Source organism: Streptomyces tailanensis, assembly GCF_008386495.1.
In the GTDB taxonomy this organism is placed as follows: domain Bacteria; phylum Actinomycetota; class Actinomycetes; order Streptomycetales; family Streptomycetaceae; genus Streptomyces; species Streptomyces tailanensis.
The window spans coordinates 26710-69573 of sequence record NZ_VTHJ01000034.1 but is presented as its reverse complement, the minus strand read 5'-3'; the positions used below and the strand labels follow the sequence as shown (position 1 = coordinate 69573).

The following is a 42864-nucleotide window of genomic DNA, read 5'->3' as shown; positions in this document are numbered from 1 at the left end:
CAAGCCCCCACCCACCCGCACCCGCCAACGAACCGACTGGACCGAGCTCTCAGGCTGAGCGGGGTCGAAGGGGCGGCAGCCCCTGAGGGATGGGAACGGTAGGGGCGGCGGGGGCGAATCCCCCCTCAAACGCCCCGCAGATGCACGATGTCCCCCGCCCCCACCGGCTCCTGCACCCCCTCCCCCGTAGCCAACACCAACCGACCGTCCCCATCCACCGCAACCGCCTCCCCCACCAAGGACCGATCCCCCGGCAACTCGGCCCGCACCTTCCGCCCCAACGTCGCGCACCCCGCCGCATACGTCTCCTGCAGCCCGCTCACCCCCGGATCCCCCCCAGCCGCCCGCCACCGCCCGTACCACTCCTCCAAGGCCCGCAACACAGCCCGCAGCAACGGATCCCGATCCGTGTTCACGGCCCCCGCCAGCACCAGCGACCCCGCCGAAGGCACCGGCAGCTCATCCGCCCGCAGACTCACATTCACCCCGATCCCCACCACGACCCCATCGCTCCCCGCCCGCTCCGCGAGGATCCCCCCGGCCTTCCGCTCCTCACCCCCCACGGTCACCAGCACATCGTTGGGCCATTTGAGTGACGTATCGACCCCGGCGGCCCGGGACAACCCCGTCGCCACGGCAACCCCGGTGAGCAATGGCAGCCACCCCCACCGCTCCACCGGCACCTCGACCGGCTTGAGCAGCACGGAGAAGAACAGCCCCGACCGAGCCGGCGCCGTCCAGCTGCGATCGAGCCGCCCACGCCCGGCCCGCTGTTCCTCCGCGACGAGCACCGCCCCCTCGGGCAGCCGATCGGCGCGCCCCGCGAGGTCGGTGTTGGTGGACCCGATGACCGGCACCACGTCCAGCGAGCTCCACAGCCCGCCCGCGCGGACGAGCGCCCGGCGCAGGGCGGCGGCGTTGAGAGGCGGGCGGCCGAGGTCGGACCATCGGTCCGGCCTCGGCTCATGGGGCCCGTCGGACGGGTTTCCTTCTGCACCTGGTGGCGTTGACGTCATGCAACCCACCCTAGGTTTGACATCCTCCGTCCCCGGCGAAGGAAACGGATTTCAGTCCTGGCGGACCGAGGTTCACGGGTGTTCGATCACTTGCGTGTTGTCACCCCCTCCGGCGTGTCTCGCCGCGACGCACTGATCGTGCAGCGCCAAGGGGTGGGGAGTGTGGTCAACGCCGCACTGCCGAACGGTAGGCCCAGCACTACGCTACGGATGAGTAACCGCCCCCGCTTCTGAGCACGTACTGGGCAAACACTCAGCAAGTCAGCCTCAAGCCACCCTCACGTCCCCATTGAGCAGCCAGGGAGCCGCATCCCGATGTCCGAGCCGGAAGAGATCGACATCCACACGACCGCGGGGAAGCTCGCGGATCTCCAGCGCCGTGTCGACGAAGCGACACACGCCGGTTCGGAACGCGCGGTGGAAAAGCAGCACGCCAAGGGCAAACTGACGGCCCGTGAGCGCATCGAGCTGCTCCTCGACGAGGACTCCTTCGTCGAGTTCGACGAGTTCGCCCGCCACCACTCCACCGACTTCGGCATGGAGAACAACCGCCCGTACGGCGACGGCGTGGTCACCGGCTACGGCACGGTCGACGGCCGCCCGGTAGCGGTCTTCTCCCAGGACTTCACGGTCCTCGGCGGCTCCCTCGGCGAGGTCTTCGGCCAGAAGATCATGAAGGCCATGGACTTCGCCCTCAAGACGGGCTGCCCGGTCATCGGCATCAACGACTCCGGCGGCGCCCGTATCCAGGAGGGCGTCATGGCCCTCGGCATGTACGGCGAGATCTTCCGCCGCAACACCCACGCCTCCGGCGTGATCCCCCAGATCTCCCTGGTCGTGGGCCCCTGCGCGGGCGGCGCGGTCTATTCCCCCGCGATCACCGACTTCACGGTCATGGTCGACCAGACCTCGCACATGTTCATCACCGGCCCGGACGTCATCAAGACGGTCACCGGCGAGGACGTCGGCTTCGAGGAGCTGGGCGGCGCCCGCACCCACAACGCCACGTCCGGGGTCGCCCACCACATGGCGGGCGACGAGAAGGACGCCATCGACTACGTCAAGCAGCTCCTCTCCTACCTCCCGTCGAACAACCTCAGCGAGCCCCCGTCCTTCCCGGAGCAGGCGGACCTCACCCTCACCGACGAGGACCGCGAGCTCGACACGCTCGTCCCGGACAGCGCGAACCAGCCGTACGACATGCACACGGTGATCGAACACGTCCTGGACGACGCCGAGTTCTTCGAGACGCAGGCCCTCTTCGCCCCGAACATCCTCACCGGCTTCGGCCGCGTGGAGGGCCACCCGGTCGGCATCGTCGCCAACCAGCCCCTCCAGTTCGCCGGCTGCCTGGACATCGACGCCTCCGAGAAGGCGGCCCGCTTCGTCCGCACCTGCGACGCCTTCAACGTCCCGGTCCTGACCTTCGTCGACGTCCCCGGCTTCCTCCCGGGCGTCGGCCAGGAACACGAGGGCATCATCCGCCGAGGCGCCAAACTGATCTACGCCTACGCGGAAGCCACGGTCCCCCTCATCACGGTGATCACCCGCAAGGCCTTCGGCGGCGCCTACGACGTCATGGGCTCCAAGCACCTCGGCGCCGACCTCAACCTCGCCTGGCCCACCGCCCAGATCGCCGTCATGGGCGCCCAGGGCGCGGTCAACATCCTCCACCGCCGCACGATCGCCGCCGCCCCCGAATCCGAACGCGAGGACGTCCGCGCCCGCCTCGTCCAGGAGTACGAGGACACCCTCCTCAACCCCTACACGGCGGCCGAACGCGGCTACATCGACGCCGTGATCACCCCCTCCGACACCCGCCGCCACATCGTCCGCGGCCTACGCCACCTCCGTACCAAGCGCGAGTCCCTCCCCCCGAAGAAGCACGGCAACATCCCCCTGTAAGGAGCCGCTGTGACGATCAAGGTCGTACGGGGCAATCCCACCCCCGAGGAGCTGGCCGCCGCACTGGCGGTGGTCCGCGCCCGCGCCGCGGCGGCAGCCACCGAGCCGCCCGGCGCGCCCACCCCCCGGGACTCCTGGTCCGACCCGTCCCGCATCGCCGCCCACCGCCTCCCGGCCCCCGGCCCCACCACCTGGAGCCGCACCTACTGGCCCACCTGAGCGGAACCCCGCGCCCCATTTGAGTACGCGTACTCAGGCGCCCACCCCCCGCCCAACCGCACCATCGGACCATGCTCTGGTCCGACCCTGAGAACGAGCCGCCGAAGGAACTGCGCGACACGCAGGCCATGCTTCGGCGGCTCGGTGTCCTCATGGCCTTGGCCATGGTCCTGGCGATGCTGGTGCTGGGCATCCTGTAGCAACAGCCACCACGACGGCGGCACGGCCCCACCCCACCCACAGGCGGCACGTGCGCCCACGCCGATACCCTGGCCGCATGACCGATCAGCCGCGCCGCCGACTCGTGCTCGCCTCCAAGTCCCCCGCCCGCCTCAACCTGCTCCGCCAGGCCGGCCTGTCGCCCGAGGTGATCGTCAGCGGCGTGGACGAGGACGCCGTCACCGCCTCCACCCCCGCCGACCTCGCCCTGGCCCTGGCCGAGGCGAAGGCCTCCGTCGTGGCGGCGAAGCCCGAGGTCAAGGGCGCCCTGGTCATCGGCTGCGACTCGGTGCTCGACCTCGACGGCGAAGCCCTCGGCAAGCCCGCCGACGCCGAGGAGGCCACGGCCCGCTGGAAGTCGATGCGCGGACGCGCGGGCACCCTCCAGACCGGCCACTGCGTATGGGACACGGCAAGCGAACGCCACGTCTCCGCCGTCGCCTCCACGGTCGTCCACTTCGGCGACCCCACCGACGAGGAGATCGCCGCGTACGTGGCCTCCGGCGAGCCCCTCTACGTGGCAGGCGCGTTCACCCTGGACGGCCGCTCGGCCCCGTTCATCGACGGCATCGAGGGCGACAACGGCAACGTGATCGGCATCAGCCTCCCCCTGCTGCGCCGCCTGCTGGCCCAACTGGGCGTGGGGATCACGGAGTTGTGGACGCCCAGGAACACATGACGCGACAGATCAGGACGGGCTCGGCGCAGAAGACGTGACCGAGCCGTCGCCCTTGCCGCCCCCGGGCCCCTCCGGCACCGCGTCCGCGACCCCGTCCTGCCGGTCGTACGTCATCAACGTCAGCACGACCAGCCCCAGCACCACCACCATGAACACGAACGCGCCCCACCCGACCAACCCCACGGTGAGCGCGCCGAGCAGCCCGTGCACGACGGCGGCACTGATGAGCAGGATCCTCCCGAGCCCGGCGGCGGGCCGGTTGCGCAGCGAGACGAGCAGGGCGACGACGCCGCAGAAAACGAAGTAGAGGCCGAAGAGAACACCCCCGGCCTTCGTCGACACGGACATCACGTCCGGATCGAGCCCTGCGAGCGACATCTTCTGCCGGTCGACGACGGTGCCGAGGAACCACTGCAGCCCGGCGATCCCGAGCCCCTCCGCGAACAGCACGATCGCCGTGACCACCGCCACCGGTCTGCGGATCACCGGTCCCCACCCACTTCCACCCTGTCGTGCGTTACCCGAAGTACGTGTTCGAGCCATCGCGAACGCTACTAACGGGTAAACCCCGGGACAAGGGTTCTCGCGAGAGCAAAGAATCGTTGGGCCATTAGTAGGGATTCCACAAAGAAACCCAACCGGCCGCAGCACGGCCGCACAGAGACCTTGACCACATGAGAGGGCTAGGGTTTTCGCGTGGTGTCCTGCGCCATGCTGTGCGACAAGGGATTTCGCCGCTCGAGCGAGCCTCGTTTCACGCTCCATGTGGGCAAGCTCACCATTGAGGACGGGTCGAAACGCCGTGTCGGCAGTCCCTAAAATCGGCTTGTTTCAAGGAGAGGGAGCCATCGTGCGCAAGGTGTTGATCGCCAACCGAGGCGAAATCGCTGTCCGCGTCGCCCGGGCGTGCCGGGATGCCGGGATCGCGAGCGTGGCCGTGTACGCCGACCCGGACCGGGACGCGCTGCATGTGCGGGCCGCGGACGAGGCGTTCGCCCTGGGCGGTGACACCCCGGCGACGAGCTACCTGGACATCGCCAAGGTGCTGCAGGCCGCGAAGGACTCCGGCGCGGACGCGATCCACCCGGGTTACGGCTTCCTCTCGGAGAACGCGGACTTCGCGCAGGCGGTCCTGGAGGCGGGCCTGATCTGGATCGGCCCGCCCCCGCAGGCGATCCGCGACCTCGGCGACAAGGTGGCGGCCCGTCACATCGCCCAGCGCGCGGGCGCCCCGCTGGTCGCGGGCACGCCCGACCCGGTGTCCGGCGCCGAGGAGGTCGTGGCGTTCGCCGAGGAGCACGGCCTGCCGATCGCGATCAAGGCGGCGTTCGGCGGCGGCGGCCGCGGCCTGAAGGTCGCCCGCACCCTGGAAGAGGTGCCCGAGCTGTACGACTCGGCCGTCCGCGAGGCGGTCGCGGCCTTCGGCCGCGGCGAGTGCTTCGTCGAGCGCTACCTGGACAAGCCCCGCCACGTCGAGACCCAGTGCCTGGCCGACAGCCACGGCAACGTGGTCGTGGTCTCCACCCGTGACTGCTCCCTCCAGCGCCGCCACCAGAAGCTGGTGGAGGAGGCCCCGGCCCCGTTCCTGTCCGAGGCGCAGAACGCCGAGCTGTACGCGGCCTCGAAGGCCATCCTCAAGGAGGCCGGCTACGTCGGCGCCGGCACGGTCGAGTTCCTCGTCGGTCTGGACGGCACGATCTCCTTCCTGGAGGTCAACACCCGCCTCCAGGTGGAGCACCCGGTCACCGAGGAGGTCACCGGCATCGACCTGGTCCGCGAGATGTTCCGCATCGCCGACGGCGAGGCACTCGGCTACGACGACCCGCCGCTGCGCGGCCATTCCTTCGAGTTCCGCATCAACGGCGAGGACCCGGGCCGTAACTTCCTCCCGGCCCCCGGCACGGTCACCACGTTCACTCCGCCCACCGGCCCCGGCGTCCGCCTGGACGCGGGCGTGGAGTCCGGCAGCGTGATCGGCCCGGCCTGGGACTCCCTCCTCGCCAAGCTGATCGTCACCGGCGCCACCCGTCGACAGGCCCTCCAGCGCGCCGCCCGCGCCCTGAACGAGTTCACCGTCGAGGGCATGGCCACCGCCATCCCCTTCCACCGCGCGGTGGTGCAGGACCCGGCCTTCGCCCCCGAACTCACCGGCAGCACGGACCCCTTCACGATCCACACCCGCTGGATCGAGACCGAGTTCGTCAACGACATCAAGCCCTTCGCGGCCCCCACGGACACCACCGAGGCCGACGACGAGAAGGACCGCGAGACGATCGTCGTGGAGGTCGGCGGCAAGCGCCTGGAGGTCTCCCTCCCCGCCTCCCTCGGCATGACCCTGGCCCGCACCGGCCTCGCCGCTGGCGCCCGGCCCAAGCGCCGCGCCGCCAAGAAGTCCGGCCCCGCGGCCTCCGGCGACACCCTCGCCTCCCCCATGCAGGGCACGATCGTCAAGGTCGCCGTGGAGGAGGGCCAAGAGGTCAAGGAAGGCGACCTCATCGTCGTCCTGGAGGCCATGAAGATGGAACAGCCCCTCAACGCCCACCGCTCCGGCACCGTCAAGGCCCTGTCGGCCGAGGTAGGCGCCTCAGTCACATCGGGCGCGGTGATCTGCGAGATCAAGGACTGACACAGGGCTCGTACGACACCTCAGAGCGCCCGGCGAACTGGCACTGCCAGCGGTCGGGCGCTCGACCGTTGGGGGCGGCAACTTGACACTCCCGGCCGGGGTCCGCGCCCTTTAGGGGCGCGGGGAACTGCGCGGGGAACTGCGCGATCAACCCCCACCCACCCGCAGCCGCCCACCAACCACACTCACCCGAGCTCTTAGGCTGAACCCACCCAGCGAAGAGAGTCAGGTGCCCCCATGCGAGCCGACGCCCGCCGCAACCACCAGCGCCTGCTCACCGAGGCCCGCACCACCTTCGCGGCCCAAGGAACCAACGCCTCTCTAGAAGACATCGCCCGCCGCGCAGGCGTAGGCATCGGCACCCTCTACCGCCACTTCCCCAACCGCCAAGCCCTACTGAGCGCGGTCTTCGAGGACACGGTGGCCGACCTCCTGACCAAAGCCAAGGCCCACCTGGAAGCGGCCCAGCCGTGCGCAGCACTCGTGGCCTGGCTGCGCGACATCGTCACCCACGCGGGCGAGTACCGGGGCCTGTCACGAGCCTTGATGACGGTGTCGTACACCGCCACCCCCGGCGCTGAAGAGGACACCTCGGACCTGGCCCGTTGCTGCGCCCCCATCCGGGAGGCCGGCGAGGCCCTGCTGAAGCGGGCCCAGGCGGCGGCCGCCGTACGCGACGACGTGTCCATCGGCGACCTGCTCCAGCTCACCAACGCCATCGCGCTGGCGGCCGAAGAAACCCCGGACGACCCGGAGCTGGCCGACCGCCTGCTGACACTGACCCTGCGGGGCCTGAAACCGTAACCGGCAGTGGACCGATCCCGTGTGACCGCCGGAGGCTAACGGCGCCGCAGGTCCGCGACCCGGGCCGCCCGCTCCCTCTCCCGCTCACCGGCCGTCGGCTGGTCCCCGAGGACCGCGGCGCTGCGCAACTGCGGTGCGGAGCCGTGGACCTGGTTGCGGCGCGGCCCGGGCAGGGGCATGTCCCGGCGCGACGGGCGCGCCGGGACGGGATCGCCTCCCGTACCACCGCCGCCCGACGCCCCGGCGACCGCGATCTGCACACCCTGGTCGGCCAGGGCCTGCAGCTCGGTGACCGCACGGTCGTCGTGGCCGGGCGGGTCGTCCGTCACCAGCCGGGTGATCACATCGGTCGGCACCGTCTGGAACATCGTGTCGGTGCCGAGCTTGGTGTGGTCGGCGAGGACGACGACCTCGGCGGCGGCCTGGACCAGCGCGCGGTCGACGGACGCCGACAGCATGTTGGACGTGGACAGCCCGCGCTCGGCGGTCAGTCCGCTCCCGGAGAGGAAGGCCTTGGAGACACGCAGCCCCTGGAGGGACTGCTCGGCGCCGGAGCCGACCAGGGCGTAGTTGGAACCGCGCAGGGTGCCGCCGGTCATCACGACCTCCACACGGTTGGCGTGGGCCAACGCCTGGGCCACCAACAGGGAGTTGGTGACGACGGTCAGCCCGGGGATCCGCGCGAGCCGGCGTGCCAGCTCCTGCGTGGTGGTCCCCGCCCCGACCACGATGGCCTCGCCCTCTTCGACGAGGCTCGCGGCGAGATCGGCGATGGCCGTCTTCTCGGCGGTCGCGAGATGAGACTTCTGCGGAAAGCCGGACTCCCGCGTGAACCCGCCCGGCAATACCGCACCGCCGTGTCGGCGGTCGAGGAGTCCTTCTGCCTCCAGCGCGCGCACGTCCCGCCGTACGGTCACTTCGGAGGTCTGGACGACGCGGGCGAGCTCACGGAGCGACACGGCTCCGTTGGCCCGCACCATTTCGAGGATCAATTGGCGACGTTCTGCAGCGAACACGAAACTGACAGTAACGCCAACGACCATCTGCTTTCAGCAGTTTGCGCCGAATAACAGAAGTTGTACGCACGGCGGGTCGAGAAGTGATATAGGGCCCAACCGGACAGAAACGCGACCGATCTGTTCTCGTCTCTGTTCTCGTCAGACGCCGCCACCGGACTTGCGCGTGTGCAGCTGGCGCGCGACCTCGGCGATCGAACCCGACAGGGACGGGTACACGGTGAAGGCGTTCGCGATCTGCTCGACGGTCAGGTTGTTGTCGATCGCGATCGAGATGGGGTGGATCAGTTCGGAGGCGCGCGGGGAGACCACGACACCGCCGACGACGATCCCGGTGCCGGGCCGGCAGAAGATCTTGACGAAGCCGTCCCGGATGCCCTGCATCTTGGCGCGCGGGTTGCGCAGCAGCGGCAGCTTCACCCCGACGGCGTCGATGACTCCGGAGTCGAGGTCGGCCTGGGTGTAGCCGACGGTGGCGATCTCGGGGTCGGTGAAGACGTTGGAGGAGACGGTCTTCAGGTTGAGCGGGGCCACCGCGTCGCCCAGGAAGTGGTACATGGCGATACGCCCCTGCATGGCGGCCACGGAGGCGAGCGCGAAGACGCCGGTGACGTCACCGGCGGCGTACACACCGGGCGCACTGGTACGGGAGACCTTGTCGGTCCAGATGTGCCCGGAGTCCTTGAGCTTGACCCCGGCCTCCTCCAGCCCCATGCCGACGCTGTTGGGGATGGCGCCGACGGCCATCAGACAGTGCGTACCGCTGATGACCCGCCCATCGGCGAGGGTCACCTCCACCCGGTCCCCGACGCGCTTGGCGGACTGGGCCCGGGACCGCGCCATGACGTTCATCCCGCGCCGCCGGAACACGTCCTCCAGGACGGCGGCGGCGTCCGGGTCCTCACCCGGCAGCACCCGGTCACGGCTGGACACGAGCGTGACCCGCGATCCGAGCGCCTGATAGGCACCGGCGAACTCGGCACCGGTCACACCCGACCCGACCACGATCAGCTCTTCGGGCAGCTCGTCGAGGTCGTACACCTGTGTCCAGTTGAGGATCCGCTCCCCGTCCGGCTGGGCGTCGGGCAGCTCGCGCGGATGCCCGCCGGTGGCGATGAGCACGGCATCGGCGATCAGGGTCTCCTCGGACCCGTCGGCGACCCGCACCACGACCTTCCGCGACCCATCGAGGTCCTGCTGGCCCTCCAGCCGCCCGCGCCCGCGCATGACCCGCGCGCCGGCGCGCGTCACGGACGCCGTGATGTCGTGCGACTGCGCCAGCGCGAGCCGCTTCACACGCCGGTTGACCTTGCCAAGGTCGACGCCCACGACACGCGCGGGCGTGTCGATGTGCGGGGTGTCGTCCGCGACGATGATCCCCAGCTCCTCGTAGGAGGAGTCGAAGGTCGTCATCACCTCGGCCGTGGCGATGAGCGTCTTCGACGGCACGCAGTCGGTCAGCACCGACGCCCCGCCCAGACCGTCGCAGTCCACGACGGTCACCTCCGCACCGAGCTGCGCGGCCACCAGCGCCGCCTCATAGCCGCCGGGTCCGCCACCGATGATCACGATCCGAGTCACGTACCCCATTGTCCCGTATGGCCGGGGGTGCCGGTGCCCCGGGGGGCGCGGGGAACTGCGCGACAAACCACGACGAGCCCGCAGCCGCCGGACCACACCGCCCACCGAGCTATCAGGCGCCCACCCACCACCCCGCACCCGAAGCCCAACCCGAGTTACCCGGCACCCGAAGCGGAGCGCTCCCGTACCCTCTCCCCCATGTCGCTCTACGCCGCCTACGCCGGCAACATGGACGCCCGCCTGATGTCCCGCCGCGCCCCCCACTCCCCGCTGCGCGCAACCGGCTGGCTGAACGACTGGCGACTGACCTTCGGCGGCGAGCACATGGGCTGGGAGGGCTCCCTGGCGACGGTCGTCGAGGCCCCGCGCTCCCAGGTCTTCGTGGCGCTGTACGACATCGCCCCCATGGACGAGGACGCGATGGACCGCTGGGTCGGAGTCGGCCTCGACATATACCGCCGGATGCGGGTCCGCGTACACACTCTGGACGGCGAGGAACCGGCCTGGGTCTACATCCTCAACGGCTACGAGGGCGGCCTGCCCTCGGCGCGCTACCTCGGCGAGATCGCCGACGCCGCCGAATCGGCGGGCGCACCACACGATTACGTGATGGAGCTACGCAAAAGGCCATGCTGACCCCCACATACGACGTCCACTACGCGGTGCAGGCCGCCGCGGCGCGCGACCAGCTGGACGACGAGCAGCGCGCCACGTTCGACAAGGGCATCGCTCTGCTTGCCCATGACCCTTTCCCTCCGGTGTCACGCCCCAGAGGGTCTGCCGGCGACAACCGCACGGTTCGGCTCACGCGGAACAGCCTGGTCGAGTACGCGGTCGGCCGAGGCCGCCTGTTGATCCTCGCCGTCGCGGTCTTCGACGACAAGGACGTCCTCATCCCCGAGGCCTGATCCTCCCGGCGCGCCCAAGCCCTTTGGTAGGACAAGCCCTTTGGTTGGAAACGACAAGACAACGATCCAGATCCCGTGAGCCTCGTCATCTACGCGCGTAGGCCGGGACCGGATACCCTCGTCGCGTGAACGCATCTCTTCTTCCGGACGACATCCAGGGCGACCCGTACGCCGCCGCCGACGCCGCCGCCGCGCACCTGCGTGAGCTCACGGGCGCCGAGACCCACGACGTCGCCCTCGTGATGGGCTCCGGCTGGGCCCCCGCCGTGGACGCCCTTGGTGCCCCCGAGGCCGAGTTCCAGGTCACCGAGCTGCCCGGTTTCCCGCCGCCGGCGGTCGAGGGCCACGGCGGCAGGGTCCGCTCGTACAAGATCGGTGACAAGCGCGCGCTCGTCTTCCTGGGCCGCACGCACTACTACGAGGGCCGCGGTGTCGCCGCCGTCGCGCACGGCGTCCGTACCGCCGTCGCCGCCGGCGTCAAGACCATCGTCCTCACCAACGGCTGCGGCGGTCTGCGCGAGGGGATGCGTCCCGGTCAGCCGGTGCTGATCAGCGACCATCTGAACCTGACGGCGACGTCGCCGATCGTCGGCGCCAACTTCGTCGACCTCACGGACCTCTACTCCCCGCGCCTGCGCGCCCTCTGCAAGGAGATCGACCCCTCCCTCGAAGAGGGCGTCTACGCGCAGTTCACCGGCCCCCACTACGAGACCCCCGCGGAGATCCGCATGGCCCGCGTCATCGGCGCGGACCTGGTCGGCATGTCCACGGTCCTGGAGGCCATCGCCGCGCGCGAGGCGGGCGCGGAGGTTCTGGGTATCTCCCTGGTCACCAACCTGGCGGCCGGCATGACGGGCGAGCCCCTCAACCACGAAGAGGTCCTCCAGGCCGGCCGCGACTCGGCGACGCGCATGGGCGCGCTTCTGACGCAGGTCCTGGACCGGCTGTAACAGCTCCTTATAGCTCGGGGGTGCGGGTTCATCGGCGGGTGCGGGTGGTGTGTGGTCGCTCGCGCCCACGCGGCGGAGCCGCATATGTCACAGCCCCGCGCCCCTGAAAGACACGGCCCTGCGGGCCGAAAAGCAAGGGGCGCAGCCCCTGCTTTTCAGGGGCGCGGGGAACTGCGCGACCAGCCCCCACAAACCCGCAGCCGCCATACAACCGAACCCCCCGAGCTCTCAGGCGAAGCGAGGTCGAAGGGGCGGCAGCCCCTGGGGACGGTGGAGGTCCCCCCGCTCGAGCGAAGTCGAGAGTGGGGGAGGGTAGGGGCGGCGGGGGCGAGAAAAATCGACCCCACACACAAACAAAGAACGAGAGGTTGCCCCCCGTGCACGACGACCTGATCGCCCGCGCCAAGGCGTGGCTGGCCGAGGACCCCGACCCGGAAACCCGCGACGAACTCGCCAAGCTGATCGACGCCGGGGACACCACAGAGCTCACCGCCCGCTTCACCGGCACCCTCCAGTTCGGCACGGCAGGCCTCCGCGGTGAACTCGGCGCCGGCCCCATGCGCATGAACCGCTCGGTCGTCGTCCGCGCCGCCGCCGGCCTCGCCGCATACCTGAACAAGAAGGGCGCCACCGGCGGCCTCGTCGTCATCGGCTACGACGCCCGCCACAAGTCCGCCGACTTCGCCCGCGACACGGCCGCCGTGATGACCGGCGCCGGCCTCCGCGCGGCCGTCCTCCCCCGTCCCCTCCCCACGCCCGTCCTGGCCTTCGCCATAAGGCACCTGGGCGCGGTGGCCGGCGTGGAGGTCACCGCCAGCCACAACCCGCCCCGCGACAACGGCTACAAGGTGTACCTGGGCGACGGCTCCCAGATCGTGCCCCCGGCGGACGCCGAGATCGCGGCGGAGATCGACGCCGTACGGTCCCTCAACGACGTCCCCCGCCCGGACGCCGGCTGGGACACCCTCGACGACACCGTCCTGGACGCCTATCTGGCCCGTACGGACGCGGTCCTCGCGCCCGGCTCCCCCCGCACCGCCCGCACGGTCTACACGGCGATGCACGGCGTAGGCAAGGACACCCTCGTCGCCGCGTTCGGCCGGGCCGGCTTCCCGGAGCCCGTCCTCGTCGCCGAGCAGGCCGAGCCGGACCCGGACTTCCCGACCGTCGCCTTCCCGAACCCGGAGGAGCCGGGCGCGATGGACCTCGCCTTCGCGAAGGCCCGCGAGACCGACCCCGACCTGATCATCGCCAACGACCCCGACGCCGACCGCTGCGCCGTGGCCGTCAAGGACGGCGCGGACTGGCGGATGCTGCGCGGCGACGAGGTGGGCACGCTCCTCGCCACGCACCTGGTCCGGCGCGGCGCGCGCGGCACGTTCGCCGAGTCGATCGTCTCCTCCTCCCTCCTCGGCCGTATCGCCGAGAAGGCCGGCCTCCCCTACGAGGAGACCCTCACCGGCTTCAAGTGGATCGCCCGTGTCGAGGGCCTGCGCTACGGCTACGAGGAGGCTCTCGGCTACTGCGTCGACCCCGAGGGCGTACGCGACAAGGACGGCATCAGCGCGGCCCTCGCCATCACCGAACTTGCCTCGCAGCTCAAGGAAGAGAACCGCACTCTCCTCGACCTCCTGGACGACATCGCCGTCGAGCACGGCCTGCACGCCACCGACCAGCTCTCGGTCCGCGTCCAGGACCTCTCGGTCATCGCCCGCGCCATGGAGCAGCTCCGCGAGCAGCCGCCGACCGCCCTCGCCGGACTCGCCATCACCAAGGCGGAGGACCTCACCCGGGGCACGGACAAGCTCCCGCCCACGGACGGCCTGCGCTACACGCTCGACGGCGCCCGTGTGATCGTCCGCCCCAGCGGCACGGAGCCCAAGCTCAAGTGCTACCTGGAGGTCGTCGTTCCGGTCGCCTCGCACGAGGCCCTGCCCGAGGCCCACACCAAGGCGACCGTCCTGCTGGCCGCCATCAAGCGGGACCTCGCCACGGCCGCCGGCATCTGACCCACGCCTGGCGGCGTGCCCGGCACCGCGTACGGGCCGGGCACGGGGGCGCCCCATCCGAGGTGGCTGAACCCCGTGCCGGCTCCCCGCGGTCGAAAGCACGCCGCGCGCCCGGCGCCACGAGCGGCGGACGACTCAACCGAAGCGGCCGCACACGTGATCCATCGTATGGCGGTCCTCTGGCCTGCTGGGCGGGACCGGCCCCCTCCCAGCTACGGCACCAGCACCAACACCGCCACCCACAACACAGCGAGCACCACGCCCAGCGGCCACAGCACCCGGCCGCGCGCCCGCTCGGCGCTCGCCTCGGTGGGCCGCAGGGCGGGGTCCTTCCACATGGCGGTGATCTCGGCGGCCGCTTTCTCGTACGGGTGGATCAGCCCGAACCGCCGCTCCAGCCGGGCCCACCGCGGCGCATGCGTCACCCACGGTGCCCCGAACCGCGCCCGGCGGCTGTCCACCTTCAGCTCGCCGCCCTCGCACTTCACGGTCATGACGTGGTCCCACGCGATGTGCCGAACCCGGCGCATGCCGTTGAACCAGAGCCCGTCCCGGTCGGCGGTGACCCGCCAAGCGGCCATGCAGGGCAGGAGGAACGCGCCGCCGAGCCCGAGGAGGGCGCCCGGAATGTACCGCCACCCCCCGACCTCGGTCAGCACCAGAAGAGCCGCCCACACCGCGAGCGCCAGACACACGGCCCAGTCCAGCCACCCGGCCCGCCACCGCCGTACCGCCCCGGACCCCAGGTGCTCGGCGGTCACCGCCGCCGCGGCCTCCCGCCGATCCGCATAGGCCGCGTTCCGCCTGGCCCGGGCCTTCTCCGCCCCGACCCGACGCCGTACGGCCCGCTCGGACAACGCCCGCACAGGCCCAGTGGAGGACTCCACGACGAGTTCCTCGTCCTCGGAGGCGCCGGGGGCCACGTCCTCATCCTCGGGCACACTGACGATCACGATCTCGCCACCCTCGTACGGCGCCCCGTACAACACGGCCTCACGCAAGTCCCCCGGCTGCTCGTCGTCCCCCTCGTCGTTCTCGATCGAGTCGAGCAGCTCATCCATCTCCTCCTGGCTGAGCCCCCGATCCCCCTCGTCCTCGTCCTCGTCGCCGTACCACTCCTCGGCGGCGACGGTGAACAACGGCCGCACCGCGGCCACGTCATCGGCGGCGAACACCTCGATGTCCCCGTTCGCGCCGTCACGCATGAGCACCCGCAGCACAGGCACAGGAGCCCCCCGCAACGCGGCGGCCCGCCGCCGCCCCAGCCACCCGGAGAGCACCAAGGTGCCCCCCAAACCGACCACGAACCACCCGGCCAGCGTCGCCTCGAGCCGATCGGCGGCAACGTCCAACCCGGACCCGAAGTAGACCATCACCCCACCGAGAACAGCCGGCACAAGCCCCAGCCCGACGAGGAACCGCCCACGCCGCAACGGCCCGACCCCGGCCGGCAGCGAGGCCGTCACCCCCTCGGCGGCCGCCAGGGCCCACTGCCGCTGCGTCCGCCGCGCGCTCAGCCGGATCTCGGCCATCGCCCAGGTCACGGTCACGGCCAGAGTGGCCAGCAGGGTCGCCACATCCCGCGATTCCCCGTACCAGGCCAGCACGAAGAACAACACGGGCGCCGACACCCGTACGACCTCGGGCCGCACCAGAGTCCACACCAACTGCAACGAAAACAGCGCGGCAGGACCAGGCGGCACATCAACGAGATTCGCCAGCCAGAACCCGCCCACCAGCCCGACCACGGCCACGGCAAGCACATGGATGGACCGCGTCCGCACCGGCACCCACACCGGAGGCTGCGCCTTGGCCCACGCCCGCACCCGCTCCCCACCCCAGGGGTGACACCCCTCGGGCACAGCGGACTCGGGCAACCGCCGTGACGGCTGCCCCTGCAACTCGATATTCGCGCTCATCGACACCCAGACACTCGGATCGTCACAGTGGTTTTGCCTGCCATGGGTACGACCCGAACGCGAAGCCCGTTCGCAGAAGCCGCAAGAGACCGCGGAAGGCCGTGAACCCGGCCGGTGGTCACCCCAACGCGATCAGAACCGCCAGCAGCACGGACCCCGCCACCGCCGGCCCCATGATCTCCCAGGCCCACCGCACACTCGGCTCCCCCTGGGACCCGGCGGCCTTGGCCCGGGCCTCGCACAGATCCCTCAGATCGGCCATGACCTGGTCGCCCTCTGCCCGCACGGGCTGGTCGACGAGCGAGGTACGACCACTACTGTCCCCCCGCGCCTCCCGGGCCTGCCGCCGAGCAGCCTTCTTCCGCGCACGGAGCGAAACGGGAATGGCCCACAACTGGTACTTGGTCCCGCTCTCGTCGATCACTTCGTTCGAGAACCCCGAACGCAACGAGGCGACACTCGCCCACGGCAACTCGATCACCCGAAACGGATTACGCACCCGCAGCCGATCATCATTGGCGAAAACAGCGGGCCGAACCGAGAACGCCACCACCACCGGCACAGCACACAACAACACCGCCAGCGCCAACCAGGGCGTACGCCCCTCCCCCGAAACCACCGCGTCGCCCCCGAGCCACCCGAAAATCCCGAGCAGCATCACACCCCCCACCAGCCCAGCAGGCGACCGATAAACCCGGTCCTTGTACACGGGCTTCGCGGACTGCGTGTCTGCTGTCGGCGTCGCCCCCTGCTCCTCGGACGCCCGATCCGGCTCACTCATACTCCCGATTCTGCCCGACCCACCACCCACCCCCCACGCGCCCCCGCCCAACCGCCGGAGGCAAGGGCAAGGGCTGTACAGTCGCTACGCGCGTAGATATGCTCACCTGGTGACCATGTCCACAGCCGCACCCCACTCCCTAGCCGACGTCACCACCTCCGACCGCACACTCCGCCGCTTCCTCCATGGACTCCCCGGCGTAGACCCGGTCGGCCTGGAGGCCCGCGCCGCCTCCCTCGGCACCCGTTCCATCAAGACGACCGCCAAGGCGTACGCCATCGACCTGGCCATCTCCATGGTCGACCTGACGACCCTGGAGGGCGCGGACACCCCGGGCAAGGTCCGGGCCCTCGGCGCCAAGGCGGTCCACCCCGACCCCACCGACCGCACCACACCCCCGACCGCGGCCGTCTGCGTCTACCCCGACATGGTGGCCGCGGCCAAGGAAGCCGTCGCGGGCTCGAACGTGAAGGTCGCCTCGGTCGCCACGGCGTTCCCCGCGGGCCGCGCCCCCCTCGCCGTGAAACTGGCCGACGTCCGCGAGGCCGTCTCCGCCGGCGCCGACGAGATCGACATGGTCATCGACCGCGGCGCGTTCCTGGCGGGCGACTACATGAAGGTGCACGACGAGATCATCGCCGTGAAAGAGGCATGCGGCCCCGCCCGCCTGAAGGTCATCTTCGAAACGGGCGAGCTCTCGACGTACGACAACATCCGCAGGGCCAGCTGGCTCGGCATGCTCGCCGGGGCGGACTTCATCAAGACGTCCACCGGCAAGGTCGCCGTCAACGCCACCCCCGCGAACACGCTCCTTATGCTGGAAGCGGTACGGGACTTCCGTACCCAGACCGGCATCCAGGTCGGCGTGAAGCCCGCCGGCGGCATCCGCACCACCAAGGACGCCATCAAGTTCCTCGTCCTGGTCAACGAGACGACCGGCGAGGACTGGCTGGACAACCACTGGTTCCGCTTCGGCGCCTCCTCGCTCCTGAACGACCTGCTGATGCAGCGTCAGAAGCTGGCCACCGGCCGCTACTCCGGCCCCGACTACGTGACGGTGGACTGATCACCATGGCATCGGCATTCGATTACGCACCGGCCCCCGAATCCCGCGCGGTCGTCGACATCGCCCCGTCCTACGGCCTGTTCATCGACGGCGAGTTCACCGACGCGGCGGACGGCAAGGTCTTCAAGACGGTCAGCCCCGCCTCCGAGGAGGTCCTCTCCGAGATCGCCCAGGCGGGCGAGGCGGACGTGGACCGCGCGGTGAAGGCGGCCCGCAAGGCCTTCGAGAAGTGGTCCGCGCTCCCCGGCGCGGAGCGCGCGAAGTACCTGTTCCGCATCGCCCGCATCATCCAGGAGCGCAGCCGCGAGCTCGCCGTCCTCGAAACCCTGGACAACGGCAAGCCCATCAAGGAGACCCGCGACGCCGACCTCCCCCTGGTGGCGGCGCACTTCTTCTACTACGCGGGCTGGGCCGACAAACTCGCCCACGCCGGCTTCGGCACCGACCCCAGGCCCCTCGGCGTCGCAGGCCAGGTCATCCCCTGGAACTTCCCCCTCCTGATGCTGGCGTGGAAGATCGCCCCGGCCCTGGCGACGGGCAACACGGTGGTCCTGAAGCCCGCCGAGACGACCCCCCTCTCGGCCCTGTTCTTCGCGGACATCTGCCGCCAGGCAGGCCTCCCGAAGGGCGTCGTCAACATCCTTCCGGGCTACGGCGACACGGGCGCCGCACTGGTCGCGCACCCGGACGTCAACAAGGTCGCCTTCACCGGCTCCACAGCCGTAGGCAAGGAGATCGCGAAGACAGTCGCCGGCACCCACAAGAAGCTCACCCTCGAACTGGGCGGCAAGGGCGCGAACATCGTCTTCGACGACGCCCCGATCGACCAGGCTGTGGAAGGGATCGTCAACGGGATCTTCTTCAACCAGGGCCAGGTCTGCTGCGCGGGCAGCCGCCTCCTCGTCCAGGAGTCGATCCAGGAAGAGCTCCTCGACTCCCTGAAGCGCCGCCTGTCGACGCTCCGCCTGGGCGTCCCCCTCGACAAGAACACGGACATCGGCGCGATCAACTCCGAGGAACAGCTCTCGCGCATCACCTCGCTCGTCGAGCGCGGCGAGGCGGAGGGCGCCGAACGCTGGTCCCCGGCCTGCGAACTGCCCACGTCCGGCTACTGGTTCGCCCCGACGCTCTTCACGAACGTCACCCAGGCCCACACCATCGCGCGGGACGAGATCTTCGGCCCGGTGCTGTCGGTTCTCAGCTTCCGCACCCCGGACGAGGCCGTCGCCAAGGCCAACAACACCCAGTACGGCCTGTCGGCGGGCATCTGGACCGAGAAGGGCTCCCGGATCCTGGCCGTCGCGAACAAGCTCCGCGCGGGCGTCGTCTGGTCCAACACGTTCAACAAGTTCGACCCGACCTCGCCGTTCGGCGGCTACAAGGAGTCGGGCTTCGGCCGCGAGGGCGGCCGCCACGGCCTGGAGGCGTACCTCGATGTCTGACCGACTCAGTGTGCTCAAGACCTACAAGCTGTACGTCGGCGGGAAGTTCCCGCGTTCCGAGAGCGGCCGGGTGTACGAGGTGACGGACTCCAAGAACAACTGGCTGGCCAACGCCCCCCTCTCCTCCCGCAAGGACGCCCGTGACGCGGTCGTCGCGGCCCGCAAGGCGTTCGGCGCCTGGTCCGGCGCGACGGCGTACAACCGGGGCCAGATCCTCTACCGCGTGGCGGAGATGCTGGAGGGCCGCAAGGCCCAGTTCGTCCGCGAGGTGGCCGACGCCGAGGGCCTGTCGAAGTCCAAGGCCGCGGACCAGGTGGACGCGACGATCGACCGCTGGGTCTGGTACGCGGGCTGGACCGACAAGATCGCCCAGGTGGTCGGCGGCGGAAACCCGGTCGCGGGCCCGTACTTCAACCTCTCCACCCCCGAGCCGACCGGCGTCGTGGCCGTCGTAGCCCCCCAGGAGTCGTCCTTCCTGGGCCTGGTCTCGGTGCTGGCCCCGGTGATCGCGACGGGCAACACGGCGGTCGTGGTGGCGAGCGAGAAGTCCCCGCTCCCGGCCCTCTCCCTGGGCGAGGTCCTGGCCACCTCCGACGTCCCCGGCGGCGTGGTCAACGTCCTGTCCGGCCGTACGGCGGAGATCGCGGCCCCCCTCGCCGCCCACCAGGACGTCAACGCGATCGACCTGGCCGGCGCGGACGACGTCCTGGCGAAGGAACTGGAGATCGCGGCCGCCGACAACCTGAAGCGGGTCCTGCGTCCACAGCCTGTGGACAACTGGTCGGCACCCCCCGGAATCGACCGTATGACGGCGTTCCTGGAGACGAAGACGGTCTGGCACCCGACAGGCTCGCTGGGCGCGTCGGGCTCCTCGTACTGAGAAGCCACCTCCAGGCCGGGGCGGGCGCCCCGGCCTGGAGGTGTGATGTGCGCGCCAAAGGCGACCCGCCGTCTCGGCGGGAGCCGCCCGATGCCTCACACTGGACTCTCGTGAGTTCGCATCCCCCGATACCGACCCGGGTCGTCCTGCTGTCCGGTCCGTCCGGCTCAGGCAAGTCCCTCCTCGCCGCCCGTTCCGCCCTGCCCGTGCTGCGGCTGGACGACTTCTACAAGGAGGGCGACGACCCGACGCTGCCCCTGGTGGAGGGCAGCTCGGACATCGACTGGGACCACCCGCTGTCCTGGGACGCGGACACCGCCGTCGCGGCGATCGAGGAGCTGTGCCGCACGGGTCGTACGACCGTGCCGACGTACGACATCTCCCTCAGCGCGCGCACCGGTGCGGAGGCCATGCACATCGAGCGGACCCCGCTGTTCATCGCGGAGGGCATCTTCGCCGCCGAGATCGTCGGGCGCTGCCGGGAGCTGGGTGTCCTCGCGGATGCCCTGTGCCTGCCCCGGGGCCCGGTGAAGACCTTCCGCCGCCGATTCCTTCGCGATCTGAAGGAGGGCCGCAAGTCGGTGCCGTTCCTGCTGCGGCGCGGCTGGCGCCTGATGCGCCGGGAACGCTCGATCGTGGCCCGCCAGACGGAACTGGGCGCCCATCCCTGCGACAAGGCCGAGGCCCTGGGCCGCCTGGCCGCGGCCGCCGCGGGCCGCTGCGCGCAGGCGGCCCACAAATAAGAGCCCACAAATAAAAGCGGGACTGGACGGACCCCCCGGCCCTCCAGTCCCGCTTCCCCCGTTTCCCTGCTTTCCCCCGTGCTCCCCGTCGTGGCCCCGTGTCCCCCGTGGCCCCGCCGGTTCCCCCGTACCCCCCCCCGGTACTCCCCCGTTACTTACTTCCCCCCCCACAGACCTTCAGGCGACGAGCTCCCCGAAGGACTCCTCCTCGTCACGGCCGAAGCTGAGGACCTCGTCCTCGCGCAGCCGGCGGAGGGACCGCCAGATGCTGGACTTCACCGTGCCGACACTGATGTCGAGGATCTCCGCGATCTCCGGGTCCGTGCGGCCCTCGTAGTAGCGCAGGACCAGCATGGTCCGCTGGAGTTCGGGGAGCCGGGCGAGCGCCTGCCACAGGACGGCGCGCAGTTCGGTGCCGCGCATCGCGTCCGTGTCGCCGGCGGTCTCCGGCAGTTCCTCGGTCGGGTACTCGTTCAGCTTACGGCGGCGCCACGCGCTGATGTGCAGGTTCGTCATGGTGCGGCGGAGGTAGCCCCCGACCGCGGCCTTGTCGCTGATCCGGTCCCACGCCTTGTACGTCGAGAAGAGGGCGCTCTGGAGGAGGTCCTCGGCCTCGAAGCGGTCACCGGTCAGGTGGTAGGCGGTTGCGTACAGGGAGGCACGACGCTCCTGGACGTAGGCGGTGAACTCCGCCTCCGACACAGAACGGCGCTCCCCCGTGTCCTCCCCGTACGCGGCCGCGACCCCCGTTCCCCCGTGGGTCACCCCCGTGGTGCTTCCCCCCACATGTGCGTCAACCACCGACATGTACGTGGTGTGCTGACGCCCGGTGCCGCGAGCGCACCCCCGCCCGCTCACGGCACCGGACTTCTCCGTGTTCCGGATGACGTCGTGGAGACGCGTGACAACTGCGCCAGTGCTCGTGCTGTGCAGCGTGTTCATCTCGCGCCCCCCGTCGTGGAGTTCCGGTCGTTCGCCCCGCCCCTCGGTCCGTCGGGCGGTGCTTCCTTGCCTGTGCCGAAAAGATTGCCCGGCCACCTTCATGGCTGTGTCCGCCGACTGTCACAGACCTGTCACAGGGGTCCGCCTCAGGGAAGACACAGCTTGATCACAGAGAAGAGTCGTACGGCTACGCGGACGGCACGATCATGTGGAGAGATGGGTGGGAGCGCTCCAACAGTCGATTCGGCGCCATGCCATGGGCCAGAATGAGCCCGTGCCTTCCCTGTTGCTGATCGAGGACGACGACGCCATCCGCACGGCCCTGGAGCTCTCACTGACGCGCCAGGGGCACCGTGTCGCCACCGCCGCCACCGGCGAGGATGGTCTCAAGCTGCTGCGCGAACAGCGGCCGGATCTGATCGTTTTGGACGTGATGCTGCCTGGAATCGACGGCTTCGAGGTGTGCCGGCGGATCCGGCGCACCGACCAGCTGCCGATCATCCTGCTGACCGCGCGGAGCGACGACATCGACGTCGTGGTGGGTCTGGAGTCCGGTGCCGACGACTATGTGGTCAAGCCCGTGCAGGGGCGGGTGCTGGACGCCCGTATCCGCGCGGTGCTGCGGCGCGGTGAGCGCGAGGCCAACGACGCGGCGACCTTCGGCAGCCTCGTGATCGACCGTGCGGCGATGACGGTGACGAAGAACGGCGAGGACCTCCAGCTGACGCCCACCGAGCTGCGGCTGCTCCTGGAGCTGAGCCGACGGCCCGGACAGGCTCTGTCCCGGCAGCAGTTGCTGCGCCTGGTGTGGGAGCACGACTATCTGGGCGACTCCCGGCTGGTGGACGCGTGCGTGCAGCGACTGCGCGCCAAGGTCGAGGACGTGCCGTCGTCGCCGACCCTGATCCGTACCGTGCGTGGTGTCGGCTACCGGCTGGACGTTCCTCAGTGACGCAGGCCCGAGGGGGGATCCGCGGCTGGTCCGCGGCGCGCAGGAAAGTACAGTCACGGATCCGTTTCACCAGTCTGCGGCTGCGTCTGGTGGTCGTCTTCGGGCTGGTGGCGCTCACGGCGGCTGTGTCGGCGTCCGGGATCGCGTACTGGCTCAACCGCGAGGCCGTGCAGACGCGCGCGCAGAACGCGGCGCTCAACGACTTCGAGCGGGAGATGCAGAGCCATGTGAGCACGCTGCGCCCGAACCCGACGCAGGACCAACTGCGCGTCGCGGCACGGAGGATGGCGGAGGGCGGCGAGCGTTCCAGTGTGCTGCTCATCGCCGAGGGCGCCGACGGCCGTACGGTGACGGGGTCCTCGACCGACAACGCGCTGGACGGCTTCTCGCTGGAGGACGTGCCCGCGTCCCTGCAGAAGGCCGTCAACAAGCGGCAGAAGATCACGTCCGGCAACAGGCACGCGTACCACGTGTACTGGCAGCGGGTCATCGACGGCGACACCCCGTACCTGGTGGGCGGCGCGAAGATGATCGGCGGCGGTCCGACCGGCTATGTGCGCAAGTCCCTCGCCTCGGAGGCGAAGGACCTCAACTCGCTTGCCTGGTCGCTCGGCATCGCGACGGGCCTGTCGCTCATCGGCTCGGCGCTGCTCGCCCAGGGCGCCGCGACGACCGTGCTGAAGCCGGTGCAGCGGCTCGGTGTCGCCGCCCGGCGGCTCGGCGAGGGCAAGCTCGACACCCGGCTCAGGGTCTCCGGTACGGACGAACTGGCCGATCTCTCCCGGACGTTCAACCTCGCGGCGGAGTCCCTGGAGAAGAAGGTCGACGACATGAGCGCCCGCGAGGAGGCGTCCCGGCGCTTCGTCGCCGACATGTCCCATGAACTCCGTACGCCGCTGACGGCTATCACCGCCGTCACGGAGGTGCTGGAGGAGGAGCTGGACGCCGACACGGGCAGCCTCGATCCCATGATCGAACCGGCGGTACGGCTCGTCGTCAGCGAGACGCGGCGGCTCAACGATCTGGTCGAGAACCTGATGGAGGTCACCCGCTTCGACGCGGGCACGGCCCGGCTGGTCCTCGACGACGTGGACATCGCCGACCAGATCACCGCCTGCATCGACGCCCGCGCCTGGCTGGACGCGGTGGACCTGGACGCCGAGCGCGGCATCATGGCCAACCTGGACCCGCGCCGCCTGGACGTGATCATGGCGAACCTGATCGGCAACGCGCTCAAGCACGGCGGTTCGCCGGTACGGGTCTCGGTCCGCGATGAGGGCGAGGACCTGGTCATCGACGTCCAGGACCACGGTCCGGGCATCCCCGAGGACGTCCTGCCGCACGTCTTCGACCGGTTCTACAAGGCGAGCGCCTCCCGCCCGCGCTCCGAGGGCAGCGGGCTCGGTCTGTCCATCGCCCGGGAGAACGCCCACATCCACGGCGGCGAGATCACCGCCGCCAACTCCCCCAAGGGCGGCGCGGTGTTCACCCTGCGCCTGCCCCGGGACGCGGCCCCGCTGATCGCACAGGAGCGGGGCGACGGCGACGCGGAGGGTACCGAGGGGGACGGGCAGTGAGACGGGCAGTGACGATACGCGGCGTACGCGCACGAGACCTACGGGTCCTGGGCGCGGTCGGCGTCCTCGCGGGGCTGCTCGCGGGCTGCGGCATCCGGGCCACACAGGTGCCGACGGACTTCGGTCCGGCGCCCTCGATGGTGCCCTGCGAGCTGTCGGTGACGGACGTCCCGACGCAGGTCACGCCCTCCGGCATGCCCGTCGAGGTGTTCCTGCTCTGCTCCGGGGCGCTCGTGCGGGTCAATCGCTCGGTGCAGGTCACCGAGGGCGCCGACGAGACGCGGCGGCGGGTCGTGGTCGCCCAGGGCCTGCTGAACGCCCTGGCCGGGAACCCCTCCGGCGTCGAGGACGAGGCCGGCTACCGGACCGCCGTCCCGACCGGCCTCACGGTGACCGGCCCCCGCCCCGCCGACCCCGCCGACACCCTCCGCCTCTCCACGCCCCCGGACGCCCTGCCCCGGTACGCCCTCGCCCAGATCGTCTGCACCTTCGCCGACTCCGCGGCCGCCGGTGACAACGGCTCGGTCGTCCTCGGCAGCACCAGCGCCGACACCCTGCGCCGCTACGACTGCACCCCGGAGGTCCAGTCGAACCCGGGCTCGGGCACACCGCCGTCGACGGAGGTCGCGGTTTCCTGAGCCGGGCACCGGGGCCGCGCGCTTTCCCGAGCGGTCGTTACGGTCCCGGTCGCTACGGCCCGCTCGTTAGGGTCCGCTAGTTACGGTCCCGGTCGTTTACGGTCCCGGTCGTTACCGTCCCCGGACAAACCGGCGGAACCGATCGTGCCGGGGGGCGCGTCTTGGGGGGCGTGCAGCGTCTAGGTACGTACGGCGGTAGCGCCGGGGTCCGTGTTCGTGCGGCGGGGGGTGTCCTCCTCGTCGCACATCTCGTGCTCGTTGCCTGGATCACGCTGCGTCCGCTGGACGTCACCTGGGTGAGTGCCGCGAACCTGCGGCCGTTCGCGGGGATCAGAGGGGATCTGGCCCTGGGATGGCCGGAGGCGGCGCTGCGGATCGGTGAGGGGCTCGCGCTGCTGGCGCCGCTGGGTGTGCTGTTGCCGATGGCGCACGGCAGACTGGCGGTCTCGTCCATCGCGTCGCTGGCCCGGGCGGTCGCGGCCGGGGCGCTGCTGTCGCTGGCCATCGAGCTGTTGCAGACCGGGGTGCCCGGTCAGGTGGTCGACATCGACTCGATCCTGCTGAACACGGTCGGCGTGGGCCTCGCCCACCTCGCGGTCGTGCCCGTCGTCAGGGCCTCGCTCCGCCGCCGAGCCGAGTGCCTGGTCCGGGCGGGCCTCCGCCGGGAGGAGACCTCGGAGACCTCTCAGGGTCGGACCCCGACGATTCCCAGGGTCGGAATGGCTCCGTAGAGGGACGCTTCGTCCGCTTCGTCACCGTAGCGTCGAAGGTGTGGAAAAGAGCGCGGCAGCCGAGAGGAGGCCTGCCCCGCCCGCCCCACCGTCGACCGCGGATCGTCCCGTGGTCGACGACCTCGACGACCTACGCCGACGAAGGAGCCCTCATGAGCCGCCTTGCCCGCCCTGCGGAAGGCCGGATGATCGGCGGAGTGTGCGCAGCGCTGGCACGGCGCTTCGGCACCTCCGCCACCACGATGCGCGTGATCTTCGTGCTGTCGTGTCTGCTTCCGGGCCCGCAGTTCCTGCTGTACATAGCCCTGTGGATCCTGCTCCCCTCGGAGGACAAGGCCCGCACGGCATGGTGACGCGCAGCGACGACTGACGCGTACGCCGATGGGGCGCACCCTTGAGGGGTGCGCCCCATCTCTGTCCGTACGAACCTCAGGCGGTGGGGCCGCCGAGGGGCAGGCCGTTCGCGCCGAGGCCTTCGGTGGGGAGGGTCTGGCCGACGGGGATGCCGCCGAGCAGTCCGCCGACGGGGGCGGCCGGGCCCTCGGCGACGGCGGGGTGCGCGGCCTCAAGACCGGCACCGAGCGCCCGCTGCCCCTGGTCGACGGTCCCGGTGGCACCCGGCAGCGTCTGAGAGACGTTGTCCAAGGGCAGCGCCTGCGAGACGGTGCCCAGGGCCTGGGAGGGGTCGGGGGCGCCCGGCACGCCCGGGGCGGCGTTCGCGGCGCCCGCGCCCGCAGCGGCGAAGGCGACACCGAGAGCGGCGACACCGAGGGTCTTGGCAGCAGACTGCTTCATGTTGAATGCGTCCTTGAATGCGTTTGACGGGTGGTGAGCGGTGCCTGAAACGTAAACACCGAAGTCCCGCCGGAGGCAAACATCGGAAAACGGCCGCGTCGCCGTTGACATGACCGTTTCCCGAAAGCCTGGTTCAGCTCTCTTCGCCGACAGAGCCGCTGGTGGACGCCGCCTGACTGAACAGCCATTCGGATTTCAGCTCGGCGTATCCGGGCTTGATCACATCATTGATCATGGCCAGTCGTTCATCGAAAGGAATGAATGCCGACTTCATGGCATTGACCGAGAACCACTGGATGTCGTCGAGCGTGTAGCCGAAAGCCTCGACCAGATGCTCGAACTCGCGGCTCATGCCGGTGTGGGACATCAGCCGGTTGTCGGTGTTCACGGTGGCCCGGAAGTGCAGTCGCCGCAGCAGCCCGATGGGGTGCTCGGCGTACGAACGGGCGGCGCCGGTCTGGAGGTTGGAGCTGGGGCACAGCTCCAATGGGATGCGCTTGTCGCGGACGTAGGAGGCGAGGCGGCCGAGCTTCACGGAGCCGTCCTCGTGGACCTGGATGTCGTCGATGATGCGGACGCCGTGGCCGAGCCGGTCGGCGCCGCACCACTGCAACGCCTGCCAGATGGAGGGGAGTCCGAAGGCCTCACCGGCGTGGATGGTGAAGTGGTTGTTCTCGCGCTTGAGGTACTCGAAGGCGTCGAGGTGCCGGGTGGGCGGGTAGCCGGCCTCGGCTCCGGCGATGTCGAATCCGACGACGCCGAGGTCGCGGTAGCGATTGGCGAGTTCGGCGATCTCCAGGGCGCGGGCCGCGTGCCGCATGGCGGTGAGCAGGGCGCCGACGCGGATGCGGTGGCCGGCCCCCCTGGCGCGCCGCTCGCCCTCCCGGAAACCCTCGTTGACGACCTCGACGACCTCTTCGAGGCTGAGCCCGCCGTCGAGGTGCTGTTCGGGGGCGTAGCGCACCTCGGCGTAGACGACCCCGTCGGCGGCGAGGTCCTCGGCGCACTCGGCGGCGACGCGGAAGAGCGCGTCGCGGGTCTGCATCACGCCGACGGTGTGGGAGAAGGTCTCCAGATACCGCTCCAGGGACCCGGAGTCGGCGGCCTCGCGGAACCAGACGCCGAGCCGGTCGGGGTCGGTCTCCGGGAGCTGGGAGTACCCGCTGTCGCGGGCGAGATCGACGACGGTTCCGGGGCGGAGGCCACCGTCGAGGTGGTCGTGCAGCAGAACCTTGGGCGCCCGGCGGATCTGGTCCGAGTCCGGGGTGCCTCCGGTCCGGTCAGTCTGGTTCGTCATTTTCGCACGATACTGCCTACGCGCGTAGAGCGCCTGCCGGGCGATGTCGTCGATACCCAACGGTGACCCACAGGACGGGTTGTGTACACCATCTCTTCTGACACTGTTCTGTCATGGCGCAGCAAGCAATGCCGGTCCGCCCGCCCCGACTTGGGCGGACGATCGGCCCGGAGCCGAGCACCGTCGGCGGAGTCGTCCTGCTCCTCCCGGCCGGTGACGAGGCATCCACCCGCAGACCCTCCCCCATGGTGGCCACCGCCTCCGTACACGCCCTCGGCCGCCGGCTCGCCCGCGCCGGACGCGAGGAGGGCCTGGCGACACACGTCGTGCACTACCGCTACCGGGGCTGGAACGGCACGGAGGCGCGGCTCGCGCGCGATGCGGAGTGGGCCGCGGACGAAGTCGTACGGCGCTACGGGGATGTGCCGGTGTGCCTTGTGGGGCTCCACATGGGGGCGCGGGCCGCGCTGCACGCGGGTGGGCACGATGCCGTCAACTCCGTGCTGGCGATTGCTCCCTGGCTGCCGGAGGAGGATGTGGCTGCGCCGCCTGAACCGGTGAAGCAGTTGTCGGGGCGGCGGGTGTTGATCGTGCACGGCACGAATGACGAGCGGGTCGATCCTGAACTGTCGTTCCGGTTCGCTGAGCGGGCGAAGAAGACGAATCCTGACATCTGCCGGTTCGAGGTGCATGCGGATCGGCATGGGTTGCAGCAGTACCGGGATGAGGTTTATGCGCTGGCTTCGGACTTTGTGATGGGGGTGTTGTTCGGGAGGGCGTTTTCTCGGCCGGTGGAGGATGCGCTTGCTGCTCCGCCGCCGTTGGGGTTGCGTATGCCTCTTGCCTCCGGCTTTGGGCGGTGACACTTCGGGTGGGGTGGGTGGGGTTTGTGGCGCGGCTGCGGGTTGGTGGGGGCTTGTCGCGCAGTTCCCCGCGCCCCTGACCTTGCTGCTGCTCAGCTAGTGAGCAAGTTGCCCCTTCTCGACAGTAGGAACTTCTTGAATGCCGCCACCGGGGGTGTGTCTGGGTGGCCCTCCAGCCACGCGACTCCGATTTCACGGGCTGCCCTTGGGGACGTGACCGTCAGTTCCACCACTCCCGGTCTGGGGACTGCCGGTGGGGGCAGGAGGGCTACGCCCAAGCCCGCTGCCACCAGGCCCCGTAGGGTCTCCGCCTCCTCTCCCTCGAAGGCGATACGCGGTTTGAAGCCGGCCTCCTTGCAGAGGTCGTCGGTGATGCGGCGCATGCCGTAGCCGGGTTCGAGGGTGACGAAGGTTTCATCGGCGGCCTCGGCGAGGCGGATGCGTTTGCGGGCGGCGAGGCGGTGGTCGGCGGGGACGACCAGGCGGAGTTTCTGTTCGTCGAGGCGGCGCGCCACGAGGTCGGGGGCGTCGGGGACGGGGGATGTGAGGCAGAGGTCCAGCTCGCCGGCGCGCAGGCGTTCGATCATGGCCTCGCCGTAGTTCTGGACGAGGCTGAAGCGGACGCGGGGGTGTTCGGCGCGGAAGGCCTGGAGGAGGCCGGGGACGGTTTCGGCGCCCATGGTGTGCAGAAAGCCGAAGGCGACCTTGCCGGTGGCCGGGTCGGCGTCGGCGCGGACCTCGTCGGCGGCGCGTTCGATCTCGGCGAGGGCGCGTTCGACGGAGGCGTGGAAGGTGCGTCCGGCGTGGGTGAGGGAGACCGTGCGGCCGCGGCGGGCGAACAGGTCGACGCCCAGGTCCTGTTCGAGCCGGACCATCGCCCGGGACAGGGTCGACTGCGGGACCTGCATCTCCTGCGCGGCCCGGGTGACGTGCTCGGTGCGGGCGACGCCGGCGAAGTAGGCGAGGCGGGGGGCGAGCCGCAGGACGATGTCCTCGATGTCCTCGACGCTCTCGATGTCTTCTGTGTCACCGGACGGTGACAGGCGGGGCTCTGACCTCTGCTGATGCATCACGGGAACGATTATGGGCGTTCCGTGCATTGGACGGATGAGCGGCGGCGTACGTAGTTTCGAGGCATGCCTTCCGCCAGTACCGAGGCGTCCACCACCGTGGGCGCCGTATCAGCCACGTCCGACCCTTCGCACGCTTACGACTCCCGAGTGGCCCCCGGCGGTCCCGGCTACCGCCGGATGAGCCTGGCGCTGTTCCTCGCGGGGGTCGCGACCTTCGCCCTTCTCTACTCCACGCAGGCGCTGCTGCCGCTGATCTCGGGCGGCTTCGGGGTGACGGCGAGTGCGGCGAGCTGGACGGTGTCGGCGGCGACCGGTGCGCTGGCGCTGTTCGTGCTGCCGATGAGCGCGCTGTCGGAGCGGTTCGGGCGGCGTACGTTGATGACGGCGTCGCTGGCGGTCGCGGTCACGGTGGGGCTGCTGATCCCGTTCGCGCCGTCGCTGGGTGCGCTGGTCGTGCTGCGGGCGGTGCAGGGTGCGGCGCTGGCCGGGGTTCCGGCGTCGGCGACCGCCTATCTCGCCGAGGAGGTCCGCCCCAAGGCCCTCATCACCGCGATCGGCCTCTTCGTCGCCGGCAACAGCGTCGGTGGCATGAGCGGGCGGGTCGTCACCGGCTGGGTCGCGCAGGAGTGGGGCTGGCGGGTCGCGCTCGGTGTGCTCGGCCTGCTCGCGGTGGGCTGCGCGGTGGCCTTCCGGCTGCTGCTGCCCGCGCCGAAGCACTTCGTGGCCGGGTCGCTGCGGCCAGCGGTGCTCGCCCGCACGGTCCGCGCCCACCTCGCCAACCCGCTGCTGTGCCGCCTGTACGCCATCGGCGCCCTCTTCATGACGGTCTTCGGCGCCGTCTACACCGTCATCGGCTACCGCCTCGCCGAGGCCCCCTTCTCCCTCCCCCAGGGCATCATCGGCTCGGTCTTCCTCGTGTACCTGGTCGGTACGGCGTCGGCGTCGACCGCCGGGAGGCTGGTGGGACGTCTGGGGCGGCGCGGTGCCCTGTATCTCGCGGGCGGCACGACGAGCGCCGGTCTGCTGGTGTCCCTGTCCGACTCCCTCGCCCTGGTGCTGCTCGGGCTGGTCCTCATCACCGCCGGGTTCTTCGCCGGCCACGCGGCCGCGTCGTCGGCCGTCAGCCACACGGCCGAGCAGGGCCGCGCCCAGGCGTCGGCGCTCTACCAGTCCGCGTACTACGTGGGCTCCAGCGCGGGCAGCACACTGGGCGCGATCGCCTTCCATGCCGGGGGCTGGTTCGGGACGGTCGCCCTGGGGCTGCTGGCCGTGGCGGGCGTCGTGGCGATCACGGTGGTGGGGTCCCACGCGGCCCGCGCTCAGCGGCGGTTGGTGGCGGCGCACTGAGGTCCGTACGGGATGCCGTACGGGACTGCTTCATGACAGCGCTGCAGTCACCAGTCTGTGGATCTCCTGGTCCGACACGCCGCCCCCGTTCACCAGACGGTCGAACACGACCCCGTCCACGCAGGTCAGCAGGGCAATGGTGCGGTCCTCGGCATCCATGAGGCCGTGCGCGGTCAGGAAGTCGTGTACGACCTGTCGCGCCGCGTTCTCGCGGGGCACGAGGATCTCCCGCAGCTCGGGGTGGTGCACGCTCTCGATGGCGCACGCGTAGCGCGCGAGGGAGCGTCGTCGGCCTTCTCCGGTGATCCGCCGCTCGACGAACGCGGCCAGCCCGGCCGTCAGTTCCTCGGCGTCCCGCGGCACCGGTGTCCGCTCGCCGATCTCCTGGAGCTTCCCCTGGTCGAGCGCGACCAAGTGCCGGACCAGTGCGGTGAGCAGCGCCTGACGGGTGCGGAAGTAGGCGGAGGTGGTGCCGGGCGGCAGATTCGCCGCGCGGTCCACCGCACGGTGGGTCAGTCCTCGTATCCCGGTCTCGGCGAGCACGGTGACGGCCGCGTCGGCGAGGAGAGTGCGTCGATCGGGGGGCACCCCCTAGTTCTACACCTGTAGAGAGCCGGAGTGATCTCCGAGTACGCTCCTTCTACATCTGTAGAAGGATGAGGCAGGGCTGGGTGGAGGGGGGATCAGGCATGGGCGGCAGCGCGGTGGTGGTCGGCGGGGGCATCGGCGGGTTGGCCGCAGCGATCGGGCTACGGCTGATCGGCTGGGAGGTGACGGTCGTGGAGCGCGTCGCCGCCCTGGCCGACGCGGGCGCGGGCATCTCCCTGCACGCCAACGGGCTGCGCGCCCTGGACGTCCTCGGCATCGGCGAGGCGGTGCGCGCGGCGGTGCGGCCGCAGTACACCGGGGGCACGCGCACGCCCGGCGGCGGCTGGCTGGCCCGGATGGATGGAGCCGCGCTCGAACGCGAGCTGGGAACGCCGATCGTCGGCATCCCGCGAGCGGTGCTGCACCGACTGCTGCGCGAGGCCCTGCCGCCCGAGTGTCTCGTCGTCGGGGCCGAGGTTACGTCCGTGGACGACTCGGGCACCGGGCTGGTGCGGGTACCTCTCGGGCGTCACGTCCTGGAAGCGGATCTGGTCGTGGCCGCCGACGGAGTGGGCAGCCGACTGCGCGCCCAACTGTTTCCCGGTCACCCCGGCCCCGTTTACAGCGGATCGACGGTTCTGCGCGCCGTCACCGAGCATCCGGTGGCGTTGCGCACCGACTTCGAACTGACGTGGGGGAAGGGGGCGGAGTTCGGTCACATCGCCTTCGCCGACAGCCGGGCCGAGTGGCACGCGGTCCTCAACTCGCCGCCCGGGGTGCGGCATGCGGACCCCCTCGCCGCACTGCGCCGCCGCTTCGGCGACTGGCACGATCCGATCCCCGCGCTGCTGGACGCCACCCGGCCCGAGGCCGTCCTGCACCACGACATCCACGAGTTGGCCACGCCCCTGCCCGCCTTCACCTCGGGCCGGATCGCCCTCCTCGGCGACGCGGCCCACGCCATGACCCCGAACCTCGGCCAGGGCGCCTGTCAGGCGCTGGAGGACGCGGCCACCCTGGCCGCCGCGCTCGCCACCGAACCCACGCTCGAATCGGCCCTGACCCGCTACGACACCGAACGCCGCCCCCGCAGCCAGTCCGTCGCACGCGCGGCCCGTCAGGCCGGCCGGATGGGCCAGCAGCTGAGCCATCCCCTCGCCGTAGCCGCCCGCAACACGGCCCTCCGCCTGGCCCCGCCACGCGCGATGATCCGGGCCGTCCTCCGCCACGCCGACTGGACGCCGCCGAGCCTGGGCTGACGGCAGCCGTCCGGAGCACGGGCGGCTGGTCAGCTCGCGTCTGACGCGGGTCCCGCCAGGCCGTGGAGCAGCAGGGCGGTGAGGGTGTCGATGATCTCCTCGTCGGTGGCCTGCGGGCCGCGTTCCCCCGCGGTGATGACCGCGAAGCCGAGCATCGAGACCATCGCCCCCATCGCCGCGGCGATCAGTGTGGGGTCGCCCGAGAGCTGGTGGCCGCGCCGGCGGAGCCAGTCCAGCCGGTCCGCTCGCGCGGCGGATGCGCGACCTCGTGATGCCGGTGGCGGTCCGCCTCTTCTACGAGAGGGCCACGGCCTGGCTCTACACCCACGACTGCGGTGAACTGCCGACCGGTCGGACGAATGGAGCCTCCCAGATCCGCGACCCACGGCTCTGAGCACCTCTGACCTGCTCGTTCTTTCGCTCGCCGGGCCATTGTCAGTGGGCTGCGGTAGCTTCCGGAGTGTTGGCGCAAAGGTGCGTGTGACGGAGTGAGCCACAGGGGTGGGTTGGCCATGAGTGACGGTACGGCGACGGTGGAACTGGATGTCCGGCTGGAGCAGCACCGGGTCGAGCTGACCGGGTACTGCTACCGGATGCTCGGCTCGTCGTTCGAGGCGGAGGACGCGGTGCAGGACACGATGATCCGGGCCTGGCGGAGCTATGAGAAGTTCGAGGGGCGGTCGTCGCTGCGGTCGTGGCTGTACCGGATCGCCACGAATGTGTGTCTGGACATGCTGACCGCGGGGAACAAGCGGGCCCGGCCCATGGATCTGACCGAGTCCACGCCGCTCGCCCAGGCGGCCCTCGCCCCGCGCCCGGACAACACGTGGCTGGAGCCGGTCCCGGACGCCCGGGTGCTGCCGACGACCGCCGACCCGGCCGAGGCCGCGGTGGCGAAGGAGTCCGTGCGGCTGGCGTTCGTCGCGGCGCTGCAGAAGCTGCCGTCGAAGCAGCGGGCGGTGCTCATCCTGCGCGAGGTGCTGGCGTGGAAGGCGAGCGAGGTCGCCGAGCTGCTGGACACCTCCGTCGCCTCGGTGAACAGCGCGTTGCAGCGGGCCCGCGCGACCCTCGCCGAGAGCGACGGCCAGGTGGCGGAGGGCGATGTCTCCGACCCGCTCGACGACGAGCAGCAGAAGCTGCTGGAGCGCTATGTGGCCGCCTTCGAGGGGTACGACATGGCGGCGCTGACGGCCCTGCTGCACGAGGACGCGGTCATGACGATGCCGCCGTTCGATCTGTGGCTGACCGGGACGAGCGACATCACCGGGTTCATGACCACGCTCGGCGCGCCCTGTGCCGGCTCGCACCTCGTGCCGGTCGCGGTGAACGGGCTGCCGGGCTTCGCGCAGTACAAGCCGGACCCGGAGCAGGGCGGCTTCAGCGCATGGGCCGTCCAGGCGCTGGAGATATCAGAGGGCCGGATCGCCGGGTTCCACTGCTTTCTCGACACCGCCCGCTGGTTCCCCCTCTTCGGCCTCCCCCTCCGCATCGAAGGAAAGCCCGACGAGGCCCAGTAGCGCGCGCAGGGAAGGATCCGGGTCCCGCAGCCGTATCCGGCCCCCGGCCCGCCGCGCGGCGAGCTGCATCCGGGCCAGTGCGTCGATGGTGGCGAGGCCGGGCGGTCCGATCCCCCCGACATCGCACACAACCGTCCCGGCCCCGGTCGCGTCGAGCAGCGCCCGCACGTCGTCACAGAGCCCCGGCACCCCGTCCCGGGTGAGGGGGCCGGCCAGCACGAGTACAGCGGGTGTCATGTTGTCCACGAGCGGTAGACCGACAGGGCGGACGTAACTCATCGGTGCGCAATTCATCAGTGCCGGTACACGTAGGTGCCCCCTGCCCACCCTCCGCCCGTCCGCCGCCCGCCCGTCGGGATCGTTTTGACCCGACGGCCGCCGTCGCATCGTCAAGGGTCACCTCGGGGAGCACGGGCGTGAGGTGCCGACCAAGCTCGCCTTCCATGTCGCCTCACCGGCCCTGCTGTTCACGACGACATGGGCCGTATCACCACTGGCGCGACGAACCTACTTGGTCGGGAACACACCGGTGTCCAGGGTGAACGCGAAGGGCTCAGGGAGTTCGATCGCGTCGCCGAACTTGCCCGCACGCAATACGCGGTAGGCGTCACCCTTCGGCTCCCCGTACAGCGTCACCGTGGGACCGCCTGGGGCCCAGCTGTCGATGAGGAGGTACAGGGGCACTCCTGCCTGGGCATAGCCCGCGGCCTTCTTGATCCGGTCGTTGCTCGCGTTGGACTTCGAGGTGATCTCGACGACCAGTTCGGCGGCGGCTGCGGGGATGTAGTTGCCGTCTCCTTCGGCGTACAGGGCATCCCTGGGCGCCACAGCGAGGTCAGGAATGTAGAGCCCGGCACGAGACGGTACGGCCGCGCCCAGCGTCTGATAGATCCCCCAGTCTTCTGGGATCTCCGGATAGAGGCGACGCTGCACGCGGTCGGCAATGTCGTTGTGGGCGTTGGACGGCGGTGGTGCCACGGTGACGATCCCCTCGATGATCTCCACCTTGCAGCCCTCGGGGGCGTCCGTCTCCTGCCAGATTCGGACGAGGTCGTCCCACTCGTGGCCACTGGCCGTCGCGTGGTCGACAGTGAGTGCGCTCATGGCGGTTCTCTCCGATCGGTGCGTCACCGACTACAGCATGCCGAACGGGACCGGTGCGGGTCCACCGATCCCGTTCACCCGAATGGGGCCGTGACATCAGCGGCCTCCGGCCGCGGGCCCAGGTCAGGCGATACGTTCCAGCACCACCGGCGACGCCGTGAAGGCCGTGCCCGGGGCCGCGATGTCGTACGAGCCCTCGACTGCCTCCAGGGCGTATGCGAAGCGCTCCGGGGTGTCGGTGTGGAGGGTCAGCAGGGGCTGGCCCTCGGTGACCGGGTCGCCCGGCTTGGCGTGCATCTCGACTCCCGCGGCCGCCTGGACCGGGTCCTCCTTGCGGGCGCGGCCGGCGCCGAGGCGCCAGGCGGCGATGCCGATGTCGTAGGCGTCGAGGCGGGTGAGGACGCCGGAGGCGCCGGCCTTCACCACGTGCTGTTCGCGAGACGTCGGGAGCGGGGCGTCCGGGTCGCCGCCCTGGGCCGCGATCATGCGGCGCCAGGCGTCCATCGCCGAGCCGTCGGCCAGGGCCTTCGCCGGGTCGGCGTCCTTCACGCCCGCCGCGTCCAGCATTTCGCGGGCCAGGGCGAGGGTGAGTTCCACGACGTCCGCCGGGCCGCCGCCCGCCAGGACCTCCACCGATTCGCGGACCTCAAGGGCGTTGCCCGCCGTGAGGCCGAGAGGGGTGGACATGTCCGTCAGCAGCGCGACCGTCTTGACGCCGTGGTCCGTGCCCAGGCCCACCATCGTCGAGGCCAGCTCACGGGCGTCGTCCAGAGTCTTCATGAAGGCGCCGCTGCCCACCTTCACATCCAGGACCAGCGAGCCCGTACCCTCCGCGATCTTCTTCGACATGATCGAGGAGGCGATCAGAGGGATCGCCTCGACCGTGCCGGTCACGTCGCGGAGCGCGTACAGCTTCTTGTCCGCCGGGGCCAGACCGTCGCCCGCCGCGCAGATCACCGCGCCGACACTGTCCAGGACGCTGAGCATCTCCTCGTTGGAGAGCAGGGCGCGCCAGCCGGGGATCGACTCCAGCTTGTCCAGGGTGCCGCCGGTGTGGCCGAGGCCCCGGCCCGAGAGCTGGGGGACGGCCGCGCCGCAGGCCGCCACCAGGGGGGCCAGCGGGAGGGTGATCTTGTCGCCGACGCCGCCCGTGGAGTGCTTGTCCGCGGTCGGGCGGGACAGGGACGAGAAGTCCATCCGCTCGCCGGAGGCGATCATCGCGGCCGTCCAGCGGGCGATCTCACGGCGGTTCATGCCGTTGAGGAGGATCGCCATGTTGAGGGCGGCCATCTGGTAGTCGGCGACCTCGCCACGGGTGTACGCGTCGATGACCCAGTCGATCTGCTCGTCGCTGAGCTCACCGCGGTCCCGCTTGGTGCGGATGACGGAGATGGCATCCATCGACAACATCGTCATGGCTTTCCTTCCGGGGTTGTGCAGAAAGTGCGCGGCCCCCCTGAGCGCCAACTCAGAGGGGCCGCACGGGAGTTACTTGGTGAGATGGCCCGGCCCGAAGGCCTGGGGCAGCATCTCCGAGAGCGGCACGATTCCCGCCGGGGTCTCCAGCAGCAGACCCGGGCCGCCGAACTCGTACAACAACTGGCGGCAGCGGCCGCACGGGACGAGGACCTCGCCCTTGCCGTCGACGCAGGTGAAGTGTGTCAGGCGGCCGCCGCCCGTGCGCTGGAGCTCCGAGACCAGACCGCACTCGGCGCACAGGCCGAGGCCGTACGACGCGTTCTCGACGTTGCAGCCCGAGACCGTACGGCCGTCGTCGACGAGGGCGGCGACGCCGACCGGGTAGCCCGAGTACGGGGCGTACGCGTGGGACATGGCGTCCCGGGCCACGGCCCGCAGCTCCTCCCAGTCGACGACGGCGGTCACTTGCCCTGTCCCTTCCGGTACGGCAGGCCGTCCGCCTTCGGCATCCGCAGTCGCTGGGCGGAGAGCGCGAGGACGATCAGGGTGATGACGTACGGCGTGGCGGCGACGACCTGGTTGGGAACCTCGTTGGTGACGGCGTACCAGGTGAGGACGAGGGCGCCCACGACGGCGGTGATCGCGGCTCCGACGAACTTCTTGCGGACGGCCATCCAGATGGCGCCGAGGAGCAGGAGCAGCGCGCCGAGGAGGAGCAGGGCGTGGACGTTCTCGGAGCCGCCGCGCAGGTTGAGGCTGTCGGTGTAGCCGAAGAGGCCGGCGCCGATGGCGAGGCCGCCCGGCATCCAGTTGCCGAAGATCATCGCGGCGAGGCCGATGTAGCCCCGGCCGCCGGTCTGGCCCTCCAGATAGAAGGGGTTGGCGACGATGGCGAGGAAGACGCCGCCGAGGCCGGCCAGACCGCCGGAGATGATCACGGCGAGGTACTTGTACTTGTAGACGTTGACGCCGAGGGACTCGGCGGCGACCGGGTTCTCGCCGCAGGAACGCAGGCGCAGACCGAAGGCGGTGCGCCACAGGATCCACCAGGTGCCGGGGACCAGCGCGACGGCGACGAGGGTCAGCCAGGAGACGTTGGTGACCAGGCCGCCGAGCAGGCCGGCGATGTCCGAGATGAAGAACCAGCCCTTGGCGTTGAGGTCCCGCAGCGCGTCGGAGAGTCCGGGCACCGTGAAGTTGCCGAGGGAGTCCACCGCCGGGGACTGCTTGGCCGAGCCGCCCTGGTGGCCCACGAAGGCGAGGGGGGCGAGGTAGCGGGTGGCGCCGAGGGCGAGGATGTTGATGGCCACACCGGAGACGATGTGGTTGACGTTGAAGGTGACGGTGACGAAGGCGTGCAGCAGACCGCCGATCGCCCCGCCGATGATGCCGACGAGGACACCCGTCCACGGGCCCCACTGGAAGCCGGCCCAGGCGCCGAACCAGGTGCCGAGGATCATCATGCCTTCGAGGCCGATGTTGACGACGCCCGCGCGCTCGGCCCACAGACCGCCGAGACCGGCGAGGCCGATGGGGACGGCGAGTTGGAGGGCGGTGGACATCTGGCTGACGTTGGTGATGCCGTCCGCGCCGGTGATGAGGCGGACCATCGAGGTCAGCGCCAGGACGGCGGCGATGACCAGCAGCAGCACGGGCAGCGACAGCCTGCGGCCGGTCGGGGCGGCCGGCTGCAGCGAGGGCTGGTTGACGTCGGTCGCGGTGGTGCTCGTGGTCATCGGCCCGCCACCTCCTTCTTGACGTTGTTGTCGGAGCCGTCGGCACCGAGGACGTGGCCCGCGGCGAGTTCGGCGCCGACCCGGCGCTGCTGGCGGCGCAGGCCCCATTCGCGTACGGCCTCGTAGGAGACGACGACCGAGAGCACGATCAGGCCCTGCATGATGACCGCGATCTCCTTGTCGTAGTCGTGGAAGTCCAGCTCGGGCGAGGCCTTGTCGAGCCAGGCCCACAGCAGGGCGGCGAAGGCGATGCCGACGGGGCTGTTGCGGCCGAGCAGGGCGATGCCGATGCCGAGGAAGCCGATGCCGGTGGGGAAGTTGAGGCTGTAGGTGTGGGTGTCGCCGAGCAGGATCGGCAGGCCCGCGAGGCCCGCGACGCCGCCGGAGATCAGCATGGCGGTGAGCACCATGCGCCCCGGGTCGACACCGCTGGCCGCGGCGGCCGTCTCCGAGGCGCCGGAGGCGCGCAGGTCGAAGCCGAAGCGGGTGCGGTGGATGACGATCCAGTAGCCGATGCCGAGCAGCGCGGCGAGGACGACCAGGCCGTAGATCTCGCCGGCCTTGCCCAGGTCGAAGCCGGTCACCCAGCCGGACTCGGCCATCTCGCCGGTGGTGTTGTTGTTGCCGACCTTGACGCCGAAGACGTTCGGCAGCCAGAGGTAGCCGATGACGGAGGTGGCGATCGCGTTCAGCATGATCGAGGCGACGACCTCGCTGACCCCGCGGGTGACCTTGAGGACACCGACGATGCCGGCCCAGAAGGCTCCGGTGAGGATCGCGGTGAGCATCAGCAGCGGGATCTGCAGGACGGCCGGCAGGTCCATGTGGGCGCCGACGATCGCGGTGATCATCGCGCCGAGCAGGTACTGGCCGTCGACACCGATGTTGAACAGGTTCATCCGGAAGCCGATGGCCACCGCGAGGGCCGCGATGTAGTACAGCGAGGCCTGGTTGATGATCCGGACCTGGATGTCGGAGAACGAGGCCTGCTCGAACATGATCGAGAACGGCTCGACCGGGTTCTTGCCGGAGGCGAGCAGCACGATCGCCGTCAGGACGAAGGCCACGGCGAGCGCGAGGACCGGTCCGGCCACCGCGAGGAGCACGCGCTCCTTGTCGAACTTCTTCATCAGCGGGCCTCGTCTTCCGGGGACTCGGGAGCCTTGCCCGGGGTCTCGGGGGTCTCTTCGTGTTCGAGGTGGCCGGTGGCGGCGCCGGTCATGGCGGAGCCCAGCTCCTCGGGGGTGATGGTGGCCGGGTCGGCGTCGGCGACCAGCCTGCCGTTGTAGATCACCCGGAGGGTGTCGGACAGACCGATCAGCTCGTCGAGGTCGGCGGAGATCAGCAGCACGGCCAGACCCTCGCGGCGGGCCTCGCGGATCTGGTCCCAGATCTGGGCCTGCGCGCCGACGTCCACACCACGCGTGGGGTGGGCGGCGATCAGGAAGCGCGGCTTGTGGCTCATCTCGCGGCCGACGATCAGCTTCTGCTGGTTGCCGCCGGAGAGGGAGGCGGCGGTGACGTCGATGCCGGGGGTGCGGACGTCGTACTCCTCGACGATCCGGCGTGTGTCCTCCTGCGCGGCCTTCGGGTCGAGCCAGACGCCCTTGGCGTTGGGCCGCTCGGTCACATGGCCGAGGATACGGTTCTCCCAGAGGGGGGACTCCAGCAGCAGACCGTGCCGGTGACGGTCCTCGGGGATGTAGCCGACGCCCTGCTCGCGGCGCTTGCGGGTGGGCCAGGCGGTGATCACGTCGCCGGCCAGCGTGATGGTGCCGGAGTCGGCGTGCTTGAGGCCGATCAGCGCGTCGACCAGCTCGGTCTGGCCGTTGCCCTCGACACCGGCGAGGCCCAGGACCTCGCCCGCGTGGATGGTGAAGCTGATGTCGTCGAGGAGGGCCTTGCCGCCGGCGGTCTCCAGACGGAGGTCCTCGACGGTCAGTACGGGGCGGTCGGTGACCGTCGACTCGGCCGTCTCCGGGGTGGGCAGCTCGCTGCCGACCATCAGTTCGGCGAGCTGACGCGGGGTGGTCTCGGCGGGCACGGCTGTACCGACGGTCGTACCGCGCCGGATGACCGTGATCTCGTCGGCCACCGACAGCACCTCGCCCAGCTTGTGCGAGATGAAGATGACCGACAGGCCCTGCGCCTTGAGCTCGCGCAGGTTGGCGAAGAGCGCGTCCACCTCCTGCGGCACCAGGACGGCGGTGGGCTCGTCCAGGATCAGGGTGCGGGCACCCCGGAAGAGGACCTTGAGGATCTCCACGCGCTGCCGCTCGGCGACACCGAGTTCCTCGACCAGGACATCGGGGCGCACCCCGAAGCCGTACCGGTCGGAGATCTCCTTGATCTTGCGCCGGGCCTTGGCGCCGATGCCGTGGAGCTTCTCGCTGCCGAGGACCACGTTCTCCAGAACGGTCAGGTTGTCGGCGAGCATGAAGTGCTGGTGCACCATGCCGATGCCGCGCACGATGGCGTCGGCGGGGGACGAGAAGGACACCTGCTCGCCGTCGACCGCGATGGTGCCCTCGTCCGGCTTCTGCATGCCGTAGAGGATCTTCATCAGGGTCGACTTGCCGGCGCCGTTCTCCCCGACGAGGGCGTGGACGGTGCCCTTGCGGACGGTGAGATGGATGTCGTGGTTGGCCACGACGCCGGGGAATCGCTTGGTGATCCCGGCGAGTTCGACGGCGGTCACCTGACCGTTGACCGCCACGTCGGCCGGAGGGCTGCTGGACGCGTTGATGGCGCACTCTCCTGGGAAAGGGGGTCGTCTACGCGCGTAGCGCCCCTACGGCATCGAAAGCGGGCGACGCCCCAGCGGTGCCGGGTAGACAACGGGGTACAGGGAGCGATGTTCCCCGTACCCCGTTGAGCGCACGTAACCCCGCGGTTACTGGCGACTCCAGGGGTGCCTGAACTCCCCCGGCGTCGCCCGGCTGCTCGTGGTACAGCTGGGTCAGCTGGTCTTGACCTTGATCTCGCCGCTGATGATCTTCTCCTTGGCCGTCGTGATGGCTTCCTGGAGCTCGGTGTTGCTCTTGAACTCGGGGTTGGACTCGGCGAGGCCGACCTCGCCGGTCTTCAGATCGCCCCTGACGATACCGGTCTCGGGATTGCCGTCCTCGACCGACTTCGCAAGGTTGTACACCGCCTTGGCGACGTCCTTCGTCGCCGAGGTCAGGATGGAGTCCTTGTACTTCGCGAGGGCTTCCTGGTTGTACTGGTCCGAGTCGACGCCGATCGCCCAGATCTTGTTCGCGGCGGCGGCCTCGATCACACCCTGACCGGACAGACCGGCCGCCGCGTACACGACGTCGGCCTTCTTCTCGATCTGGCCCTCGGCGGCCGTCTTGCCCTTGTCGGGGCTGGAGAAGCCACCCTCCTCGGCCGTCTGGGTCAGGTACTGCGAGAGCACCTCGGCCTTGGGGTTGGTGTCCTTGACGCCCTGCTCGAAGCCCGCCTGGAACTTGTGGATCAGCGGGATGTCCACACCGCCGACGAAGCCGACCGTGTTCGTCTTGGTGGCCTTGGCCGCCGCGACACCGGCGAGGTACGAGGCCTGCTCCTCGGAGAAGACCAGGTCCGCGACGTTGTCCAGCTGGACCGTGGAGTCGTCGACGATGCCGAAGGTGGTGTCCGGGTACTGCTCGGCCGCCGCCTTCACGGCCGTCGCGTACGCGTAGCCGACGCCGACGACCGGGTTGTAGCCCTGCTTCGCCAGCGAGACCAGGCGCTGCTCCTTGTCGGCGTCCGTCTCACCCTCGGTGGGCTCGATGTCCTGGGTCTTGTACCCGAACTCCTTCTCCGCCTTCTCCAGGCCCGCGTACGCGGCGTCGTTGAAGGACTGGTCGCCCTTGCCGCCGACGTCGTACGCGATGGCGAGGCCCTTGTCGCCCTCGGTACCGGCGGCGGAGGACGCCTCCGTCGAGGTGCCGCCGCAGGCGGAGAGGACGAGGGCGAGGGAGGCGGTCGCTGCGCCCGCGACCGCGAGGCGGGAAACCCGGCGCATGTTTTGGTGCTCCTGTCGTACTAGCGCCGGGGGGGTACTGCTCGGGTGGTGCGTCACAGCTTCGGCGCCTTTGGCTTTCGCCGAGGGTAACGCGCGTAGACCCTCCGGGAAAGGCGGGGGGACCACGTTGTTATGGGGCCGTGTTCCAACGTGGGGCGGAGGTGGGGTGCGGGTCTCTGGGTTGAGTTTTGGGTGCGGGTGCGTTGTGGCTGGTCGCGCCCACGCGGCGGAGCCGCACATGTCACAGCCCC

General features: G+C 70.4%; 44 protein-coding genes. 24 read left to right on the top strand and 20 right to left on the bottom strand.

Annotated elements, in window-relative coordinates; translation table 11 throughout:
* Positions 1-125: 125 nt before the first annotated feature.
* Positions 126-1016 carry a biotin--[acetyl-CoA-carboxylase] ligase gene (locus tag F3T56_RS25895; RefSeq protein ID WP_149827768.1) on the bottom strand — a complete coding sequence of 297 codons (891 nt, stop codon included), beginning with the start codon at positions 1014-1016 and terminating at the stop codon, positions 126-128.
* 315 nt (positions 1017-1331) lie between these two features.
* Between F3T56_RS25895 and F3T56_RS25890 the strand changes: the two genes are divergently transcribed.
* From F3T56_RS25890 to F3T56_RS25875, 4 genes are all read left to right on the top strand, one after another.
* A complete protein-coding gene (locus F3T56_RS25890) occupies positions 1332-2921 on the top strand; it encodes an acyl-CoA carboxylase subunit beta (protein ID WP_149827767.1) in 1590 nt (529 codons plus the stop codon).
* Positions 2922-2930: 9 nt separating this feature from the next.
* Entirely contained in the window at positions 2931-3140 is a 210-nt protein-coding gene (locus F3T56_RS25885; RefSeq protein WP_149827766.1) for an acyl-CoA carboxylase epsilon subunit, read from the top strand.
* 71 nt (positions 3141-3211) lie between these two features.
* Positions 3212-3340 carry a morphogenic membrane protein MmpB gene (gene mmpB / locus F3T56_RS49380; RefSeq protein WP_149827765.1) on the top strand — a complete coding sequence of 43 codons (129 nt, stop codon included), beginning with the start codon at positions 3212-3214 and terminating at the stop codon, positions 3338-3340.
* A gap of 77 nt (positions 3341-3417) precedes the next feature.
* On the top strand, positions 3418-4038 hold the full coding sequence (locus F3T56_RS25875) for a Maf family protein (RefSeq protein ID WP_149827764.1): 621 nt from the start codon (positions 3418-3420) through the stop codon (positions 4036-4038).
* A gap of 9 nt (positions 4039-4047) precedes the next feature.
* Here F3T56_RS25875 and F3T56_RS25870 read toward each other — a convergent pair whose 3' ends face one another.
* Positions 4048-4524 (bottom strand): hypothetical protein, encoded by a 477-nt coding sequence (locus F3T56_RS25870; RefSeq protein WP_246203859.1) that lies wholly within the window; start codon positions 4522-4524, stop codon positions 4048-4050.
* A 364-nt stretch (positions 4525-4888) separates the two neighbouring features.
* On the opposite strand from F3T56_RS25870, the gene F3T56_RS25865 reads away from it, so the two are divergent.
* Both F3T56_RS25865 and F3T56_RS25860 read left to right on the top strand, forming a co-directional pair.
* Positions 4889-6664, top strand: coding sequence for an acetyl/propionyl/methylcrotonyl-CoA carboxylase subunit alpha (locus tag F3T56_RS25865; protein WP_149827762.1), 1776 nt, complete (start codon positions 4889-4891; stop codon positions 6662-6664).
* A 237-nt stretch (positions 6665-6901) separates the two neighbouring features.
* Positions 6902-7468, top strand: coding sequence for a TetR/AcrR family transcriptional regulator (locus F3T56_RS25860; protein WP_149827761.1), 567 nt, complete (start codon positions 6902-6904; stop codon positions 7466-7468).
* Positions 7469-7503: 35 nt separating this feature from the next.
* Here the strand turns inward: F3T56_RS25860 and F3T56_RS25855 are convergent, their stop codons facing one another.
* Positions 7504-8511 (bottom strand): DeoR/GlpR family DNA-binding transcription regulator, encoded by a 1008-nt coding sequence (locus F3T56_RS25855; RefSeq protein WP_149827760.1) that lies wholly within the window; start codon positions 8509-8511, stop codon positions 7504-7506.
* A gap of 114 nt (positions 8512-8625) precedes the next feature.
* On the bottom strand, positions 8626-10074 hold the full coding sequence (locus tag F3T56_RS25850) for an NAD(P)H-quinone dehydrogenase (protein ID WP_149827759.1): 1449 nt from the start codon (positions 10072-10074) through the stop codon (positions 8626-8628).
* Positions 10075-10263: 189 nt separating this feature from the next.
* Here F3T56_RS25850 and F3T56_RS25845 point away from each other — a divergent pair, with 189 nt between their 5' ends.
* The 4 genes from F3T56_RS25845 (at position 10264) to F3T56_RS25825 (ending at position 13932) form a co-directional block, all read left to right on the top strand.
* Positions 10264-10701 (top strand): gamma-glutamylcyclotransferase family protein, encoded by a 438-nt coding sequence (locus tag F3T56_RS25845; protein WP_149827758.1) that lies wholly within the window; start codon positions 10264-10266, stop codon positions 10699-10701.
* The gene (locus tag F3T56_RS25840; protein WP_149827757.1) at positions 10695-10973 is read left to right on the top strand and encodes a hypothetical protein; all 279 of its coding nucleotides are present in this window, start codon (positions 10695-10697) and stop codon (positions 10971-10973) included. Before F3T56_RS25845 ends, F3T56_RS25840 begins: the two co-directional genes overlap by 7 nt.
* Positions 10974-11098: 125 nt before the next feature.
* Positions 11099-11923, top strand: coding sequence for a purine-nucleoside phosphorylase (locus F3T56_RS25835; RefSeq protein ID WP_149827756.1), 825 nt, complete (start codon positions 11099-11101; stop codon positions 11921-11923).
* Between the two features lie 377 nt (positions 11924-12300).
* Entirely contained in the window at positions 12301-13932 is a 1632-nt protein-coding gene (locus tag F3T56_RS25825) for a phospho-sugar mutase (protein ID WP_149827754.1), read from the top strand.
* A gap of 212 nt (positions 13933-14144) precedes the next feature.
* Here F3T56_RS25825 and F3T56_RS25820 read toward each other — a convergent pair whose 3' ends face one another.
* Together F3T56_RS25820 and F3T56_RS25815 are read right to left on the bottom strand one after the other, a co-directional pair.
* Positions 14145-15851, bottom strand: a complete 1707-nt coding sequence (locus F3T56_RS25820; RefSeq protein WP_149827753.1) for a hypothetical protein — start codon at positions 15849-15851, stop codon at positions 14145-14147.
* 118 nt (positions 15852-15969) lie between these two features.
* Complete coding sequence (locus F3T56_RS25815; RefSeq protein ID WP_149827752.1) at positions 15970-16632, bottom strand: PH domain-containing protein; 663 nt, start codon at positions 16630-16632, stop codon at positions 15970-15972.
* A gap of 115 nt (positions 16633-16747) precedes the next feature.
* Between F3T56_RS25815 and deoC the strand changes: the two genes are divergently transcribed.
* From deoC to F3T56_RS25795, 4 genes are all read left to right on the top strand, one after another.
* Entirely contained in the window at positions 16748-17698 is a 951-nt protein-coding gene (gene deoC / locus F3T56_RS25810; protein WP_149827823.1) for a deoxyribose-phosphate aldolase, read from the top strand.
* Between the two features lie 5 nt (positions 17699-17703).
* A complete protein-coding gene (locus tag F3T56_RS25805; RefSeq protein ID WP_149827751.1) occupies positions 17704-19140 on the top strand; it encodes an aldehyde dehydrogenase family protein in 1437 nt (478 codons plus the stop codon).
* Positions 19133-20020, top strand: coding sequence for an aldehyde dehydrogenase family protein (locus F3T56_RS25800; protein ID WP_149827750.1), 888 nt, complete (start codon positions 19133-19135; stop codon positions 20018-20020). The genes F3T56_RS25805 and F3T56_RS25800 overlap by 8 nt, the downstream gene beginning before the upstream one ends.
* 110 nt (positions 20021-20130) lie before the next feature.
* Positions 20131-20763 (top strand): uridine kinase family protein, encoded by a 633-nt coding sequence (locus tag F3T56_RS25795; RefSeq protein WP_149827749.1) that lies wholly within the window; start codon positions 20131-20133, stop codon positions 20761-20763.
* Positions 20764-20940: 177 nt separating this feature from the next.
* Here F3T56_RS25795 and F3T56_RS25790 read toward each other — a convergent pair whose 3' ends face one another.
* A complete protein-coding gene (locus tag F3T56_RS25790; protein ID WP_149827748.1) occupies positions 20941-21705 on the bottom strand; it encodes a SigE family RNA polymerase sigma factor in 765 nt (254 codons plus the stop codon).
* 274 nt (positions 21706-21979) lie between these two features.
* On the opposite strand from F3T56_RS25790, the gene afsQ1 reads away from it, so the two are divergent.
* The 5 genes from afsQ1 (at position 21980) to F3T56_RS25765 (ending at position 25956) form a co-directional block, all read left to right on the top strand.
* Positions 21980-22657, top strand: coding sequence for a two-component system response regulator AfsQ1 (afsQ1, locus tag F3T56_RS25785; protein ID WP_055515961.1), 678 nt, complete (start codon positions 21980-21982; stop codon positions 22655-22657).
* A complete protein-coding gene (locus tag F3T56_RS25780) occupies positions 22654-24234 on the top strand; it encodes a sensor histidine kinase (RefSeq protein ID WP_149827747.1) in 1581 nt (526 codons plus the stop codon). Before afsQ1 ends, F3T56_RS25780 begins: the two co-directional genes overlap by 4 nt.
* On the top strand, positions 24231-24872 hold the full coding sequence (locus F3T56_RS25775; protein WP_246203857.1) for a hypothetical protein: 642 nt from the start codon (positions 24231-24233) through the stop codon (positions 24870-24872). Before F3T56_RS25780 ends, F3T56_RS25775 begins: the two co-directional genes overlap by 4 nt.
* Before the next feature lie 170 nt (positions 24873-25042).
* Positions 25043-25603: a VanZ family protein gene (locus F3T56_RS25770; RefSeq protein WP_149827746.1), complete on the top strand. Its 561-nt coding sequence runs from the start codon at positions 25043-25045 to the stop codon at positions 25601-25603.
* A 152-nt stretch (positions 25604-25755) separates the two neighbouring features.
* On the top strand, positions 25756-25956 hold the full coding sequence (locus F3T56_RS25765; protein ID WP_149827745.1) for a PspC domain-containing protein: 201 nt from the start codon (positions 25756-25758) through the stop codon (positions 25954-25956).
* A gap of 76 nt (positions 25957-26032) precedes the next feature.
* Here the strand turns inward: F3T56_RS25765 and F3T56_RS25760 are convergent, their stop codons facing one another.
* On the bottom strand, positions 26033-26398 hold the full coding sequence (locus F3T56_RS25760) for an ATP-binding protein (protein WP_149827744.1): 366 nt from the start codon (positions 26396-26398) through the stop codon (positions 26033-26035).
* A gap of 133 nt (positions 26399-26531) precedes the next feature.
* Complete coding sequence (locus tag F3T56_RS25755) at positions 26532-27695, bottom strand: adenosine deaminase (protein WP_149827743.1); 1164 nt, start codon at positions 27693-27695, stop codon at positions 26532-26534.
* 113 nt (positions 27696-27808) lie between these two features.
* Between F3T56_RS25755 and F3T56_RS25750 the strand changes: the two genes are divergently transcribed.
* Positions 27809-28558, top strand: a complete 750-nt coding sequence (locus F3T56_RS25750; protein ID WP_149827742.1) for an alpha/beta hydrolase — start codon at positions 27809-27811, stop codon at positions 28556-28558.
* Positions 28559-28650: 92 nt separating this feature from the next.
* Here the strand turns inward: F3T56_RS25750 and F3T56_RS25745 are convergent, their stop codons facing one another.
* Positions 28651-29631: a LysR family transcriptional regulator gene (locus tag F3T56_RS25745; protein WP_425473619.1), complete on the bottom strand. Its 981-nt coding sequence runs from the start codon at positions 29629-29631 to the stop codon at positions 28651-28653.
* Positions 29632-29694: 63 nt separating this feature from the next.
* Between F3T56_RS25745 and F3T56_RS25740 the strand changes: the two genes are divergently transcribed.
* Positions 29695-30978 carry an MFS transporter gene (locus F3T56_RS25740; protein ID WP_149827741.1) on the top strand — a complete coding sequence of 428 codons (1284 nt, stop codon included), beginning with the start codon at positions 29695-29697 and terminating at the stop codon, positions 30976-30978.
* 30 nt (positions 30979-31008) lie between these two features.
* On the opposite strand, the gene F3T56_RS25735 is transcribed toward F3T56_RS25740, so the two are convergent.
* Complete coding sequence (locus F3T56_RS25735) at positions 31009-31566, bottom strand: TetR/AcrR family transcriptional regulator (RefSeq protein WP_149827740.1); 558 nt, start codon at positions 31564-31566, stop codon at positions 31009-31011.
* A 101-nt stretch (positions 31567-31667) separates the two neighbouring features.
* Between F3T56_RS25735 and F3T56_RS25730 the strand changes: the two genes are divergently transcribed.
* Entirely contained in the window at positions 31668-32825 is a 1158-nt protein-coding gene (locus F3T56_RS25730; RefSeq protein WP_149827739.1) for an FAD-dependent monooxygenase, read from the top strand.
* A gap of 29 nt (positions 32826-32854) precedes the next feature.
* Here the strand turns inward: F3T56_RS25730 and F3T56_RS48165 are convergent, their stop codons facing one another.
* Complete coding sequence (locus F3T56_RS48165; protein ID WP_246203855.1) at positions 32855-32998, bottom strand: hypothetical protein; 144 nt, start codon at positions 32996-32998, stop codon at positions 32855-32857.
* An 83-nt stretch (positions 32999-33081) separates the two neighbouring features.
* On the opposite strand from F3T56_RS48165, the gene F3T56_RS48160 reads away from it, so the two are divergent.
* On the top strand, positions 33082-33219 hold the full coding sequence (locus F3T56_RS48160) for a hypothetical protein (protein WP_172639136.1): 138 nt from the start codon (positions 33082-33084) through the stop codon (positions 33217-33219).
* 118 nt (positions 33220-33337) lie between these two features.
* Positions 33338-34342 carry a sigma-70 family RNA polymerase sigma factor gene (locus F3T56_RS25720; protein ID WP_149827738.1) on the top strand — a complete coding sequence of 335 codons (1005 nt, stop codon included), beginning with the start codon at positions 33338-33340 and terminating at the stop codon, positions 34340-34342.
* Here the strand turns inward: F3T56_RS25720 and F3T56_RS25715 are convergent.
* From F3T56_RS25715 to F3T56_RS25680, 8 genes are all read right to left on the bottom strand, one after another.
* Entirely contained in the window at positions 34235-34621 is a 387-nt protein-coding gene (locus tag F3T56_RS25715; RefSeq protein ID WP_246203853.1) for an STAS domain-containing protein, read from the bottom strand. The genes F3T56_RS25720 and F3T56_RS25715 overlap by 108 nt on opposite strands.
* Positions 34622-34849: 228 nt before the next feature.
* Positions 34850-35446, bottom strand: a complete 597-nt coding sequence (locus F3T56_RS25710; RefSeq protein ID WP_149827736.1) for a Uma2 family endonuclease — start codon at positions 35444-35446, stop codon at positions 34850-34852.
* A gap of 123 nt (positions 35447-35569) precedes the next feature.
* Entirely contained in the window at positions 35570-36853 is a 1284-nt protein-coding gene (locus tag F3T56_RS25705; RefSeq protein ID WP_149827820.1) for a thymidine phosphorylase, read from the bottom strand.
* A gap of 81 nt (positions 36854-36934) precedes the next feature.
* The gene (locus tag F3T56_RS25700) at positions 36935-37330 is read right to left on the bottom strand and encodes a cytidine deaminase (protein WP_149827735.1); all 396 of its coding nucleotides are present in this window, start codon (positions 37328-37330) and stop codon (positions 36935-36937) included.
* The gene (locus F3T56_RS25695) at positions 37327-38601 is read right to left on the bottom strand and encodes an ABC transporter permease (RefSeq protein ID WP_149827734.1); all 1275 of its coding nucleotides are present in this window, start codon (positions 38599-38601) and stop codon (positions 37327-37329) included. The genes F3T56_RS25700 and F3T56_RS25695 overlap by 4 nt, the downstream gene beginning before the upstream one ends.
* Positions 38598-39731 carry an ABC transporter permease gene (locus F3T56_RS25690; RefSeq protein WP_149827733.1) on the bottom strand — a complete coding sequence of 378 codons (1134 nt, stop codon included), beginning with the start codon at positions 39729-39731 and terminating at the stop codon, positions 38598-38600. The genes F3T56_RS25695 and F3T56_RS25690 overlap by 4 nt, the downstream gene beginning before the upstream one ends.
* On the bottom strand, positions 39731-41299 hold the full coding sequence (locus F3T56_RS25685; protein ID WP_149827819.1) for an ABC transporter ATP-binding protein: 1569 nt from the start codon (positions 41297-41299) through the stop codon (positions 39731-39733). The genes F3T56_RS25690 and F3T56_RS25685 overlap by 1 nt, the downstream gene beginning before the upstream one ends.
* Before the next feature lie 261 nt (positions 41300-41560).
* Positions 41561-42613, bottom strand: coding sequence for a BMP family lipoprotein (locus F3T56_RS25680; RefSeq protein ID WP_149827732.1), 1053 nt, complete (start codon positions 42611-42613; stop codon positions 41561-41563).
* Positions 42614-42864: the final 251 nt, after the last annotated feature.

What these genes read in the sequence shown, in the direction of transcription:
- F3T56_RS25895 (WP_149827768.1), bottom strand. Translation starts at nt 1,016, where the DNA reads ATGACGTCAACGCCACCAGGTGCAGAAGGAAACCCGTCCGACGGGCCC.
- F3T56_RS25890 (WP_149827767.1), top strand. Translation starts at nt 1,332, where the DNA reads ATGTCCGAGCCGGAAGAGATCGACATCCACACGACCGCGGGGAAGCTC.
- mmpB (WP_149827765.1), top strand. Translation starts at nt 3,212, where the DNA reads ATGCTCTGGTCCGACCCTGAGAACGAGCCGCCGAAGGAACTGCGCGAC.
- F3T56_RS25875 (WP_149827764.1), top strand. Translation starts at nt 3,418, where the DNA reads ATGACCGATCAGCCGCGCCGCCGACTCGTGCTCGCCTCCAAGTCCCCC.
- F3T56_RS25860 (WP_149827761.1), top strand. Translation starts at nt 6,902, where the DNA reads ATGCGAGCCGACGCCCGCCGCAACCACCAGCGCCTGCTCACCGAGGCC.
- F3T56_RS25855 (WP_149827760.1), bottom strand. Translation starts at nt 8,511, where the DNA reads ATGGTCGTTGGCGTTACTGTCAGTTTCGTGTTCGCTGCAGAACGTCGC.
- F3T56_RS25850 (WP_149827759.1), bottom strand. Translation starts at nt 10,074, where the DNA reads ATGGGGTACGTGACTCGGATCGTGATCATCGGTGGCGGACCCGGCGGC.
- F3T56_RS25845 (WP_149827758.1), top strand. Translation starts at nt 10,264, where the DNA reads ATGTCGCTCTACGCCGCCTACGCCGGCAACATGGACGCCCGCCTGATG.
- F3T56_RS25840 (WP_149827757.1), top strand. Translation starts at nt 10,695, where the DNA reads ATGCTGACCCCCACATACGACGTCCACTACGCGGTGCAGGCCGCCGCG.
- F3T56_RS25820 (WP_149827753.1), bottom strand. Translation starts at nt 15,851, where the DNA reads ATGAGCGCGAATATCGAGTTGCAGGGGCAGCCGTCACGGCGGTTGCCC.
- F3T56_RS25815 (WP_149827752.1), bottom strand. Translation starts at nt 16,632, where the DNA reads ATGAGTGAGCCGGATCGGGCGTCCGAGGAGCAGGGGGCGACGCCGACA.
- deoC (WP_149827823.1), top strand. Translation starts at nt 16,748, where the DNA reads ATGTCCACAGCCGCACCCCACTCCCTAGCCGACGTCACCACCTCCGAC.
- F3T56_RS25805 (WP_149827751.1), top strand. Translation starts at nt 17,704, where the DNA reads ATGGCATCGGCATTCGATTACGCACCGGCCCCCGAATCCCGCGCGGTC.
- F3T56_RS25800 (WP_149827750.1), top strand. Translation starts at nt 19,133, where the DNA reads ATGTCTGACCGACTCAGTGTGCTCAAGACCTACAAGCTGTACGTCGGC.
- F3T56_RS25790 (WP_149827748.1), bottom strand. Translation starts at nt 21,705, where the DNA reads ATGAACACGCTGCACAGCACGAGCACTGGCGCAGTTGTCACGCGTCTC.
- F3T56_RS25765 (WP_149827745.1), top strand. Translation starts at nt 25,756, where the DNA reads ATGAGCCGCCTTGCCCGCCCTGCGGAAGGCCGGATGATCGGCGGAGTG.
- F3T56_RS25760 (WP_149827744.1), bottom strand. Translation starts at nt 26,398, where the DNA reads ATGAAGCAGTCTGCTGCCAAGACCCTCGGTGTCGCCGCTCTCGGTGTC.
- F3T56_RS25755 (WP_149827743.1), bottom strand. Translation starts at nt 27,695, where the DNA reads ATGACGAACCAGACTGACCGGACCGGAGGCACCCCGGACTCGGACCAG.
- F3T56_RS25750 (WP_149827742.1), top strand. Translation starts at nt 27,809, where the DNA reads ATGGCGCAGCAAGCAATGCCGGTCCGCCCGCCCCGACTTGGGCGGACG.
- F3T56_RS25740 (WP_149827741.1), top strand. Translation starts at nt 29,695, where the DNA reads ATGCCTTCCGCCAGTACCGAGGCGTCCACCACCGTGGGCGCCGTATCA.
- F3T56_RS25730 (WP_149827739.1), top strand. Translation starts at nt 31,668, where the DNA reads ATGGGCGGCAGCGCGGTGGTGGTCGGCGGGGGCATCGGCGGGTTGGCC.
- F3T56_RS48165 (WP_246203855.1), bottom strand. Translation starts at nt 32,998, where the DNA reads ATGGGGGCGATGGTCTCGATGCTCGGCTTCGCGGTCATCACCGCGGGG.
- F3T56_RS48160 (WP_172639136.1), top strand. Translation starts at nt 33,082, where the DNA reads ATGCGCGACCTCGTGATGCCGGTGGCGGTCCGCCTCTTCTACGAGAGG.
- F3T56_RS25720 (WP_149827738.1), top strand. Translation starts at nt 33,338, where the DNA reads ATGAGTGACGGTACGGCGACGGTGGAACTGGATGTCCGGCTGGAGCAG.
- F3T56_RS25715 (WP_246203853.1), bottom strand. Translation starts at nt 34,621, where the DNA reads ATGAGTTACGTCCGCCCTGTCGGTCTACCGCTCGTGGACAACATGACA.
- F3T56_RS25710 (WP_149827736.1), bottom strand. Translation starts at nt 35,446, where the DNA reads ATGAGCGCACTCACTGTCGACCACGCGACGGCCAGTGGCCACGAGTGG.
- F3T56_RS25695 (WP_149827734.1), bottom strand. Translation starts at nt 38,601, where the DNA reads ATGACCACGAGCACCACCGCGACCGACGTCAACCAGCCCTCGCTGCAG.
- F3T56_RS25690 (WP_149827733.1), bottom strand. Translation starts at nt 39,731, where the DNA reads ATGAAGAAGTTCGACAAGGAGCGCGTGCTCCTCGCGGTGGCCGGACCG.
- F3T56_RS25680 (WP_149827732.1), bottom strand. Translation starts at nt 42,613, where the DNA reads ATGCGCCGGGTTTCCCGCCTCGCGGTCGCGGGCGCAGCGACCGCCTCC.